Genomic DNA, 57,671 nt, shown 5'->3' with positions numbered 1-57,671 from the left:
CTTCAGAAGCAGCAACTGATAAATCATGGGCTTGAGTAAAGTGGCTGTCTTTCCACAGCGGGTAGGGCCAACAACAAGCATATGCGTGAACATATCACTGCCTCCCCATTGAATCATGCTCTCACCTTCCTTTCTATTGATTAATTTATTCAATAATTGTGGTATAATAGATTGCAAAGGGGGGTGATTTCCTTGCTTTGCACGATGAAGATCAAACTGTTGACGGATAGTGAACAACATCGAAAGTTATTGGACACCATGAAACGATTCAATGAAGCGTGTAACTACATCAGCAAAGTTTCTTTTGAATCCAAAACGTTCGGTAAAATTGGTATCCAAAAGCTTTGTTATTACGACGTCCGCGAGCGCTTCGGTCTGTCGGCGCAGTTGGTTGTCCGCTCTATCGGAAAGGTTGCAGAAAGTTACAAAACTGAACGCAAGTCCGTCCATGCCTTCCGCGAATTTGGGGCCGTCGTGTATGACCAGCGTATTCTGTCCTTCAAAGGGCTGGAGTACGCATCTATACTTACACTTGAAGGACGCATTGACGTCCCTATGATTATTAGCGCCTACCACAAAGGCGTATTGCAGGGCCGCAGGGTTCGCGGGCAAGCCGACTTGATTTTACAAGACGGATCATTTTATCTCCTCCTTGTGGTTGATTTGCCGGACGGAACACCGTTTGAGCCAGAAGGCGTAATTGGCGTTGACCTTGGTATTGCGAATATCGCTGTTGATTCCACGAGCGAAGTATTTTCTGGTTCAAAGGTTAACAGCATTCGCGCTCGTCATCGTCGTTTGCGAAAGAAACTGCAAGCGAAAGGCACCAAATCTGCTAAACGCTTGCTTAAAAAGCGTCGCCGCAAAGAACAGCGTTTTGTACGCGATATAAACCACTGCATTTCCAAGAAGATTGTTGAGAAAGCCAAAGGCACTCGGTCTATGATTGCTCTCGAAGACCTCAAAGGTATTCGGGAACGGACGGAGAAGACGGTTAAAAAGGCTCAGCGTGCGAAACATTCTTCTTGGGCGTTCTATCAGCTTCGCCAGTTTATCGAGTACAAGGCTAGACTGGCTGGTGTACCAGTGGTTTTGGTTGATCCGCGCAACACATCCCGAACATGTCCGGAATGCGGACTGATCGACAAAAAGAACCGAGCGACCAGAGATACATTCCATTGTCAATGCTGTGGGTACGCTGCTCCAGCCGACAATGTGGCTGCTCGTATAATTGCGAGCAGGGCTACTGTCATATAGCCAAACGCGGCAGATTTATTCTAGCTGCAAGCTCACGGCTTTAGCCGTGTGGTTTATGACCTCAATCCTTCATAGGTATTTCTTCACCCAAATTCAGTCGAATCTCTGTCTTGGACGAAATAAACAGACGTTTAAAACTTTTCCATCGATCGGCCGCCGTAGGTTTGACATGGACAAGTTGTTGCTTGCTCACATTGCCTCGGCGGTTTTTCAAATTGTGTTCGAGTCTGTAATTGGCAAATGTAAGGAACGAGGACAAAATGAGTGCTGCTATAAAGGCTGTGTGCACGGTTCCTGTTATCGTAAATGGAAAGGATGGAGTCGCTAAAATCTCCTCATTCAGTCTGAGACTCAACGCTATCCCAATCCAAAGTAAGCTGGTGAAGAAATAAATCAGCTTATTCTCCCGTTCTAACACCCAACCGTATAAATAGACGACTAAGCCGATGATGCTGAGTGACCAAGGAATAAATAAGGGCCAACCCGGTAAGCGCCAATACAAATAAGCCCACCCGCCAAGAGTGAGCAATAAGCTTACGAATCTGATCATGGCATATAAGTTTCCTTTCAAATCTTCGTTCAAATGAATTCAAAGGGAATTCTTTGAAATACCCACAATATCCACATGTGCTGCGGTTGATAACTCCTGCTTGTAGTGTTCAACTTCATCCTCATAACAAAAAAGAAGGACTCTTCGTCCTACTGTCTGGCTTACTCCTATGGAGTAGTTGGTTAAACATCGTTTCAAAGTCATCATGTTCATCGTCAGGAGTTCGATGACATAGGGGTCTTTCCACGGACCAATCCATTCTTTTTGCACCAGCCCGTATTCAAATCCGTATTTGCTGGAATGGCCAACTTCTTTCAGTTCTCCATATGGTTCAAGCAATTTCTGTAGCTTTAAAAACGTGTTTGTCAGGATGTATTCCCTTGTGATTTGAATCCCCCACTCATTGAACGGCAGCAAGTGAACCGGGATACCACCTGTAACTAAATTTAGCTTCTCACTCATGGTTTCAAAAGCATGTTTTACGGATACGCTCTTGTAATACACCAGGAATCCTCGCAGTTTCATGTGCTTCTTGATCTCGTTGATGATCTTGACTAGCGTTTGTTCCCTGGCATCGGGCATCAGGATGTAGATCATATAATCCCCTTTGTCACTTCTGAATCCACCGACCGTTAGATTACCACGGTTGAGATTGTATTTGCGCTTGATCTGGCGAGAGTCCATATACGGCACTTCGGGGATCTGCACGAATAGCTCGTTCGCATCCGTAATGTACTGCCGCTGTTGAATTGACAGTCCCAAATCCCTTGCACGATAGTTCTTGCTATCCAACAAGCCACGTTCTATTAACAAATCCATTCCCGCTTCGGTTAATCGGACATACGCCGCCGTGACTGTTCGACCTGCCGTTCTCTTACCATACACGTTCGTAGTTATAAGCCCTTCCTTTTTCATGACATACAACCGCTTATGTGCATACTTCTCACTTGTAAAATGCTTCATCGTAATTTGCTTCTTCGTCATTTCCCGTAGTTCATACAGTTCCTGCAATATACTCAGGTCCCGGTCTGTCCATTCACGTTGTCTTGGCATTTATCCTCCTTTCTGCTGGAAATTTACTGCCCCGCTTTCTAAGGCACATTGTCTTGTTAGTTACGGTTTATGGGTTAATTGACGGGGGGCGTAGGACGGGGTGCTCAGAGTCTAACGCTCAACTGCGTTTCGCGGTAGCCTCTTCCCACCTTTCCGCTCTAGCCTTAATTTCGTTTCGGGTACAATCCAATATCCAGCACGTATTTTTAAAAAGTTCTTTCCGAAAATAACGGGTTCAACTCATAGGGGGTGTTTATCGGGTTCAAACATACCCGAAAAATCATGGCCGGCCCGATACTTTTCACGAATATTTTCAATCATTTTCAAAGCATTTTGGGAAGGTGTAACAAAGACTTGAACATGGTTTTTACGATTAACATCCAAGAATCCAGATTCCATAATTTCCACTTCCTTCCACGAATCATCTTTGATCAATCCAGCATATCGAATCGCGTTTATTATTGCGCTACGGTTACGATTGTCCAGATCACGGATCAATAAATCCTCAAAAAAATGACAGATATAAATAAAGGCCGAACTCAGAACAGGAGTTTCTGTTTGGGAAGCCGCTACTGCTTCCATTGTGGCCTGAATAGTAGCTTGAGTGTAGTAGTCCTTAATTTGATTGCCGTAATGCTTGTCTCTCAGATAAAGAGGCAACATCCCTTGATACGAGAATTGATAAACTGGATTATCTCCCAGCATGTACGTTCTATAGATACATGGTGGATACGCCTTCGGATCAGGAGAGGTACTTTCTGGCAGCATCGTCCTCCATTCTGATAAAGCCGTTCCTAATTTGAAAGAAAGCTCTACTGCCTGTTTGTACATCTCCTCCAACTCTTCAGTTCTTTTTCGAGTACGCTGCTCCCAAAACGACATCTGATTCACTCTCCATTTTGGTTTTAATTTATATGTGCATCACTTGTCACTTTTATCTGCCGCATTATCCGCTGTACAAAGGCTTATCTGAAGCGTATCACTTCAGACTGTTTAGAAAATCAAAGGGATCAGATTTCTCTTGGGCTGTTTTTGGTGCAGGATCATCTTCAAGCAACGCCTCCAGATCGACAGCTGCCTTCTTATCCCTAGGCTTGACTCGTGCTAGCGCCTCTGCAATGGTATCTGTCTTCTGGCTTCGTTCTTCCGCTCTGCGCTCCAGTTCGGCCAGCTCTTCCGTCAATGTTTTCACGCTGTCGGGAAAATTTAACCCTGCAAACACACTATACACTGTTACTTGCCCAGGCTGATCTCCAACATAGGTAGCCACAGGGTTCTCATCCAAAATCGGGGTACTCTCGTGCAGGAATGATTGAATCTGCTCCACAAAAGCATGAGTGAACAAGCGCCTTGCCGTAGAACTATCGGCTACAATACTAACTGCGCTGCTTGTTGCGTCTTGAAGATCGTAACCGGCTGACAACTCCCCGTTTAGCACACTCTGCTTGATCGCTTCCATATAGGTTACTGGAGAAGCCAGGTCAACAGCCTGAGCGGAAAGAACGCACTTACCAATGTGTAAGCAGCCACCTGTCTTAAGCATGTTCAACCATTCCGAAGCATCAAAGTGATAGCTACCATATGGCTTGTAGCTGGCTGTGACTGTGTTCAGATCGTGGAGCAGCCGTGCCACATGGCGATTACATGATTTCATGAAATCCTCCACACTCTGATTTTTATTCAAGCCAGTTTGGAACAGCTTTTCATTGTCCACTACAACAATCGCTCCTAAGCCTTGCATCGCCCGCTTAATCACTTGCAGACGTTGCAAGGCATTGTCTAGAACCTTCCGACCTTCGTCTCGACGTGGCAACGTAAGCAACAAACCAAATCGCCCTGCAAAGCCCTTTCCATGAAGCAGACGAACAGCTTCAATAACCGCACCTGTTCCTGTACCACCGCCTAAACCACAGCAGATGAAAATGTAATCCCGGTCATTAAAGTAGCTCTGCAGTGTCTTTGCAATAATTTCCTTGTGAACATTGAATGCTTCCTGCCCAAGCTGAATATCCCGACCTACCCCACGTTCAAATCCTGGAAGCTTGATTTTCTTAATATTCGGATAATCTGGCAGTTTGAGAAGATCCATCTCATTACTGTTAATCAATAAGGCCGTATAAGGACGCTGCTCACTTTTGGCAGATAACCGCATCCCAGCACATGCATGAGCAATTGAAGTTCCTCCCATCCCTAACCCCAGAAAACCATACTTCAAACTGATATTCATTGCTCCGCTCCCTTTCGTTTGATTCGTTCTTGCATCAGCTTATATTGCCTATAGTTGAGTAGTTCTTCCCCTAATGGGGATAATGTGTATCGCTTGGATTTTGCTACTTCAGCTACCTGAACCAGCGATGCTCCTTCTAACATCGCTGCCGCTTCATCCAGCAAATGCCTTGATCTAATCGGCAACTTCTCCTGCTCTACATCAGGATGTATCTTTTTGTACAAGGCGTTGGTTACATCCCTTAGCTGCTCCTTCTGTACAGGTCGTTCTGCCATTCTAAGTGCTGCCAACATCCACATCATATTTTCGTTCTCAGCAGTAGCCGATAGTAGCGCATCCAAAATGGCTTCTCTGCTCATCAAGATCGTCTACCTCCCTTCAACCTTTAGCAAAACAAAAAAAGCCCCTACCCAATTGAGGGTAGAGGCTATTGAACGGTATTTGTTCATCTTCTTATCAATCTTCTACGTTGCTCTTCTAACATTTTGCGCATGGTTTGCTCTACTACACGATCATTTTCATCTACTAAAAAATACATCCAAAGTTCTTCTATTGTATCTGCATCCAACATGGGTAACAATTTATTCCACCAAAGTAAAACACTCATGTCATCAGACCAATCCGGTTCAGGTAACATTTTGCGTTTTAAAACTACATCTCTTAAATGTTGGAAGTAATATCGTTTTATATATCGGTCTGACAGCGTAAGTTTTTTACCGGATTGCTCTTTATATTTCAGGATACTGAGTTGTAATTCATCCTTTTTGGCTTCAATACTCTGCTCCATCTGTTCCAGCATAGCGTACTCTTCAAGTAATCTTTTCATTTCATTATCATGTAAAGGCTCGTTCAGACTCTTTTCTTCCTTACTCATCAATTGAGCACGTAATTGAGCATTGATAAGTCTGGCTTCAGCATTCATCCGTTGTATTTTAAGCTTTTCGTGCTGTAAGTACAGGTTTTCTGCATTATCTTTTAAATCGTTTAACCCATCAAATATTGACGTTTCTAAAATACTCATTTTTTTCTCCTCTCCGTTAATCCTGCCGCCAATGGCGGTGTAGGATTAACACCGCCATTTTACGCCAGGCGAAGGGCGAAATTTATTTTTATAAAAATAGAAAAAGCCAATGATTACAGAGGTTTCCTGTACATCGACTTTCAAAAAACAAAATATCAGATATTTATAAGTTTTCGACTTACGAACGAGCCTTTGCCGAACGTTCAACCTTCATTTTAGCGATGGCTTCACTGATGGTTCTGTCACGTTCTAGATTGTCACCAGGAACCGACGAGACAACATAGTGTCCATCAGTTAAACGGCGAGCTGCTTCATCAATACTCTCCTCTGGATACTTCATTCTTTCCATGATCATCACCTCTTATCTTAAGTATAACATAACCAGTTTTCTGGCGTTATCTTCATTAATAATCATTCGACCACTGCCTATAGGCGTTGCCAGCATATTTCGAGCATAATAGGCAATCAAGTGTGTCTTAGCATCAAATGCTACAAACCCCTCTAAGCCAAGATCAATGCTACGTTGACATGCAAAGGCAACTAAAGTCTCTCCTACAAAATCGAATATCTTGTCAAAGCGATTATGAGGTGCGCTTTCGATCAAATGAATATACACATGATCTACTCTTCGTTCTAACGCAATGACTCCTTGTATGTCATTATTCCCTCGAATTACTAATTTGTATAATTCTACGTTCTGGTAACTAAAATAAATACTCCAATTAAATGCCTGATCCCAGCTTTTCATACCTCGTTTTACATCTACAGGTTGCAAGGGAAGAAAGTCAACCGGATACAGTTCTCCACTTTTGACGTGCAACAGCAAATGAATTACCTCCTCAGATAACTCATCAAACAAATACGAATGGCGCACACTCCTTTCATTAAATATAAAAAGCCGATCTCTACACGGAAGATCCATGCAAAAATCGGCTTTATAAACTAAAATCAGAATTTCCATAGGTGCATATAAAAGCACAGATAAATCTTTTATCAGAGCCTTTCGGTACCCTTCTTCCCTTGTTCTAAGCAAATGTAGATTTCGGGAAATAATATACTGTCCTACTTTTTCCTCGGCTTGAAAGCCTGTAGGTGAGGCATTACACTTATTTGTCCCTAAGGGACTAAACTCTTGTCTCCAGCAAAATCGGGAGTATAGAGGTAAAAAATAATTACAAGTGTATTATAGCATTAGAAACTTGAAAGTGCAATCATATGTTCCCATAATAGAATGCTTTCTTTTTTTTACTAACTCATATTCCTCCAATTATAAATAGAAAATATGCCATTAAATAGAACGGTGCTAATGGAAGTTTTTCCATTTCACCAGCCCATTTGAAAATTATAGCAAATAGACAAGCAAACGTGAGCATAATCATTAGAAACAACATTGCTTGCTGCCAGCCAAGAGCCATACCTACGGCTGCCATTAGCTTAATATCTCCACCACCAAATGAATCAGGTTTTAAGACAGCAAATACATAAAGCAAGCCTGCTCCAATTAAAACACCTAGCAAATAATAAAAAGGTTGTTCATTATGGAATAGCCGAAATATAAGGAAATATCCAATCCCTATACCACTCAACCAATCAGGTATGATTCTATACTGCAAATCTGTATACGTGGCTACCCCTAACAGAATTATCAGCGGAATCGACTCCAGTAAATTGTTCATGTTCTTCCTCCCAACCCTCTACTACCTAACCCTCTACTAATAGAAAAAGCAGCCTCCGAAGAGACTGCTTGAGGTCGTCTATGATATAATTAAAACTGCAGCAGAAAGGCTATATGGGCGGTCGGCTAACCTCTCGCAAGGGAGGTGATGCCATGGAAGTTAAAGACGCTTTAACAATTATGATCGGTTTCAGTTCGCTAATTATCGCGCTACTGACGCTGGTAGTTACAATTGTTTTAGCGATCCTTAACCAAAAGAAATAGACCGCCCCTCCTGAGAAAAGGTTTCGGTCTTATTTCTTAATAAGCATTATCTTTTCTTAATGCCGAACCGCCCTTAAAAGCGGCTGTTGCAGGGGACGGTTACCGCCGCCCCTTTCTTATTTTTATTATAAATCTGAAATTACATACATGCAATGCCCTTATTTGTACCACTCCGATGTATCTCGCTTCGTCTGCCAATCATCATACATGCTACCGTAAATGGTTATTTTCTTGATGATGCAAGAGGATAAGTCATTCTGTCCAGCGTGCATGGCTACAATTTTAAACGTATACTCTCCATCGGGAGCTTTGACATCCGTATAAAATTTTCGTTCATAGATGTCAAGAAACTTCGATTTGAAATGCTCTTCTGGAAGCTCCCATGTTGCTGTTTTATCATCTCCACCTGTCTTAACTAGACCAATGCTGGTCACATAATCACCGTTGGTGTCCCAAATATAGACCCTAACCTCAGTAGGCCCTTTTAGCTCACCCCCAATGGGTTTAGCCGTTCCTTCTAAGCCTTTAGGGACTTTGGTTTCCCAATCTGTGGTGTATTTTGTCGTTGCTTTGATCTCTACACCATAACCGGCACGCGTAACCTCATTTGGATTCAAACCATTTTCCTTAGCCCAAGGAATGATTTCCCATGATCCGCGACTTTCACGATCTGATTCCTTCTCTTCTTCCGGCTTCCAAGGCGGGGCTGTAGGAATTCCCTGCTTTGTATTCAGTTCAGCCGAAACGGTAAGCTTTTCATTATAGGTTACTTTTCGATTCTCCCAAATCGGGTCGCTGTAATCCGTGTAGCTTTCCGTAGAAGTATGTCGTTTACCTTCTGAGTCCGTCCAAGACACCGTTCTTGTCTTGGTTGGATAGCCTGTAATCAATGGATATGTCACATCCCACTTAGCTTCTGGCTTCGTGGTATCACAATAAGCATCGCCGCCATTTTTGGTTACAGTGCAACCCGTAACGGCTACGTTGTTTGAACGATCTTTATCTTGTTTTTCCTTCTCGGGGTCTACATGAACGCTTAAGGTATGGATACCCGTATTTCCTGTCCACTTGAAGCCGCCTACAGTAATCGGCGTATTAGCAGGCATGTTCTTTCTGGTTTCATAGATGGTCTTCTTACCATCAGCCATGAAGCGGATCAGGACATTGGAAACATCCGTAGCCCCAACGTTCTTCACTTTTGCTGTAACCGTAGACGATTGACCTACAGTCAGCGCCGCTGGGCTGGCGGTAATGGATTGGGCGATCAGATCGTTCTCTGCCCCCTTACGCTCGATTGTCCAGCCACCTTTGATCTCGTTATTATAGTATGCTTCATTCGGTGATTCCAGCGCCCTATCTGGATGATTAGGATTGTTTATCGTGACATCTGCTTTGATGTAATACGTGCCTGGATCATCACTGATTTCAATCTCGCCAAGCATGTAACTGTACTCTTTACCCACAGTAAACTGCTTTGGCAGATCCTTGTACATGGATGAGAGGTTAAAGCTAGTAGAAACCGCACCGCCGATTGTAACCTTTGCTATCATCGGCATTCCGCGTTCACTTGCATAGTCACTGGAGATAATGTCTTCATCACCGTCATAACGGAACTTAACCCAAAGCTGACCACCTTCAGTTAGCGTCAGTTTTGTTGGGACGTAATCCATATTCAGATCATCTGCTAATGTCACACTCTCTATCTGAGTACGTCCGTAGCCATCGTCTACGATAATGTCTACCTCTTTTCCAAGTACACGTGACAGCTCTTTACTAGCGATCTTAACGGTATTGCTGTATTCTGTATCGGTTGTAGTGATTGAGGTAAGCTTAACACGCTTAGTCATGTCAGGGAATGCACCTTTGGGTAACGCATAGACATCCACTTGACGCAAGCTGTTATTAACCCCAGCAGTTGTAAAGCTCACTGTAAGTTCCTCACCTTGCGTGACTTTCAAGGTCGGCCAAGCAGTAACGTTGAAATAGGCATGACCTTTTCCATCAACTTTTTGGGTGCGGTCAAACTGGACACCCATTCGGCTGACGATACCGGAGGTGCGCAGGAACCTGTAATTCCATTCCAAAACATAGTAGTAATCATGATCAGAATCATAATCCGTTCCGCGCACAGTAAAAGTTTCTCGAAAATACTGTTGTTGCTTCTGAGATACATTCATGTGACCTGACCAGACAGCATCGAATAGTTCACCTACAGCAGCCTTACTTTTGTATGTTAGGCCAAAGCCGTTTTTATCCGAGAACTCAGGATCTCCCGGTTTTTCTTTTACCGCGAATACATCGTAATTATCTATAGTTTTCTTTTGACCGTTTGCAAAACTAAAAACAGCTTGCCATTGATAAAGTTTCCAAAGGTTATCTTTTGCATCTCTACCCAATGCCGGAACAAACCCCACAAAACTATCTCCGGTTTTACCGTATTCCCATATTCCAAAGGCGTCATTTACATGCTTTTGTAACATTGGGATTCCAGCAGCGTAGACTACTGTTGATATCAGCGTACTTATTAGTAGTATTACAATGCTTACTTTTTTCTTCATTCACATTCTCCCCTACCAAAAACTGAAAAGAAAAAGAGCCTACGACCTTTAATCGCAGACTCAAAATGTAATTTGATTCGTTTAGCTTATTCTAATTTCTGTGCAAGCTTCTGTACTTCGGTCAATGGCGCCGCAGAACCATCACCAGTATTTACTACAATGGCATCGTTGACATTACTGAACAATGCCTCCAAATCTTCGTTTCCACTACTATCTAAACTTATCATATATCCTTCTTTTTCATCTCTGCCCGGATATATTTTTGTAAGCATGATGTATCCCTTCCCTTTTCCAATATCAAAGGAATACGTTTTCCCAGGAACAAATTTAGTAGTCCCCGCATATCCTTGCGCTCCTTGTGGAAGGGTAAAAGTCAGCTTTCCATTCTCGACCTTCATATTATCAATAAATAACTCTTTTGCTAGCTCTGTATATCCGGCCTTCCACTTAAAGTCCGTGCTGTACATGTTATCATCACTCGGAACCGGATCTGGATCGGTCACTTCTTTTCCTGTACTAATGCTAACCAACTTATTACTTTGATTCCAATTAACCGTGGCACCAAGTGCTTCACTGACAAAGCGAAGCGGTACAAACACCCGGGAACCTTGAAGTCGAGCTGGTACATCCAATTTAACGATTGTGTCTCCAACCAATACGGTATCGGAATTAACCGGCATGCGAATCATCTTTCCATTGAGTTCAACGTAAACCACTCGCTCTACCCGACTACCTGTCGTCTCCTTTTTGTAGTCAACTTTTGCACCTAATGCCTCAGATACAAAACGGATTGGAATCAGCACTCGATTATTTTCAAAATAAGGCTTTTCGTCCGGAAACTTTACTGTCTTCCCGTCAACCTGCACGGTTACATTTACTTTAGCTGCTGATACAGAGGATACAGCAAAACTAAATACCATAAGAACACTCATCAATATTAAAGATACTCTCTTTTTCAAAATCATCATCTCCCTTTCACATTTAGGCATCCGCATACCCTTTTTGTACACTAGAAATCCGGTTCACAACATAAGTTCCATTATAATCCAATCATCCTTTTCACTCAATTGATTCTACCCTCCCTTTACTTTGCCTCTATAAAATGCAAAAAGCTCCACCGACTGAGGTCGATGGAGCTAAAAACTTTTCATTTATAAATAAAGCCGCGTGACAGCAAAAAATCTCTATGAATAGTCAATTAGGTACTATGCAGTGTTCTGATCTCGCTCATTCAGATGATCAATTTTGTACAAATCCTCTATATGAGCCGCCGAAGTCTATTCCTGTCATTACTTAACATCTCGCTTCTTTTATTACCATATGGTCGCTAAAAAGAAAATACCCTCTTAAAAGAGGATATCCGAACTGTAAAATAATTCCATATTTTAATTTACAGCTTCGCCATTAAGTTAATTCCATTATATACCTTATGAGGAGAAAATGCAAGATCATTTGTTCCTATACTACTTCAACCTCAGTAGAAGAAATTTAAGAAATCAGCCGGTCAATGAGCTCAATTCCTTTACGAAGATATGGCTTAATAATGGGACTAACACTGTTATATTCTAATATCACTAATAACAAAAGCAAAAATACTACCCACAGGATGGAATATAACCATATTCCTCGATTAATTGATCTAACAGTATCCTTTAATAACCGATCATCATCGAAAATTTCTTTAAGTTCATCTTGAGACAATACAGAGTCATAGTTAATTTTAAGAGCTGTATAACTTTCCTTAGTCTTCCTTAAATTATATTTTGTTTCCATTAAACAAATGATTAAATATACCATAGAACCGAATATTACCAGTTCAAGAATTAGTGTTATATCTTTGGTGAATATATTCTGTAATGGTTGATCAGATACAATATTAGTAAGTACAACAGTGAATAAAAAAATGCAAATTGCAAACAAATTTGATTTGAAGTTTTTTAATAACTGGTTTGCATGTTCCCCCGTTTTAGCAACAACATCGCATATAAACTGAGCCAATTTATTTTTCAAATCCAGGTATTGAGTAACATTACTTTTTAAATACAAGTTGAAATTTGATTGAATTGATGCAAATGTTTTTCCATCTGTATCAAGTAGGTCCGCATATCTGCAATGCAAACTGATAATGTTTCTTGCAATTATCGCTTTATCAATGGCACTCCCCTCGGTATAGATCCACTGATAAATCTTATACAACTCCTTATTGCCTGCAAGATCGTCTATTCGATAACTAAAGTCAACACTTCGCTGTCCTGCTATTTGAATTTTTAAATTAGAACCATCAATGGTTGCAGTAGAGGAAATATATACTAAAGATAACAATGTACAAATCCTCTGAAAAAGTTCAGTCAGCGGATTATTATTGAAATTAATTTCTATATCAAAATCTTCTGGAAGTAATCTATATTCATTTGCATTGAAGAAATAAGACGTTTCACGACAAGTACTAAGTCGTGAAGTTCTAGAATAACTAGTACGATTTAATTCTCTGTCCGAAGCAGCTATAAAGGCCATTGTGCTTGTGCAAAAAAAATAATCCTTGTCAAACAGTTCAAAAGTTAAATGATCAGTATCTTCTAACAAATATGAAAACGAAGCCATTGCTTCAAGAGTACTCAATCCCAAAAGATCCTTAGTGAAGGAATCAAAGTGATATACTGAAAACATATTTCCTTCTATTGTCTTTTCAATTGTTATACTTACAGAGATGTTATCACCATCTACTAGCATTGCTTTAAACTCATCATATTGACTTTGTTCAAATGAAGCTCGACTTACTAATCTTATCGAATCATCGCTATCGGAAATCATCGTTACCTTTAAGGTATCTCTATCGACTATCCCCTCCAAAAGGCTCTTTAATTCTTCATAACTAGGTAAATTGGGGAACTCAACATCAAACCGCCCCTCTACAATCCTCATTCTTTCTGATACGTTCAAGTTATTGAGATGGAAGATGGATTCAATTTTCTTTAAGAGATTCATTCTTCACACCTCTACTTTAGTAATATTCATTGTGTCTTAAATTTTTGAAATGTTTCTTCATTATTTGTTTTTATTTGAATATAACGAGTACCGTCATCATCACGAAAGGCTTTAATCGTATTAGCTAAGTCTTCGATACCATCGGTGATTTTCAATTCAATTCCATCATTCACCGGATAAACTCTTTTGATTCGAGCATTAATTGCACTTTTAACCGTATTAAATTGACTGTCGAAATTCTTAGTTTGAGGTAATGTTAACATTTTTTCCTTGATGCTGTTTAATTTCTCTACGGGTAAGTCTACAGGGTCATAATTACCTAAAATTGATTCAACCATTGTTGGAAAATCTATATGTTCATTATTTTTAAAATATGAAATAAACGCGTTTCTAATTATTGTGTGATCTCTTTGAAACTGTCCTCTCATGTTTCGATTTAATGTTCCATCGATAGCACGAAATGCATTAGAGGTATTTACTTCATCACTATGTACCTGGTCAAGCTCTAAGAAGTCATTTCCCCAATAATTAGCAACAGTATTTGTATATATTTTCGCATAAAACACAGACGAGTCAACATCAGCTATTTCTATAATGCAAGATTTCCAAATAGTCTTTTTATCTTTTGAAAATCCTGTCTTAAAACTAAAATCATAATCATCAACAAAATCAGTATGCTCCACCTTTGCAAGTAAATACAAATAAGAGTTGTCTTCTTCATCGAATAGCAACGCTTGTACAAGACTCCCCTTTTGAACGTTTGTGTTCATTCTAGCTACACGTTTTTGTGCTTCAATTTCCTTGCTTAATAGCCTTGTTGCTATTCCATTGACTCTATTGAGTACAAAATCAGCATCTTCTTTTCTTTCAATAATTTGTAAAATACTACCTATCACCTCAGTTGCGACAGAACGAGTTTTGTATTCTCTAACAGATGCATTGGTATGAATATGAGATATTAGTTCTCTAACAAAACTTTCAAATGAATCAGGAATATCCCTCAATAAGATTTCTTGAGCTTCGTAATCAATAATTCTGACCGAACTATTTATGATTTCCATCGAGTTCCCTCCAGTTCTTGCTTCTGTATTTGAAATTGTTAGTGCTTTTTAATCTGTTCTAAAAATATCTTGTAAATAAAATAATAATTGCAACAAAAAGGATAAGAGAAACTATAGTTAATAAAATATTTCTCCCTTTTCTTGAATTATTCGATTTAGTATTCCAACTGATTACATAGGAGGCTCTTTCCTCATGAAATACATATTTGCTCTCATTCCTGTATTGCCCCAACTTATCAACTAGAAACTGTGCTGCCTTAGTCGGAGTTGTTTCACAGCGATCCGCTACCTGGTCAGCAAGTGTAAAATTGCTCGTATGTCCTAAGCCGGTAATTACTGGTATTGGGGAATTATAAATTTCCTGTAAGACCTCAATGCTATCAAACACAAGAAAGTCAGTATCCTTACCTCCGCCGCGAACGATCATTACCACATCACAACCAGATTCTGATGCTTCAAATATTCCTGTAGCAATACTCTTAGGATTGTTAAGTTTCACCTCATATAGGCTGTACACAATACCTTGCCGCCTTTTAAATACTTCCTCTACATCATGAATTGCCTTTGATTGGGCTGAGGTAACCAGGGCCACATGACATTCCTGCATTCCCATAAAAGAAGAAAAATCATCTTTGTATTTATTCAGGTATTGACTTTCAATAAGTTCTCTTGAAGCAATCTGCTGTTGCATTGTCCTGAAGCTGCTCCCAAACACTTCAATTTGCTGTGGTTTAAATTGAAGAGCACCAAACTTCTCTGAGTAGCCAATTTCAAAGTGACCGGAGAATATGTAGGTTTTCTCACGCTCAAGTTCATTAGCAAGTTGTTCTGCCACCTTCATTTGAATCTCTGTACCATCTTCATCAAAAACAGTAACAAAGCTTGTCCCATACCTACCCTCATTAATGAACTTAACCTCAGCAACAATGGTATACCTTCGTTGCTCTAGGGATTTCCCAACGATATTCCTGATTTCTTTCAGTTCTCTCTTATATGCCTCTGATAATTTGTCCTTAGATAAAAGAGAATTACTCATTTCAGTATCTACTCCAGTTCATGTATGCTCACCAAGAAAACATATCCTACCAAAAATCAACATTATCTGACGCTCAGTATGTATTTTCGCCATAAGGAATCATTTTCCTGCTGTTTTAATGAATCTATATACCTATTTTCAGACCTCGGAACTATCTCAGTGAGATGATAGAAAGATAATCAATAAAACATCCAAAAAAAGAAGGATTTCATGTAAATATATGGAATTAAAATGTGGGGAGGTGAGATAATGTTGACTTACATAGCTAAGGCAATAAAGGAGAACAAAGAGGTTATCCTTACACTCAAAGACAATTCCAAAATTTCGGGACTACCAAGCTGGGGAGAGGATCACAGTAGGGTAAAAATAAAATCGCCGGATAAGGTTGTTTGGATACCATTGAATGAAATTGTACATGTAACAACAATTCTAGGTTTTAATAAACATACATAACAGAAAAAAGGCACTTATCAAATTCTAGAAGAATCATTTGATAAGTGCCTTGTTGCATAATTTTATTACTTGATAAGTCCTAAGGACCGATAAATTAGAGCGGCACACTCAGCCCGTGTCATGTCACGCTTTGGCTTAAATGTCTGATCTGGATAACCGTTTATAACTCGCTCAGTAGATAGAGCAGCTACCTCCGGTTTCGCCCACCAAGCAATTAGCTTAGCGTCTTTATAGTTGGCTTGAGCTGCGGGGACATTGCCTTTATATACCGCATTAGCGGTCATCTTAGCCGCTTGCTCCCGTGTGATTGGATCTAGTGGTCGGAACTCCTTCGCGCTGATCCCTTTGGCGACGCCATTTAGCACAGCGGCGGATAGTTCTGGCGCATACCACGCCGTCCGTTGTACGTCCTCAAAGGTAAGGGCTGCGTCAGAAGCTTCTTGAAGCTCCATTGCTCGTACGAGCAATGAAGCAAACTCTACGCGAGTCACTTGGCGGTCCGGTTCAAATTTGGAATCGGACACGCCTTTGACGATACCCATGTCGAAAAGAGCAAGAATTTCTTCCTTAGCAAAGCTGCGGTCTATGTCCTCAAACCCGGCCTTATCCGTGCCAGTTTGAGACTCGTCCGTATTCGGAGGTGTGGATTCATTCTCATCTACAGGTGGTTTCGGTTGCAATGGGCTGCTTCCACCACCTGATCCACCAGATGACGGTACAGGTAGCGTCTGACCAGTTGCTAATTTAGGTTCAGTTTTATCTCCAGCGCTGTTCTCTGTCCAGACAGTAAATGTATGGCTCTTATTCGCTAGTAAATTGCTCGCGGTGAAGGATTTCTCTTTACCACGGTGTAATTCCTTTCCATTCATTGCATAAACAATAACTTCGTTCGTTAACTGACTATCCACGGTGATTGTCAGCGAAGATGTAGTCGGATTACCAACAGACACCGCAAAGTTAGACGACGGCAGTGTCACAAATGGTGGAACCGGGGCCGCTTGACCTTCTCCGACGTCATTGATCGGGATGATCGACCAATTGTCGTATTCCTTGGCACTCTCCAACCCACCAATTTCCTTAGCCGTTTCAGGGGCAGTAATGATGCCTACGACGTTACCAGCGTCGTCAACAATCTTGTACTGATCCGCTCCCTCAACCGGATCGATAACGATCACTACAGAATGCTCGTCTCGGTCTCCAACAGTGATTGGTTGACTGGATTGAGGATCATTCGGATCGATGCCCCATTCACCCGGAAGAGTGCGTTGAGTGAAGCTGGATTTTTTACCTTCGCCAGTCTCATTCACGGCGGATACGTAAACAGTATGAGTGGAGCCAGGCTTCAGATTTTTGATAGTGTAACTGGTTTCTTTTGTTTCTCCAATAATCTCACCCTGCTCGTTGTGAACTACATACTTCGTTGCGCTAATGACCTCGTTCCAAGCCAAGGTAAACTGAGTGGCTTGAACATTGTCTATCCGCACATCGGGGCTGGCTGGCAATGTTAATAATGTCTTAGCAGCAGCCTCACCATATCCCGATGCATTTCCAGCCTGCACTTTCAACTGATATTTTCCCCCAGCCCGTAAGTCGCTGAGCGAAATGTCAGTTCCAGATGTCTCAAAATACACGTCATCCGTTACTGTAACTTTGTATTTGTCCGCTCCTATTACTGGCTGCCAACTAAGCTTCGCCGTTGTATCGGAAATGTCTGTAATCAATAATTCGCCCGGTTTGTCAGGCAAAGTGCGGACTGTTACTCTGTTGGCTACGCCAGTACCGCTCCGGTTTTCAGCGTAGACTTCAAATGTGTATTCAGTGCCTGAATTAAGAGAATCGATTTCAAATTGCTTTGTTTCAGGAGCCAATTCCTTTTCCTTCACTCCGTTCACCAGCACCACATATTTCTCAGCACCACGAACCGTATCAATTGAAAAGTTGACCACATCTTTACCAATCTCATCGACAGTAATCTTCGTCTTGCCCGGAAGCGTCAAAACCCCATTAAGATAAGCGATATCACCGAACCCAGATTCATTCTTAGCTGAAATCGAGTAATCATACTCTGTTCCGCTTTTCAGACCGGTGTCAGTAAAGGATAGATCAGACCCGCTATATCGACTTACTGCATCACGCAGCACTTCATACAGCGCTGCGGTTGGCGATGCCGTCCATGACAACTCCACTTCTGTTTCTCTGATCTGAACGGATTGGAATTCGCCCGGAGCTGCTGGAAGAGATAAAAAGCCAAGTACACTACTTTGACCAGCGCCACTTGCATTATGAGCAGTTACAATTACAGTATACTGCTTGCCTCCCTCTAGTCCTGTTACTTGATGTGTTCCAGCGGTGTTAAGCTCCTCCTCATAAACAATATCAGATCCCTCCTTGATAGTGAGTTGGTAGCTTACAGCAGACTCAACATCATCAAACGAGACATTGACCGTCCCACTGTTATTTGGCACAAATGATACCTTCAAACCATCAACAGGAGCCGGAAGAGTGAGCACTTCAAACTGTTCACTCCATTCACTTTCTCCTACGTGATTCACCGCCTTTATGCGGTATTGATAAATCGATCCAGCAGCCAATCCTTCTTCCCTGATATGATCCGTTGGATGGTTCACTAACCATGAGCGTCCTGTTGTAATATTCTCAACTTTATACTGATATCCATCCCCTAAAGAGTGGTTTGGCAGTGACCATCCGATCTCGGACCAGTTCTCACCAATAGAATTGAGTTTTAAAACAGGAATATCCGGGGACAGTTGAAGTTGGTATGGCCCCGCTGAGATCGTGGTCTCTTTCCCTGCAATATCCTGTGCTTTAGCGTGAATATACCACTGACCTTCATTGGTAAGTGTAATATTTTCAATATCTTTTGCCGTATCCCATGAAGACGGAGTTTGGTTAGATTGAGTCACTTTGTAGTATTTATTGCTCAATCCACTATCATCAAAATAATGAATAGTGACAGATACAGGATCGCTTGTCCAAGTTGCATCAGAAGGACTAAATGAGATTTTAGGTGCCGATAAATCCTCCGTCACTGTAATATGACGCTGAAATACATCCGACCACAAATTGGCATCATTTAAAACTTTTAATGAGATTGTATACTCCCCTGCACCGTAAGCTAAAAAGTTACTTATCATGGTTGAACCAGAGTATATTTCAGTACCCTCTCTCTTAATACTCCAAACCCTTTGTGTAATGTTTCTGCCAGCCGGGTCATACGAATGATCTTGTATTTCAAGCGTTTTATACTTGGTCACTTGATCTGGAACTCGAAAATCTGCAATAGGCTTCAATGCAGTGGAACCGGTAGAAACATAACGTACCATTGGTTGGCTCCATGCTCCTTGATAATCCAATACTCTAAGTTGCACTAAATAGTCCTTACCCAAAGGAAGGTTGCCAGGAATCATGCCATCTGTCCATGTGGTGGCTGTTGTCTCGCGCCATTTCCACTCCGTTTGTGCAATCCCCTTTGTTGGTGTGGACTCCATGTCGAGATCATAGGACTGATTGTTAACTGTAATCGTGTAATTGCTAGTCCCTTTAGTAACTTTTAATGTAAAATCTGCTACTGGTCTACGATGCACATAGAGGTATTGTGGTGTAGGATGGTCTTCGCCAAACCAGATTTCATAGCGCCCTGGTTTATCAAATTTCAGCGGTAAATCCTTTTGCCATCTTCCGCTCCATTGAGCTTGACCAGTACTGTTCTCATAATACGTACTATCATGCTCAATTTTCCAACGGCCATTTGGAAATTCTGGTGTTTGGGTATTTTTCATGAATGAAGATGGATTAACCTCAAGATGATTATCCTCATCGAGGATCATGTATTGTGAACTGCCATTCGATCTGATTTTAGTGAAGATATAGTTTGCTAACTGATCGATCGCAGTTGAATAGCTACTCCCATTAATAAATACTCCGTTACCATTGTTACGTGTAATAAAGGCATTGGCCTGTTCTTGGTTAGTTGAAGAGCCTATAGCTACGTAATCAACAGCGTTATTAATCATACGTGTTAAAATTTCTCCAGAAGCCGTTGTGCTGTTTAAATCGGAAATCACATGATTATCAACATTGACAATAAAGCGATCTGACCCTTCCCTCCAGATTGGTTGCAATAATACTTCTCTGTATTGCTTTGGCTTTTTCGTTTCCATTTTTATATTTTTAAACGTAAAGGAAGATACAGAAGAGCAACCATGGCTTGTGTAGCTTGCAAATGGACCAAACCCATTCCCATACTTGCTTGTTAAAGTGTAGTTATTTATTAACACTTGATTGTTATCCCACATATTAATACTAGTTGGAGTTACCTCAATTTTGACTTGATGTGAAGTCACCGCAAGTCTTGGAAATGTAGAAACCAGCCTTCCTGCATTGGCTAATGAATTATAAGTGCCATTTCGAAGCAGTTCTACATTTACCTGATTTAGCTCAAATAATTTGATTTCCGTTTGACCGAATAAAATAACATATCCTGAAACATATCCATTGTTAATGGTTGCATTAAATAAGAATCCAGCCCCTTCAAGTGTATGCCAGTCCATTTTTTGCTCTAAAACCTCGAACGTGAAAGTTTTTTTCTCCGCAGAGGAATCTGGCATGAACATAAAATCTTTATGAGCTTTATCAGTATAACCATAGAAACTTATATCCTTATTACTCACGATAATATGCCGATAAAGTGAGTTACCATACGGTTCTGGATAATTAATATGGTCATATATTTGCCAATCAAATGTATCTTCTGCTGTCATAGACTTCATTTCTAAAGCTTGTACTTGTAACTGATTAGCATCCACACCTTTAGCAGCTAATTTAGCCTTTAAATCCTGCTCGAAATTAGACAATTCTAAATTCGTGCTTCCTGCTGCCAGTGCAATATCAATCTTAGGATCAGCCTTAATGCTGATCTGAACTTTTTCATCAGCAAATGCACGTGGGCCTTGTCCAAGCAGTGTAGATGTAAACAATGCTACGGATATCAAGAATATAAGTGACTTTCTAAACATTATCTAACCTCCTGTTATAGAATAAGTCCCCTAATCACTGATCAGGGGACTCCGTACCAGATGGGGATGAGTAAACTTCATCAGGGCTTTGGGCAGCATTCACTTCTTTTTCTAGGGAAATCACATCTACGTTCACACCAGTCGGTGTGAAGTAAACCTCTCCTTCTTGTTGATACTTAATCAGTGCTGCTGCCACATCTGGATTAGTAGTCTCTACGACGGCAATGGCTGGGATCGGATTCTGATTCCCCGATCCTTCCCTCTGAGGTTCATAACCGTTCTGGTTCTGTCTATCTTTAATGAGTAGACCTTTAAGCAAAGGATCATCAGCAGGAGTAACCAACTCGGATGGCTGTCGGTCTTGCCCCTTGATGTACACATAAGCATCAACAATGGTTCCCGGCTTAATCATGTCCCCGGCACTCTTAACCTGGTCCGTCTTGACACCAACAAACATCGCTCCGTCTTTTAATTCAAGACTTTCTCCAAATTTGCTTTCCTTAGCCGGGATAAGCATCGACTTGGAAACTGGTATTCCTTTAAGAATCCCAACCTCAGTTGTTACCCAAGATTCGCCTTCCAACTCCTTCAAATCCCGGATAGCATCATCTGGAACTTCACTCTTCACAACCTTGCGTTGTACGAGCTTACCTTCCACCAGACTATACGGAGTTAAATTATCTGCTGCCACATAAACCAATTCCGTTGTCACCTGCTTATTGACGATGCTGCTCTGAATAGCAACGGCTACTCCAGCCAAAATTAAGGCGACAAATACGATGAGCAATCGTCGTGTGGCCTTATTCCATAATTTTTTCAAAATACATTTCACTCCCTGTTACTTAAATTCTCCAAGATATGGCGTATGGCGCTTAACTGTCAATGGGTAAGATTCCAATCCGAAAATCTTACCTGCAACGAGCTTCACACGAGTATCAAACTGAGCTTCAATTCTTGGCGCTTTTGAAGTTGTATTCAAATAAGAAACCGTCGTCTTCAAATTACTATTAGTAAAGTAATCATTAGTGAGGTCTGTATTTAGTTTCAAATTTGATTTAACAATGCTGTAAACCGTGTCCTTCGCTATAGGTTCACTTAATTCCAAGCGTCCTCTCTGGTTCTCTGCTTTCTGAACACCAGCAATAATCGCTCCATCAAGCGCTTGTTCCACAGCCTTCTCAATTTTGATATGGGCGTTGTAGACTACCAGAAAATCAGCAAGAAAAAACAAAGCAAAGGCGCCGAATAATATCAGCGCCAGATTTCGGAACATATTAGATCACTTCCTCATCGGAAGAATGTACGAGCTAAACCATCTTGCTTTACGCGTATTGGGAGCTTTACCGTCTTTCCCAGCGGTTTTAGGCCGATACATTCATATTCCATACTAGCTTCAATCTCAACGGTATTTCCTCTTTCCACAAGTTTTGGAGTGGCTGTGAGAGTTACTCTAGCCGGATCAATACCAGTCTTTTGAATAAGCCTATTGAACTGCTCGCGATTCGCACTATCGTAACCATTCTCGGCCTTGATAACTTCAAGCAACTCATTTGTAGCAACAGTCAATTTCTGCTGCTGTACGATGTAACCGTACAGGTCGATACCAAGATAGAGAAAAATGGCTGCGACCAGCGTGAAAAACATGAGTGGAATGGAACCTACAGCTCCACGGTTATTCCTGAGCGGAGCTAGCCATGTTTTAAGCACCGAACTTCTCTCCCCTCCCGTGGCTTTTTTTGGTATTAATCATTAAGAAAGGTTGTCAAGTTTACCTGTGATGGATTGCCAGAAAGTAGGGAGCCAGCCTTTGATCAAGCCCCATACAACCACAATAGCAAGTACAGCTAACAGTGCGTAACCCAAAATTTCTACGATTGAAGCCCCCTGTTGATTTTGTAAAGGTCTTGCCAATCTGAGTACAACTGTTTCAGTACGAACTACCAACTTCTCAGCCACACCATTTTTCCAAGTTACCACTTTGTTCAAAAATCTTTTCATTCCAATTACCTCCTGAAATTTTATAAGTTTTGTATTTGTGAAAAAATATCAATAAAAGCAATAATGACGGCTGCAAAGGCGTGAAGAGCCACCAGAATATATAGCATCTTAATCTTCTCTGGCTGGCTACGGGTGACTTCCTTTAGCGCAGCAAGCCGGAGTTTCCGGAGATCACCCTTAATGCTGTCGAAGTACTTCTTTGCTTCTCCATAACCGCTATTAATCCCAATCTTTACCGCAGCAGCAAAGTCCCGCATGACGGGAACATCGGTTTCAGCTGCAAACAAATCTACGGCATCGGTGAGTTTCATAATGCGGATGTTGGCATTGAGCCGTGCCAGCATTTTCTTCATCCGGGGACCACTCGTTTCCTCCAGCCTCTGAATTGTCGTCATGAATGACTTACCTGTTTCGAGAGCGATCATCATTTTGCTTATGAGCTGCGGCAAATCCCTTGTGATCTCTTCCTGCCTGCGCTTATAGGCCTTGGTTATTTCACCAAGTTGCGCAAAAAAGAACACAGCTACTGCCAACGGTATGGCTAAAAACAGAACTGGAAGATCGAGCAGAAAAGGAAGCACTAAAAAAGGAAGGCTCCCGGCAAGCGATTTAACCGCTTTGTCAGCAAGCTCTTCCTCAAAGGTGTTTTCTTTTCCAAGCAGATTGTACATCCGACGAAGCTTCCCATTAAAAATTGGCAGCCGAAGATTGAGTAACTTCGGCATGAGCCTTTCTGCAAACATAACCGTGATTGGGTCCATTTTCAGTTGCCGTAACTCTCTGTGATTTTTCTGAAGTAACGCTGCCTGATTCGCATAGCGCTTTTCCATATCGAAACTGGGCAACAAAACTTTTAATGCCAGTCCGGAAATAATCATGACGGACAGAAACAGCAAGATATTAGATACAATCAATGGACATCCCCCCTTTTTAAACTTTGTCGAGATTAAGCGACAGGTAATCGTCGCCTTTTCCTATAGAAAACAGCGTTGCGGCTGCAAAGGAAACTATATAAATCTGACCATGCAAAGTATTTAAAAAGACATTTGCATTGCCATTGTTCATAAAGGACATCATGACTGGCATCATCCACGCCATACCGATGACAGTAAAAAGCTGTTTTCGTTTGCTTTTAGCTTCAATGTCCAGTTCCTGAATCTGAGTGATATCCTCTCCAATCTCATCCACGGTTTCCTTCAAACTATCCAATGACTGAGGATGAAATCCTTCCATCTGAGCCATTCTGAGCTTATCCAAGAAGTCTTCCATCTTTCTGATCTTCAGTTCACTTAACATCTCTTCAAAAACTCGATCAATCGGAAGCCCCACGCGTAATTGATTGGATGCTTTTTCGAAGATCGGCTTAGTCACACCGTCCATATCAAGCACTGCATTTTCTAATGCTTTCTGGACGTTCGGAAAATCAGTTAACTTGCTGATAAAAAGACGCAAGTTTGAAGGAAGATCGAACAGGACGTTTTGTCTGATTTTTCGTTTCACTTTCAGGACAATCGTTCTTGGCAATGTAAAAGACAATACGGCTCCCAAGGCAATAAAAAAGTAGTTTCCTGTGAACAAGGCAATCAAGCCGATCAAACCAACGGAAAACATAACCAGGAAAGCGAACTCCCGAAAGGTGAGTGACCACCCAACCGTCTCCGCTTCCTTACGCACTTGCTCATAACCAAGAAACTTGGAGAGTGTGAATCCCTTACCTGCATTGGCATTAGGAACGACCAGCAGCAATGTTACAAGAGACAAAGCAAAAAAGTAAATGAAACTGACCCATAATGACATTACTCACTCCTCCTCACACCAACGAGATATTGTTTCTTCAGGAGCGCCTTCGGCAATCAGTTTTCGTTTTAGCTTTGTCAGCTTTCCCGTCTGATTAAATCGACGACGAACTGGATCATATTGAAATATTGGTTGAATAATCGGCTTATCACCTTCAAAACCAATCAATTCACCAATTTCAAAGACCACCCTTTTCCCAGTACTCGCTTCATATTTCTGAAACAAAATCAGGTCAAAGGACATGACGATCTGTGATGCAGTCATAGGATTATTTCCTGAAAGTTGTAAAAACCGCACAGCAGCCTCTTCTGTTCCATTAGCATGTATCGTTAGGTGGACAATATGTCCTGTGTTCGCAGCCACAAGGGCTTGGCTGGCAGCAAATTCATCCCGTACCTCACCGATCAAAATAACATCAGGATTCTGTCGAAGGCTCGTTTTCACAAGTTTCGGAATGGGATAAGCTTTTCGATCATCCTCATGCTCCTTTACAATTACGGAAGCGATATTGGGATAATCCTGATAGCTAAGCTTAGCTTTGAGCAACATTTCCTCGGAATCCTCAATACAGAAAAATCGGGTCAATGGATCGTAGTACTGAGGAAAGCGTATGAGTTGCGTGGTTTTTCCGCTATTCGTTCCCCCCGCGATGATGCAGTTTACCCCATAAGGTAGAACATCCTTAAGAAATTCGGATATTTCCTTTGAAATGTTTCCGTAAGAAATACATTCCTCATCCGAAAATACATCCGGCGGAAATTTGCGAATGGAGATGATCGGGCTGTGGGTACTGACCCCTCCCCTAGTCACATCCATGATTACATTGATACGGAACCCGCGATAATTCGCGTCAATAACAGGCTCATTTGCAGTAAGTGTCTTACCAATTGGCATAAGCATTTTATCAATGGTCTGATAAATATGATCGTTGTCGCGAAAACGAATTTCGGTCATATGCACAGGAAACCCATTGCGCTCAACAATCACTTCCGCAGGAGCGTTAATCTCAATACTGCTAATTGCTGGATCATCCAGTGCCGGCTGCAACACGCCCATCTCCGTAATTTCAGTACGGATATAGTCAATAACTTCGCTAATATCCATGCTAAATTTCAAGTCTCGCTGATCCCGGATGAAGTCTGAGATATGGTATTTGACCCTGTTCCGTGCTTGCTCATCAATGATTGCCCGGACAAACTCATCATTGTAGTTTGTGATAAGGTATTGCTGCGTCCGCTCCAGCAAAGTCTTTAGGTTTTCGTCGTCCGTCTTGCTGCGAGTACTGGTTGCCTTAATTTCAGGCCGACGGTACTGTACGAACTCTGCCGGATTGATCAATCCGATAGCCATCCTTTTCTCCCTCCCATAATGCAAATAATTGTTCTGGACGGCTTAGAATAGGTTCTTCCTTAAAGTCACTATTTCTAAACTCGTTACTAAATAAGCTTACATTCTGCACATCGTAGTCCTGTTTTAGCGTTTTGTAGGCTGCATAAGTACGAATAATTTCAACCGGCTCATTCATATTTAGCACGACTTGATCTGCTTCTTTTAACGAGAAAAAGGTCATTGGATGAATCAGTTGCCCCTGCAGGACCGTAAAGACGTAGTGATATCCAGACAAATGGACTTTCAAATACGCGGGCAATTCACTCAGCGTCTTTTCTTGCTGTAGCTTAATCAGCGTAGGGCTGTCAGGCTTGCTCTTGGGCTGAATCAGTAATCCATCAAACCCATCAAAGTGATGTAAATACTGGTGAATCCCCTGTAGCATCCCCCTATCATAGTCAATCAGCAACTGATCCACCGACTGTGCATGCTCCAGCTCCGACACCCCCATGCGGTAAGCCACGCGCGGCAAACCCAAACATGGAAACTCAACAACCACGGCCGTTTCTTCCCGTTTTTTTACCAGATTCAACAGCTTCTCTAAGAGAAGTGAAGAATCTGTACCCGCTGGGTTCCATAGTGCAACCATAACGCCTGTCGGTGAGCGCGGTGGTTCTTTTTCTTTCTTCCATCTAAGCATTTCGTGTCTCCTTTCCGAATAAAAATCACGGGGATTAGATGTTCCCCTCATTCTTAAATAAAAAAAGCCTCCACTCAAAAATAGAGTAGAGGCTTACTTTATTGTATTTAGGCGAGAAGACTCCATCCTCAGCGAAGCAGGGTGGAGATGAATCGCCTTCGGACAAGGGATAACCCTCAACAATCTAACTAGTTGCTCCTGAAAAAGTCGATTTTCAAAAATAGTTTCGGGTTGCTGGCTGGGTTGTGAGGGGGAACTTTCCCTAATGATCGGTTTCCATGTTAGTTTTGGAGCATTTTTGCCGCTCTTTGCAGGTTGTGGGTCAGAATCCCGAAGCCGACCCAGCATTTTGAGCCGACAAAGCCCCGATACCTGCTGCGGTTCAAACCGTACTTCCGCTTGAGAAGACTAATCTTCGCTTCTCCAGCTGCACGGTAACGCTGCAAGTCTTTGAACCATAATTCGTTTTCGTACTCGGATCGGGCAATGCCTTTTTTGCCCTTTCGCGGCAAGCTAGCTCGCTTCACACCAAGTTCGGTAATGGCCGTTTCGTTCTTCTTGCTTGAGAAACCGCGGTCGGTCGCTACAGCTTGCGGCGCTTTGCCGAATTGCTTGATATGCGCCTGTACAGCGGGAACGAGCAGTTCATCATCCGAGGGGTTCCCCTCGTAGACAGCGTAGCCGGTCACAAAGCCGCTTTCCGTCTCGTCGATTCGCACCTTGTAGCCGAACTCAGTTCCTTTGGCCAGCTTACCTTTCTTAATCGGTCTTGCTTCCGGGTCAAAGAAACTGACGATCCGATCTGCGATGATTCGATTGCCGGAAACGACCTGTTTGGCTTGTTCCAACAACTTGCCGGTTAGCGTGACCGCCTCGGTCAGTTTGGTTTTACTTTGTCGAAGAGCAGCTTTGCCCTTGTCTTGCAGTTTCTCGATAACGGCTTGCGCCTTGTTCACAACGTTCTCGGCTACTTCGATTACGCTCCCAGTGATCCGGTCAACTTCTTCCCAAGATTCACGGGTGCGGCGACGTAGAACTTTCGCGATGGACAGAATCTTTTCCTTGATTTCTGCCGTACGATCTTCAAAGCCTTGAACAGTGTGGGAGGCGACTTTCCGGATTTTCTGAATCGTTCGAGTGATGACTTTTACGCCATCTTGCAACAGCGTAGCGTCTGTCGGGTGATGGATGTCGGATTCCACAACCGTCGTATCCGTGCGCAATTTGCGGGTTTTCAGAACGGCTTTTTCCTCACACTGCTTTACGAGTGCGGCATTGATGTCTTCGACGATCTTGTCGCCGTAGCGTTTGCGGGCATAGATGAGCGTAGACGGGTCGGGCATCGGTTCGTCGATGGCAAACCGGCAGAACATTCGCCATGTGATGCTGTCACCGACTTCCTTCACGAGTGACTCGTAGCCCAAATTGTATTTATGCTTCAGGACCATAAGACGGATGTACTTTTCAATTGCAAGCGTAGGACGGCCGCTTTTCTTGCCTTTCGGGTGCAACTCAGTAAACGGTTGAAGAAAACGGTCGTCGTCCAGTAATTGATCTATGATTGCAAGCTCGACCGGCAACTTTCTAACAGATTCCGGGAGAATGGCATCCCAGATGGTCAATTGCTCGTCTCGAAGTTTCAACATTTTCTTCACCTCTTGGAAGGATTCCCGAGGGCTTCTGTTGAACTCCTATAGCAAAGGAATTCTTCCCTCGGGGTGTGGAACTTTGTTATCTCGTCAATAACAATTTCCATTTTGAGGTGCTGAATTCCTTTTAATTATGCTCAAAACACCCTGACTTTTTCAGGGGAAACTAACTAGTATTTTTCAAATAATGGGGATACTTTCACATGAATGTATACTATAATAGAAACAAATGTTCCTGTGAAAAGAGGTGAGTATCATGCTAGTCAATAAAGCATATAAGTTTCGCATCTATCCGAATAAAGAACAAGAAATTCTAATTGCCAAAACGATTGGTTGCAGTCGATTTGTGTTTAATTATTTTTTGGACAAGTGGAATCAAGCATACAAAGAAAACGGCAAAGGCTTAACCTACCATGCTTGTTCCGCCAGACTTCCCCACCTCAAGAAAGAATTCGCATGGTTAAAAGAAGTCGATAGCATTGCGATTCAATCCTCACTCAAAAACCTCGCTGATTCGTTTTCTCGTTTCTTCAAGAAACAGAATAAAGCACCACGTTTCAAGTCTAAGAAGAATAAGGTACAATCTTACACGACAAAGCACACAAACAATAATATCGCCATTGTTGGTAACAAAATCAAATTACCGAAACTGGGTCTTGTTCGTTTTGCAAAAAGTCGCGAACTTGAAGGTCGAATTCTTAACGTTACAGTTAGACGTCATCCAAGTGGCAAATACTCAGTATCCATTCTTGTCGAAACAGAAGTGAATCCATTACCAAAAACAGATTCTGCTATTGGTATTGATGTTGGGTTAAAAGACTTTGCGATCTTGTCAGACGAAACAGTATATAAGAATCCTAAATTCTTCCGTACATTGGAGAAAAAATTAGCAAAAGCACAACGTATACTGTCAAGACGAAAAAAAGGTTCTTCGAATTGGCATAAACAACGAATCAAGGTTGCAAGGTTACATGAAAAAATGACGAACGCAAGAAAGGATTACCTGCATAAAATCTCTACCGAAATCATCAAAAACCACGATGTCATCGGGATTGAAGATTTGCAAGTATCCAATCTGTTAAAGAACTACAAATTAGCAAAAGCTATTAGTGAAGTAAGTTGGTCAGAGTTTCGCACCATGCTTGAATACAAGGCAAAATGGTACGGAAAACAGGTTATAACAGTTGCGAAAACCTTCCCTTCCAGTCAACTATGTTCTAGTTGTGGCTACCGCAACAAAGACGTTAAGAATCTCGCATTGCGTGAGTGGGAATGCAAAGAATGTGGTACACATCACGACAGGGATATTAACGCAAGTAGGAATCTTAAAAATGAAGCCATAAGACTTCTAACCGCAGGAACTGCGGGGATAGCCTAATAAAAAACTTTCGGTTACGAAGGTGTTCTTAGGAATCTCCATCTTCAAATTTCGTAAGAAATTAAGGTGGAGTAGTTCAATGTACAAACCATCGTTTTCTTTTTGCCTTGGGCTGCTCCAGCCAATAAGCAAGTTCCCCTGCATCCGTAAATGGATTAGCCTCTAGAAGATTCATAATAGAGGTTATAGATGGGAACATCTCTCTAAATTCCTTGATCATATCTTCATCGGCATAGTTAATGATGAATGATGATTTTCTCAAGAGAACAGAGAGTTCGTTCAGATGTTGGACGATATAGTGCAAATCCCATGGTGCAGCTGAGAGCGTAATGAGTTGATATGGGCAACGCAAAAATTCTTGCGCAGCCGAATTCATTTCTAATCTTCCTTCGTTCTCATCCACCAATACGCCAAGGTCAAGAATAACTGAGTCATACTCGAGCGTATAAACTTCAGCTACATCAAATGGTGAACGATTAGGGAAGAAATCAATACCGTGTCGCTTGAACTTTAAACCGTCAAAATCTGTAGCAAAACTCACGATGTCTGATGGTCTGGGCTTATTCCTATATTCAACAAAAGCCGTTTTCAATCCCTTACTCGCTGTCTCATAGGCAATCTGGAGGGCTGTGTGTGTATTACCACTCCTACGTGCCAGTCCCCCAACTGCAACGATGTAGGGCTGGGATACATGGATCGGCAGTTTCTCCGGTTGAGAATCGGTTTTCTTTTGCTTATCCACGTTTACATATTCCTGTTTTTCTTCTATAGTCACAGGACTCTTTACATGATCTGTTAACTCCCGGGCTTCTCTCTCTTTACTTTCATCATTTACCGGTGCAGTATTTTTTTCAGCCCGTTTAAATCCCCTTGTCCAGTCAGACAACAGCGTCTGGACCTTTCCCTTATTCTTCTCTAAAGAGAACCCAACTTTCCTCTCAACTTTCTTTTGAGAAGGTAATTCAGGATTAAAGCCAGGAATATCAGCCAATGTTTTTTTCGTTTGAATCCATCTTTGTACATCCTCTATCCCGAATTGTTCAGCGGCATAAACATCATATATACCATACATTCCTAAACTCCGTTGCCACTCGCTATCTAATTCAGGCAAGATGACAATTAGCCGCATATCGGGTACGCGCATGCGCACCTCTTTAAGATGGGTTACGCAATCCTGTCTACGTATGACCCCCAGACCACCGTCAACAATCGCAATCTCTGCATCCACCTGCCCTGCTGATGCAGCAACTGCAAACTGCTCAAGCGTTACATCCGTACCAGTAATTGAGTGTCCCTGTTTTTCCAAGGCTCCAGCGAGCGGAGTCAGTATTGATAAATCAAATACCAAGTGCAGCTTCAACGTTACTTCCTCCCTTATCGAACAGCCAATCTAATATAGACACAACCGTATCAAATATCTGAGGCCAGAAATTGATGATCAGATATCCAATAATCGATAGAAACAAGAGTAGAAAAGCAATTGAAAGTAACTTCTTATAGAACAACCCGCCGATAAGTAAAATGAGGAAAACAGCTAGTGCAAGATAGATATAAAAGTTACTTCCCGATCGTGCTGCTTCGAAAAGTTCTTCTCCTTTCTTGTTTAAGCGGCTTCCTACTTCCTCGGGATTAAATCCCTTAGACCCTTCTACAATCTCCTGAGTTATTGAAGATGCTTCACTAGAAGCTGCATGGGCAGTAAAGGGGACAAAACTAACTAGTATAAGAACTGTGAATACTATCGCCTGAATTTTTGAAATCAATGTACATCCTCCCTTTTATGGCATAACAAAAACAACCCCTAAAATAGAGGTTGTTGTTTTGGTATATTTTTACAGTTAAAAGTCCATAGCTTCGCTAAGGGCAATACTATTGTATCTCGACTTTGGACACCCGTCAATCCCCTAATTGAGATAATTGTTCATAAATACTAGTTACGTTTTTAACCCAATTTGTTCCTGTTGCATATACCCCGTTTGGATTTTCAGGATCACTTAACCAAGCAATAGGACTAACTGTACTGGGCTTTCCCTTAGAAAGCTTTACTATCGTCTTAGCCGCAATTATAGCGGCATCCTTGGTTGTTAATTCAGCCCCCCTCCCCTCTTGCCAGCTTCCAAAGACATTCCATGGATTCTTCACTATCTTATCCGCATACTTATTGCTTTTTGGAACAAAGGATTGTTCTGCTCCAGTTATGGCAATTAGCAAATAAGGATCAACTCCTTGAGCTTTTGCCGCATCGTCAATCATGGTTAATATCTCTTTTGTAGCCAACATTGAATTTCGTTTGCCTAACCATTCAAGTAATACAGGAATATCCAAAGGGCGGTAAGTCAATATATCGGATGATTCATCGTAACCGAAATAAACCAGCGGATTCACAGGCTCTCCATTTACGCGCACTTCAAAGTGTAAATGCGGGCCTGTTGAACCGCCAGTATTCCCTGATTCAGCAATTTCTTCCCCTGCTTCAACCTCTTGACCCGATTCCACCTTAATTTTATCAAGATGATAATACCTTGTTTCTATACCATCATGCTGAATCATGATTGCATTACCTGCATTCCCCATGTAATCCGCAAAGATCACTTTTCCCGACTTCGCAGCATAGACAGGTGTACCTATTGGAACCCCAATATCCACGCCTGCATGCAGTTTAATAATTCCCGTAATTGGATGGACTCGGCTGCCAAAAGTGGATGTAATCTTGCTCCCCTCTGTCGGCCAAACTAATTCTCCTCCAACTGGATTAAATCCAATTAAGGAATCACCTTCCCCGTCACCATCTGAAAGATATGAAAGCCAGTATTCCAGAAGAAAATCCTGATCTTCTACTCTCTTGGCACCATGAGCATTAAGGATTTCTCTTAATGGCTCCCAATCTTCACTGTACATCGGTTCAATCCGTTGTAATTTGTCTTGGGTTACAGTTGTCGTCAGATCACCGCATGGAGATGGGGAAGTTTCAGTTGTTGTTTCTGAATCATAAGTATAGACATAATCATTTTGAATCGTCTCTGCCTTTTTCAGAAGAAGAACGGGCTGACGTTCAGTCACTGTTGACTTTTCGTACGTAACCTCACCATCCTCATCTTCATTTCGAAGACAAACCTCTTTCACCGTAACAATCTCAGAACTTTTCCATGTGAACTTGGGGCGTACTTCTTTAAAAGTCTCCTCTGGTTTCAGCACTACTTCCTTGACGTTTTCATCTAAAAATGCGTTAAAAAAAGATGGATCGTTGAGTGAACGATCCACCTGAGCCAGCCACTGCCAATTCAATGCATAGGTTTGGACTTGAGATTCTTGCTCTGCTGTTAACTCTTCATGCCAGCGGTCAGCAATAGCCTGATACTCATCAAACAACTGTTCATCTGAGTCTTCTTTGGTACCATAGAAAAAACCAGATGTACGATCCTTGATTGTATCGAACGTCCCTATCACTGACTGCTTCGGAAGCTCAAAGATCATAAAATAGAGCAAAAACAGCAGTAGTGCAATCCCTCCAATAGCCAGTACATAAGGAAGAATAGCTTTCAATATCGGCTTTAATGCTTTGTTAAGGAGTACTCGTCCTCCTTGCTTTAGTATTTTTTCAATATCCATTCTTTCCCCCTAAACATAATAATTATAGTGCTTACCTCCAGTTGATGGAGACTTATCAGGCCCTGATTTTGGAGACGGAATATTTTCTCTTGAAGATGAATTTACAGTTTCACCATTCGCATTCTTGATTTTATTGGCATCCATGACCCCTCCTGTGACTTCTCCACCATCTGAAATAATGTCACCTTTAAAATTTCCACCGTTGGTTCTAACTCCCCGGTTTACGGCAGCATTTCCAGAAGCACTTCCGGATCCACGAGCACGAGCCGGCCCAGTCTCAGCAAAGTTGGACTTACCCTGTGTCTTTGTTCCTTTGTCAGTATTAATTGCCGTTATATCCCCATCAAACTTCCCGCCATTTATAGCTACACCCTCGTTGATAACACCTCCACCTTTTGCTTTTGTTCTAAAGGTCTGTTCAGTTACAACAGTTGTCGAACGTTGCATAGGCTTTTCTTCATACGGTTGATCGTGATCGGTTACAAGTGTCGGTTCTTCTATAGCTTCCTCTCTACCGCTTCTACCGCTGTTAACCCAATCTGCGACCTTCTGTGCACCGGAGTAAGTTTTCTTACCTAACCACATACCGCCTTTTCCTACCAACTGAGCACTTTTTCCAATTCCTCCTCCAACAGCCCCACCTACAAATGCTCCTTCTAATGGCTTACCTGCCATTAATCCAACTGTGGCTCCTAAAGCGGCCCCAACGCCTTTTGCTCCTTGATTTAGAGCAAATCCAGCAGCCTTCTTACTTATATTCGTCGCCCTATTTCTGAAACTCGGCTTTGCACCAGACATTACCCTAGATGATGAGCCGCTAGAAACAGCTCCTGCTGTACCAGCGGACGCAACATCACCAGAAGACGTATCGCCCATCAATTCAGATGAGCCGCCACCAGCCGACTGTGCTTTTCCCGATTTCTTTCCAGAAAACATTTTACCCATTGCAAGTAACGTACCAAAACCTAATGCTCGACCCATTTTGGTATCTGGTTGCTCTGTTCCCAAGAGACGTTGAACAAGATTTTGTATGGAGGAAAAGCCAAATAAGTACGCCACAATCACCCAATTAGATACACCATCGCTACTAAAATAGAGCAAGAAAAAAAATAGCCCTAATGCCAAAGCATGGGCAACGGGCAATATCATATTGGCAACAAATTGATCCCACCATGTTTGCAAAGCGTTGCGATAACGAGGAAACAAGGTCAACATACAGCATGCAACAAACGTTACTAGTAGGATCATTAGATTAATAGATCGCATGGTATAGTCATAGTTTAGTTTTGCTGTCATAAGCGCAGCCAGCAGAACCAAAATGGAAACGATAAATCCCCGATAGCTAACCATATCATCATACCCAGCTTCACCTGTCCCCCAAATCGTATTGAGGAAGAGTCCTGGCTGAAGTCCGTAATCGACCATAACCGCCCAGATTAAATCCGTAAACCAGCTAACAATCGTAGCAACGAACTTCCACAAATACACACCAAATCTTAAAGATATTAGTCCAACAACAAAGGCTGTTGCATAATCTTTGGCCTTTGTTCTGCCTTCTCCAGTGTATCCGTGCCAGAGAAGTAAAAAAGCCATCAGTATAAGAGCAATAAAAATAGGATACGGTATAAAACGTTCCAAAGCAGTATAGATCGCGTCTATCGCATCCATCATTCCCTCGGAAAATACTCCAAGGTATAAACTTGATCGAAGGTCTTCCGTACCCCCCTGCAAGAACCCATCATTGGATGTTTCGGGATTTTTGCCGAATACCAGCAAAGTTACATCTTTCATATTAAATTTTTTTATCAAAAAATTAGCCGCTCCAATGAGGACATCAGAAAGGGTTCGCTCCATCAATCCCGGCTTGTTATCCTCGTCCGAATAATATTCCTCGACTTGCTTACCTATAATACCCTTTTCTTCGGCTGCAAAGGCAGGAGTTGCAAGAGCAAAACTGTGAACCAGCATTAGAAATAAACACGAAATGATCGTAATGCGGCGCAAGCTTATTCCCTCCCTTCCTATGCTGTTCCCTCAGCCCTAGTTCTTTCCTTGATATATCGTTTACGCTCCGCGTATAACGGATCGTTCGGGTCTGTGGTAAACAACATATGCTCATATGGGGATGCATCTACATGTACGATAGCCGATTGATTATCAACTTTGACGAGCATATCTCCCTTGCGAGCTTGATAAACAAGGAAGTCGGCTTCTCCTTCAGTTAACGCTAGTTTTCCGCGCACAGCATCAATATCCAGCGCCTCCTGAATGCCGATAATCTTAATCGGGCTGTTTTTAATGGCAGCCATTCCAGCTTGAGAGCGAGTAAACACCTCCAACCCCTGAGTAACAGGAACAATCCCTGTATTAGTGGCGCGTCCTTCACGAAACGCACTTTCTGCCCAAACAGCTCCAAAATCTTCGTCAAGAAATATATTCTGGCATTCTTCAATGATGAGGAGTTTCTTAACCTCTGGATGTTTCTTCGCCCAGCGTTCCATCATCCAGCGTTCAGTAACAAATAAACCGATAGGACGCATGATTTCCGGATCAAGGCGATTAATCGCAAAACCAAAGATTGGTGCATTCTTCAGTTCTACTGTAGAAGGACCATCAAAAATAGCGTATGAACTCATTTCACCCTTGCGGGTAAATGGTTGTAATAACTCACTCGCCTTTCTAATGGCTTCGCTTTTATGATTGCTCATCTTATCATACAGCCCAACTAGTTCAGGCATTGCTTTTCTTACTTTCCCAGTCCGAAAAATGCCATCTTGTACAATCTGATCCGTCGTGTACAGACTCTCAGGGTCTGTAGTTATCTCGTACTCCGCATACTGCTGTCTTATAGCTCGACCAATAAATACTTTCACTTCGCCGGTTAATACACTTCGGTCATAAACAGAAATCATTTTAAAGACTAATGCCTGTACAGAATTCGCCGCTTCTTCGATATCAACAAATCTTGTCCCGTCTGCAAGTTCTGTAATGTCAACATCATATGGATTGATACGATGCTTAGAATGCTCGTGGAGTTCAATAAATGGGCAGCCCAAAGCACGAAGAAAGTCGCCGTACTCTCCCTTCCAATCAATAATTCCAATTTGCCTTCTTAGATGTGAGGAACGATGTGTAACTAACATGGTCACAAACGTTTTCCCGGCACCAGAACGTCCAATGATGCACATATTATAATTCGCTAGTTCTGGATGCCAGTTGTCCAGCCACACCGGACGTCCCATACGATCTTTACCAATTACCACGCCACTACGATGATTTAAGCTGCCTCCCCCCCACGGAAAAAGATCAGCCACGTTGGAGCTTTCCAGTGATAGATAGTGTTCCTTAGATACCTGTATTTCGGGGGCTGTAGGCATGACAGATTGCAAAGCTGCAAGTTGCCTTCCATCAGCCGAACGTAGATAGATCGACTTCCCTGCAAACCGCTGAACAAGTGAACGGCACAACTTCATGAGTTCTTTCCACTCAGGGGCGCTGACGATCACTTGAATAGAGACCCGGAAACTGCGTTCCACGTTTAAACGAATACGTTTTTGTCGTTCCTTGAGGTCGGCAATTTCGTCTCTCATGGCATCAATTTTGCGAACGTCCTTTTCGTCAGCCAAATCCGATATCAATCCCGCTATCCGTCTGCCGATTTCATCCAGTTCCCGGTCGTTTGATGAAGGGTGAACGTGGATCGCTAAATCCACATCCCCTTTACCATGATCACCACGAATTAGAGAATCCAACATACCTGCCCAAGTGTTGCCCGAAGAAATCTCAGCATAAAAACTACGGAAATATCGAGTTGGCGTAATCGTACCACCGACTTCTACTGCATAGTCATCAAGCTTAATTTGGTTAGCGCTTATATCTCTCGGTATTGTTTCTCGAATAAATGATGGGGCGGCAAAATCAACTCCGCTTGCCTTCCCTGTATTAAGAAGGAGCTGGGTTTCATTTCTTAGCCCCTCTTTATTCCTTTTTAAAAAACTGAACACCTCTATTCCACCTTCTTATACCGCTAATTTATCTCCACAAGCTTTACATGTACGAATAAGCTGACCGCCTAAATAACTCAATGAAAATCTTACACTCCCACAAGGACAAACTCCGGGCCTATATGGAACTTGATCAATTTCATTCTTCCTGACCCTTTTAACTGCATCTGACCAGGTTCCTTTACGCATTTTGCAACTCTTCCTGTGTTAAAGAGTGCTTTAATCTTTTGAATGAATCTGATCGTATTGCATCGATCATCCGCACTTGTGGAGCCAGCTCACGCTGTAAAGTTTGATAGGTATAATTCCATACTCCTGCCTTATCCAGACGCTGATATCGCATTCCTACTTGTTCACAGAAACCATATAAAATGTTCTCTGCTTCTTCCAATACTTGCAATGCCAAATCAGACTTTTCTTCTTCCGACAAATTATTTTTCTTAGGAGCGGCTTTGTCTAAAATCGCATTCATTCTCCCTGCCCCTGCCACTCCTGTTTCCGCCTTCAAAGGGTCGTATTCAAAAATAATATAGCCGTGATAATTTCGGATCGTGCCTTGATCTAAACTCTCTATCAAATACTGCCTTACCATGTCACCAGACTTTTTCAAGTCCGGATATTCGTCAGGAAGTTCCTGAACCGATTGTCCGTAGGCATCCGTATAATCCTTCATCTCAAACAGTTGGGATTGTACGATGAATGTAACCGGCAACGAGATTGTGTTAATGAGTCCAAGGAAGTTAAGCCACACCGCTTTATTCTCCTCAATGGATGCGTTATCCAAGTTGATAGGTTCAACTTCAACCACTAAACGATATACATTACCGTTTTGAGCAAGCCCATCCCATGTGATATTGGATTTATTCGCGATTAGTTCCTGAACAGTAAGCGGCTGTTCCTTTTTTCGATACTTCAGTAAATATAATGCCACGGCGATTAAGGCAACAATAATCAGCAGAGCCATTTCATGCCCCTCCCTTCTTGTAAAGAAACTGTCTCTTACGAAGCCTCAGCTTTATCATCAAGTAGTAATATTTCCATACCGGGAGGTTAGTCCCGGTATGTTTGAAATAGCAAAGATACATGCAGATTAAGAACGGTATGGAATAGTGGAGCCTTGAATAAAACCAGTCTGTCCCAATGCGCGGAACCACCTTGGACATCTGAACAGACAAATACCCCCCAACTGTCCACCATGCCGCTTGACTAAGACTTAGGCCAATGCCAAAGACCGTAATGAACTTTTCTTTGATCGCGCTTTTGTACGGTATCGGATGATATTCTCCCCACATAGTAATTCCTCACAGTTTCGACAGATCTATACCAAATAATCCGAAGACCGCGCCCAAGATATCTTCTGTCCAAAACGACAAAATTAAGAAAGCAAGGAAAAACACAATTTTCCCTTTCGTCTCTCTTAAAGTGTCTGGGGAAAAACCTGCCCGAAAATAACTGATAGCAAGCCACAACCCAAAGATAATTGTGAGCGTTACAAAAATCCGGCGTGCCATATCAACACCCGCAGTGGTTGATTCATCTACCTTTTTCTCCAAATTAGATACTTCGCTGCCTTGGCTGCCTTGGATTCTCTCTTTAATGCTATCCGCATGTACAGAATTCTGAACAGGGACAACACTGAACATAAATAACAACGCCGTCATCATGACTAGAATAATTTGCTTAAATCTTTTCAACTGGATACCCTCCTTCATTTGCATACTCCTACTCGTTTGTCTTTCCGATACTCACTTACTGACCACGCAATGCCATACTTTTTGCTAATCCAACCTGCAAACATCTTGGTTTCCTCCTTTCATATGTTCTCGATAAAAGCAAAAAAGCTCCCGCAATATGCAGGAGCCTCAATGTTGGTTGATTAAGTGATATAGAAATAATTATAGCCGCCAAGTACCATCCATGCTCCCCAAGCTGCCATTGCTGCTGTCTCCACAAATACCGGAGGTATACCAAAGAGCGGTATGCCGAATTTCCATGGAATCGGCCACAGTAAAGCAACTCTACCTGTAATGACATCCAACAGCAGATGCGAAACATAACCAATCAAAAAAGGCCATTGCCAGCTTGAATGAACGCTAAGCAATAACCATATACAAAATCCAAATAGGATGCTATGTGTCAATGTCCGCTTTCCAAGAGTAGACTCCAGCATACTCGGCAAAACAGGAATAAAACGCCCTAGCAAGCTATTATTACGATCTATATCAGCCAGTAAGGATGAAACTGCTACAACCGCAAGCTGGGCTGGAGAGTGGATGCCAAGCACAACTGCGGCGGTCACTCCACCTACTAAATGAGATGCCCCATTCATACTGCGACACCTTCTGCCATCATCTGCAAGAATGCTTCGACCACTCTTGGATCGAATGCCTCACCACTTTGACCTTTAATATAGTCTAGCGCTTTACTTGCAGGCCAAGCCGCCTTGTACGGTCTATCAGAACATAGAGCATCAAACACATCACATACAGCAACAATGCGACCATACAGTGGAATGGCTTCACCCATGAGACCATGGGGATATCCTTGTCCGTTCCAACGCTCGTGATGTGAAGCAATAATCGCCCTCGCCGCTTCCATCTCTTCACCTGTATGTACAGACAAGATGGATAGGCCGTACTCAACATGTCGTTGCATCAACCTACGATCCTCTTCATTAAATTTTTCTTTTGAAGTCAATGACGTAGGAATAGCTATCTTACCAATGTCATGATACAAGGCTCCCTGACCTATTAGATGAATCTCATGCTCACTTAGTCCCAACTGACGCGCTAATGACATTGAAAGTTTACTGACTCGCCTAGCATGATTATGATCAAGTATATTTAGCACATTTTCTAAAATCACTTTTGCTCCTCCTTAAGCAACTGCTTTAATTCATTTAAAAGCCACTTGGAGGCCTCGCCTCCGGTAGCCAGCATCTTTTGTACAGATACCAATAATCGTTGAGCCTTCTTTTGCTCCTGATCTTCATCTTGCTTAACAAGTTGTTCCGCCCCCTCTTGTTTCAGAATGGCCTTGCGCAATTCTCTAGTGCTCATGGATTCATCGCCAGCTTTAATCAACATAGCAGCCGGTTCATTTGAATGGCTAGCTACTCGATGGTGATACCAGCTCAATGCAGGATGTCGCGATTCAGGTGTAGGGAACGTCCGATAGACATGCACCAGCTCCCGAATTTGCGCCGGGCTGATTCCAATCTGCGAGGACAGGAATTTTTGCTTGGCTCCGGCAGCCAACATTGCATCCAGCAACTGCCCTTTAACGAACCTTGTTTCTTGCTCTTGTTCATCAATCTGGATATACGCTTGCAGCAGTTCCTCAACCTTGGGCTGAGGGGCTGGCTGGGCTGGAGGAGGCTGATAGCTCAGTTTCAAAATATCCGCCACTTCCTCTGGTGTTAGCCTTTCACGCTTGGCAACGACAGCTATTAATTCATTTCTGTCCAAATTGCCATCATGAAACAGTCTATGATGCCAACCACACAAATGAATTAGATTTTCCCTTCGATCATCCCCGCCAGCCCCACGAGTACGAATATGATGAGGTTCACCTTCTGCTGGATGACTACAACGTTCTCCAGTAACAGGGTCAATGTACTCACAGGTATGTCCAGATTCTTCACGTATGTTCTGGATGTTTTCTCTACTACGAATTCGTTCAGGCTTTGTTAATGTGCTCATATGAACGATTCCTCCATTCTATTTAGCTAATGACAAGACAGGGGAATTACGGCGTAAATCAATGGCCTGGAGCGCTACAAGATATAATTCATGATCCCATGAATTCAATCCATCAGATAAGTCGAAATCACGACCGTTCCAAAGGTTCAAGCCAAGTTCGACCAATCGTCTCGTCTGTCCAGTAAGTGGAGCCGTATCACCTGACGTTTCCCCACGATCCCTTCTTTGCACAAAATCTTCTGGATCATCCAGGTAATCAAAATACCAATCAAAAGGCCCATGCTTCTGCTTCTCCAATGAGAAACACTTATATATCTCTGGATATGACCCAATATAACAAGCAGCGCAATAATCTCTTGCTTTCTTCACTTCTGGGAACTTTACTGCAATCCGCTGAAAGTTAGTCTTGTGTTGTTCATCAGCAAAGAACATTTTTTCACCCCCTCACAGGAAATTGTCTCTATCAGTTGCTACCAGACTCGACAATCAGTTTCATAGCTGTTCTCTGTTTCCCCTCGATCACAACATCCACAAAAGCAGGGATACAAGTCAGGTTGATACCTTGGGATGATACATACCCCCTAGCTACAGCTACAGCTTTAAGCGCCTGGTTGACAGCTGCTGCACCAACGGCTTGTAACTCCAGCTTCACCTTTCCATCGCGTCCATCGCGGATAACGCCAGCCACAGCACCAGCTAGTGCGTTTACCGAAGATTTTGAAGATACTTTAAATACATTTTCAGACATATCGAATTCCTCCGTTTTTACTTTTTAAGAGTTGTCTCACTCTCTATAAAATACAAAAAGCCTCTGACCTGATAAGCAGTCAAAGGCTATCTATTGCGTTGCATTAAATTTCGAACTACATGCCTGCTTAGCGCTCCCTGTTCCTCCCTCCAGTGCCCCTCAGCCCATTCGCCAAAGTGACACCCACCACAGCCGGCGCTTCAAAGACTGTTCATGGTGCGCACGCGCATGCCCTGAGTTTTAAGGATCATCCTCCTCAACTTCAACCTCTTCCCATGTATAACTCACATTTTCTCTGATCCATTTTCGTACCGCTTCATCCAACGACTTTTTGACCTCTGTTTCGTTTGATGCTTCCCATGAAATTTGAAGATCAATATCGTATGTATCTTCATCATCTTCACCAAAGTTAAATTGAATACGCACGTTTTTTGTTATCCTCAATCATTTCATCTCCTCCTGAATTCCATGGACTCTGTATTTTATATAGATTAAGAAAGAAGACCACCCGCTAAAATCGCGAAACCCTTGATACATAAGCATTTTTCCGCATTTTTGGGTGTCACCTTTTCGTGACACATGTGTCCCCTTTTGGTGACACCCCCTGCTCGCAAAAAACCTGTATTTTTTTGAACTGTATTATTTTCCCTTCTGCTTTTTTACAACTTCCAAAAACTTCTTTCTCTTAACCAACTTTCCATACTGACTATGTGGTTCAACAATGGCTTTGATCGGCAGTTTCACTCCAGACCTTTCCAAGATGTTGTAATGAATCATCAGTTGGACAATCCCACTTTGAAGCCTATTTTTATCCCCACAGCATATAATCTCTGGATTCAAGAAAAACGGACGCCGAGTGACATGACGTCCGTAAATTTTTAGTTCATGAACATTGGCGAATTCATACATAATCCCTTTTTCAATTAATGCAGATATCATTTCACTTGTCTTTTGCCGACTTCGCTTCAGATATGTTGCAATCTCCGACACGGAACAATATTGCCCGGATGTAGGATCGACAATAGCATTAACGTTCATTTTGAGCATTGGGGCAAGCGTAAAGATAAAGCTAAACTCAGCACTGGTTAAATATTGAATCTGACATAGATAAGCTATATTTTCATCAATGGTTTGAGAGAACCTTGTTTGATTTACTGCTCTCTGCCTTTTGCGTACAATCATGAACCCTTGTTCATTAGCCTTGGCTTCTTCATCATTGACCTTACTTAGATCAATCTCAGTTCGCCTTTTCACCTTCAATTCTGCCTGTTGAAGTGTCTGCTTTAACGTCCCAATCTTATCCATATACCTTCCTCTGCCCTGTAGGAATACTCAGCATATTACTCTCAATCCGCTCACTTAGTGCTGTATTACGCTGCACCATCTTGTTGTTGCTTATAGCCATACTAAGTGCCTTGCGAGTCCCTATCATGACACAAACCCTCTCTGCTCTCGTCAGGCCAGTATAGATCAGATTTCGAGCCAACATAACGTAATGGCTGGTAGAGACAGGCATAATAACTACAGGGGCTTGTCCACCTTGAGCCTTGTGTATGGTAATGGCATAGGCCAAGAGCAAGTCCTTTAGTTCGTGCTTACTATAGACCACTACTTTCCCGTGAAAATCACAAGCAAGCCCTATTTCATCCGTCAACTCACCACTTTCATTTTTGATGGATATCGTACCAATTACCGTCCCTATATCACCGTTTAATACCTGTTTATCATAATCATTCTTAGTCTGGATAACCTTATCTCCTTGACGATAGATGCGCCCAGCGGTCTTTATCTCGGCTTTATCTAATGCCGGTGGATTCACCGCCGCTTGGAGTGCATTATTTAATTCTTCCGTACCAATAACCCCTTTTTTCATCGGTGAAAGCACAAGAATGTCTTCCAACCTATACCCCTTGTCCAAGAATCTTAGCACACTAAGTACGACCAGATGAGCAATTCGTTCCGGCTCGGGCTGCTCGATGAAAAAGAAATCATCTTTGGTTTTATCAATGACGACCTGCTCACCATGATTTATACGATGAGCGTTCATTATAATTTGGCTTTCTTGGGCTTGACGAAAGATTTCTGTTAGACGTACATGAGGAATACAAGCAGCGATCATGTCATGCAGCACATTTCCAGGCCCCACAGATGGAAGTTGGTCGCTGTCTCCTATAAGAACCACTTTTGTATTTGGCCCGATGGCTTGAAACAAGTTATATGCAAGCTGCAAATCCTTCATTGACACTTCGTCAATAAATATCAGATCAAAGGGCAGAGGCATATTCTCGCCATACTCCGGCTCAGCACCAAGACGGAATCCAAGCATCATATGAATAGTGGAAGAGTCCATGCCTGTTAGCTCTCCAAGTTTACGAGCCGCACGGCCTGTAGGCGCACATAGCCCAATGGTTGCTTCTGGATAGTGCTTTTTATAGATGTCAATCATGGCCTTTACCACAGTGGTTTTACCTGTGCCTGGATTGCCGGTAATGATCAACAATTGTTGCCTGAACAGTTCTCGAACTGCCTCACGTTGCTTTTCAGCCAGTACAATTCCGTGTTGCAGCTGATACTCGCGAATCATCGGTTCTAAAAAAGGCATAGCTCTGCCACTCCGGGTTGCCATGCAAGCCAGCTTATGAGCAAGTTTATTTTCATAGATATACAGGTGCTTCGGATAAATCCTATCTTCTTCCCAAACCACTTGTTCATGGGCAGCCATCAGTTGCAGTTCTCTTTCAATGTCCTGCTCTGAAACTCCCCTTAAAAGCTCCTTAGTACGCTCAATCAGATCACGCTCAAAGACAAAGCAGTGACCGCCTCCATAGCACATTTCACCAAGAACATGTTGCAACGCTGCGTTCAGACGATACGGTGAGTCCATACTAATACCAATTGCCATAGCAATCTCATCGGCCTTAAGAAACCCAATTAGCCGAATCTCAGTTAGCCGGTAGGGATTGCGCCGCACTATATCTACGCACTCTTTACCCCACTGCTTGTACATCTTGGTGACAATATCCGCAGAAATTCCGTAGGGCAACAACGTCATCATAATCTGCTGAATTTCAAAATTGCTTTTAATGCTATCTGCAATTTTAACTGCACTTTTCGTGCCAATCCCCTTAATACCCATTAGACAAGCGGCACCCTCATGCATAATTCGTTCCAGTGCCCGATCACCGAGCTTTTGAACGATCAATTCAGCAGTTTTCACTCCGCACCCTTTGACGAATTTAGAACTGAGGAAGGAAATAATCTGGTCCTTGGTTTTAGGCAAAGGCCGCTCCCAGTGATCTACAGCAAACTGTAGTCCATATTTGGGGTGAGTCTCCCACTTACCATGAACAGTAATCCGCTCCCCTTTGTTTACTCCGTAAAGATTGCCTTTAATGGCAAAGGGTTCACCGCCGTTTTCCGGCTGCCAACGCGCTACACCAAAGGTATCCTCCTCACTCAAACTACCGTTACGTGGATGGATGAAGTACACCACATGGCCTGTGCTCGTTTCTAGTAATGGTGCTTCCATCAGCTAACACCTGGCTCACGAAGATATTTAAACAATAAAGTTATCAATGATCGCGGTGATTGCAGCCATTTGCTTTGAAGATCAACAGAGTATATAATTTTGTCCAAAAAGGTTCTTGGAAAACTCACAATTTCTTTGTTATTTCTTACAAATGCTCGTACCCTTTCAGCCATACGATTCTTAAGCTGCTGAATACCACTCAGTTCCTTCGCTACTACTCCAACCGGCTCTTCATAAACCTTTTCAACCAATACATTCATCTGTTGTTCAGCAACATCCAAAGCTTTTAGTGCTTGCGCGCGCTCTTCCTTAGTCTTGGCCATATTGACTTCATGCAGAGCATTCTTCATATTTTTCTCAACTTCATCGACTTCATTAGATGCCGATGTTTCTTCAACAGGGACTGCTATCTCAACTTGTTGTTCTTCTGGTTCCAGCCCGAGCATTTTTTGAAACTCATCAGCTCCGATAACTTGTCCAGAGCCAGTAAATTGTTTTATTACTCCGGGGATACTCTTGATGAGATGCCACACATCGACAGGTAAATGCGCCGAGCAATTATTTTCATCGACTGAGTAATTCATTTCAATAAAAATATAACCGGGCATAATAGCACGTTTAATCTCTTTTCCAAGCTTTCCCTGACCGAGCAATCGTCGAGTAGTTGTTGTAAATGTATGTACTGCCTTGATCCAATTTTGAGCGGATTCATTTCGAGCAAACGCCCACTCCATCAGCTTTTTAACATTGTTCTCTTTACCAGTCATAACCTGTATTGCAAACGCAGCTCCCATCAGAGTACCTCCTTCATCGTTTTACTTACTACATAGCTTTTTCTTGCTTTGCTTTTCGGCTAGCTTGAATCTCAGCAGCGTATTTGATATTTAAAGCTGCCAGCATTTTGTGCAGCTTATTCCAAGCTTTTTCAGATAAACCAGGGTTATATGGTTTTGAGATTTGCATTCTAATAATCGCCTCCAACAAAGTTTCTATAAAGAATACTTTTTTGAAATTATGTTTTCATTTAGTTTACTTTTGAGGTAAAAAAATATCATCAGGATACATATTAAAAAATGCTGCTATTTTTACTGCAAGATCATAGTAAAGTTTCCTTTTACCGTTCTCGATTTGCCAGTAGTAAACCTTACTTATCCCTACAGCATCAGCGACTTCCTGACAAGTTTTATTATTATTTTTTCTTATTTGCTTTAAAGTCAAGAGCACTATGCAGCACCTCCTTGAATAAACCATTAGTGAACTATACCCAGTATATGTTAGCGTTTAGTGAATTGTCAATGAATAATTTCTATTTAGTTAACTACATTGAAGTTAGCCGCTCGTTAACTTATTATTAAGTTAATTGAACTTGTTCTGGAGTGATTAAATTGTCTTTTCCCTATCGTTTAAAGCAACTTAGAAAAGAGCATAAGTGGACACAAGAAGAGCTAGGTGCAAAACTGAACCTAACTAAAGTTTCCATTTCAGGTTATGAAAATGGAAATAGAACTCCTGACATGGACACCCTCATAAAAATATCAAACGTCTTTAATGTGTCTATCGATTATCTCGTAGGAAAATCAGATGTACGTTCTGTTGATTCACCCATTATTTCCGGACAAGTCTTGAAGAATTCAATCACTAATTCTCCAAAGCCACCACTTCTTGAACAAATTTTTTTCGATGGTTTTTTAGAGGCTTCAAACGAAGAAAAGGAAGAAATTATTCGCTACTGGCATGAAGAAATCAAAAAGAAAAAGAAAGTACCTCCTACAGAAAAAGACACTGACGAATCCGCTTGGGATTTGAAAGATAAATAATTCTATAGCCCTTTAGGGCTTTTCTTTTACAGTTTAAACAGAACATACGTTCCGTTTAAACGTGTTTTCAAAGCTTAGAACACCATAATCACCAAGAAAAAGGACGATGTTTCATGAACTTAAACTTAGAGCAGCAAGTGAATAAACTCTTGAATTATCTCAATATCCACTACCCACACGAAATCGACATCGAAGCCATCGCTTATGCTTGTAAAGCCGAAGTCTTTCCAACTTCAATCCGCAGTCATTGTATCGCCCATCCCACAAAAATAGGATGGAGCGGTTTATATATCAACGATCAGTTATCTCTGCCTGAATGGCGACAGACCGTAGCCCATGAGTTGTGTCATCATGTTCTACATGTAGCCTCCCACTTAGAAATATCGAACTTACATATCCAGCGCCACGAAATACAAGCAGCACATTTCGCAGAGTATCTGCTTGTACCCCTTCACATGATCAATCATGACGATATTGCACACATCAATTACCTTGATGAAGGTATTCGCTGGATTGCTGAAGAATTTGTCGTTCCACTCGACTTAGCCAAAAATAGATGGGAAGCCTGGAATGCACAAAACATTAATGCTTAAGGAAGCGATGTATAAATGCGTGTTGCTATCTATATTCGTGTATCAACAGACATGCAAGCAGAAGAAGGTTTTAGCATTGAGGGGCAACGTAGTCGTTTAATCAGCTTTGCAGAATCACAGGATTGGGTCATACACGACTTTTACGTTGATGATGGCTATTCAGCAAAAGACTTAAAACGCCCAGATATGCAGCGTATGTTGGAAGATATGGAGAAGAAACTGTTTGATGTTGTTCTCGTTTACAAACTCGACCGCCTTACTCGTTCCGTAGGCGACCTACACTCCCTACTTAAAACATTTGATCTTTATGGCGTGAAGTTTAAGAGCGCTACAGAGATTTTTGAGACGACGACAGCAATGGGGAGGTTCTTTATCACCCTTGTCGGTGCAATGGCTGAGTGGGAGCGTGGGACGATCTCAGAGCGTGTACGCTTCGGAGTCGAGCAAATGGTTGCGGAGGGGCGACGTCCAGGTGGCGTAGTGCCCTATGGATACACGCAGGACGAGCAACTCATTCCTGAAGAGGCTGCACTGATTCGTGAAGTCAGAGATTTGTATATGAGTGGTAAAGGTTATAAATCTGTGGCTATGATTATGAATCGCTCGGGTAAGCTTCGAAGAGGGCGAGAGTGGACTGATGCTACCGTTGCCTACACATTAGAGAACCCATATTACGCAGGTATCATTAGGATTGGTTCAAAGACCCCTGCTGGTACATACGTTAACAGCAAACGAGATGAGAGGGTAAAGTGCGTATATGGTAAAGGATCACATGAACCTATTTTTACTCAAGAGGAGTATGAAGAACTCAAGAAATACATGAAACGGAAATCTCAAGGCGGATTCAGCAAAGTTGGTGAATACTGGTTTAGTGGCGTTTTACGTTGTGGTCGTTGTGGAGCAGCTATGTTTGGACGATTGACAACAAAAAGAACAACAACCAAAGGGATTGTCCGTACTCAATACTATATTTGCTCTAACCGTCATCACAGTAAGACGTGTGATCTCCCTATCTTTCGCCAGACACACATCGAACATTTGGTGTTCCAGTACATTAATCAAATTCAAGAAGATATGGAAAAACTTAATGAAGAGGCTATGAAAATATTTGCTGATGAAGGAAAAAAGAAAAGTGCAATTGACAGCGCCAAACGCGAACTTTCAAAAGTAGCTGAACGTCGGGAAAAGTGGCAGTACATGTTTGTTGAAGGCTTGATTGGGAAGCAGGAAATTCGTAAGAGAATGGCTGAAGAGGATGAGCGTGAGAAGGAGATTCGCCAACGGATTGCACAAGAACAAAAGGCTTTTTCTGGCATACCTCGAATTGAGGAACTGGTTGGACTAGCAGAAGGCTGGGCGTATTTCGATGATCAAGAGAAAAAAGAAATTATTCATACTGTCTTTGATAAGATTGTAGTAAACACCGACTTACGAAAAATTAAAGGTGTGAAAAACAAGTTTTTTGATGCTTACATCCAAGAGATCTCGTTCAACTAACGACTCCATGTCTAATTCACTACCACAATACCCACGATGGACTCCTATCATTGATATTGTGTATATCATCTTCTTGATTATATTGACCTCCACAATACCCATGATGGGGAGCCATCATGGCCGGTATTCATCGCCTGCAGCATATCCAGCGCTTCCGCCCCGCGCACCTCACCGACGATAATCCGATTGGGCCGCATACGCAGCGAGGATCGGATCAGCTCGCGCACAGTAATTTCGCCTTTCCCTTCCGTATTCGCATTTCGGGTTTCGAGCGAGACGAGATTAGGGACCGTAACGATTTGCAGCTCGGCGGAATCCTCGATCGTAATCACCCGCTCATCGGATGGGATGAACTGGGACAGGGCGTTTAAAAACGTCGTTTTCCCCGAGCCTGTTCCGCCGCTGATAAAGATGTTGTATTTGCTTCGCACGAGCCGTTGCAGCAGCTCTGCCGCTTCCTCACTCAGGGAGCCAATCGCAACCAACTGCTCCATGGTCAACGGCCGTTCCGGGAATTTGCGAATCGTCATCGTTGGGCCCTTTAAAGCGATGGGTGGCAGCACGATATTTACCCGCGACCCGTCCCGCAGGCGTGCATCAACGATGGGCGACGATTCGTTCACTACCCGGTTAACGCCGGATACAATCATCTGGATAATGTCCTCCAAGCGCTCCCGAGACTCGAAGCGGACGGGAATCCGCTGGACCTGCCCCTCCCGTTCAACGAAGATTTCCTCATGGCTGTTGATCATTATTTCTGTGACGCTGCGATCCTCAACCAGGGGTTGAAGGACATCCAGCCCGCGAAACGAATCGTACAGCCTGCGCACCCATTTGCGCTTCTCAGCCGCCGTCGCCCCGCTTAATCTCCGGTCCTCCAACACGCGCCGCTCAATATAATCCATCAGCTGGTCATCGTTCAGAACGGAGGTGACATCCAGCCCCTGGCGAATTTCATTACGCAGGGCCGTGAAGTCCGCTTCCTCCATCATGGATCCCTCCCGCACCAGCGAATGACGGTTCCTCGCCCTGGAGCTCGCGGCAAAGCCGAATCATATCGCGTTGATACAGCGGCGAATGCAGCAATTCCCCTTGGCGGCTGCCCTGACTCCAGGCCGGAATATACGATAACGTGGCCTTTAATTTCATCTCCGGCCGCGGCAAATCAGTCAACTGCTTGCCTGTATGCCGATTCAGCGTAAAGCGAGTTTTCTTCAGAAGCGACCGGTAAAAATCCGGCCGAGTTCGTTCCAGATGGGTCAGCCATCCCCCGGTTTTACGCATCACTCCCCAGTCATCCGTAACGATCCAAACGACGCGGTCCGCCCGCTCCAGCACCGCTTCCGTACGGCCATCCGGAAAGGAGTCCATATCCACGATCACCGAATCGTACAAGCCGCTGCCGGCGATGTACTCGATTAACTCCATCGTATCTTTGCGCTCCATTTCCAGCAGCTCATTCAGATTATCCGGCGGAGCCAGCGTATCCCCTTGCAGTACGGGATGCCTGTAGGCATACGCAGAAATCGGGAAACGGGGCGGTTCCCGCCGATCCTCCGCGGCCTTCAAGTCGTACAGCAGCCGGGCCAATCCAGGCTTCCCCTCCTTTGAGCTCTGCCCGGCAAACGGCGGTTCGCTGCCAATCGTCTCCAGGTTCAGGTAAAACACCTTTCCCCCTTCAGTCGCCAGCTGTCGGGCTAAATGCAGGGCCACCGTTGTCTTGCCGCAGCCTCCTACGGTCGAATAAACCCCAATGACCAAAGGCTTCCCGCCGATGCGCACCTCCTTGCCCGAGCCTCCCTGAACGAGCTCGATCACCGCAGAAAGCAGCTGATGCAACGATTGATACTTGTCGACGCGTAAGCTACCGGAATGCTGTGATCCGCCGCCTTCACCCAGTTCAATGAAGTAAAGCCCGGGGCGCTTCATGGCTTCCGCCGCCTCAAGGAATGCCGGGTCACCCAACACCGCATCGATCTCTCCGCCGGATTCCAGCATATATTGGGCAAACGCCTCCTTCCGGCTAAACGCGATCACCACCAAACGCCGATCGAACTCGCTCGCATGTACATACTGTAAAAATGGTTCGATATACTCCTCCTCTTGCACGGCCAGCACCAATTTGATTGGAATCTTAATCCCCTCCTTCAAGGAAAACGAGAACAAAAAAAGCACCGCCCAATAACCCGATTCAACAATCGAGTAATGGACGGTGCTACCGTTCCGTTTCTATATTCCTAAATTTTACAGTAAGAATATCACAATTATGGATGATAGACAAGAGCTTTTTCATAGTTTCCGTTTAACCCTACCCATCCTCCAAAAACCGCTCCTTCAGCTCCCGGGTCGGCACGAGGCAGGTTTCGTCCTTCCCAAACCAACGGTAACGATGTTTGGCGATGAATTGATAGACTGCATCCCGAAGCCCCTTCGGGACGACGATCAGCGCGTACAGCAGGGGCCAGGGGTACCGTAAGCCTCTAGCAATGCGCAGAGCCGCATCTGAGCGGATATAATAGGTTCCGCGTTCAATCAACACGACGCTGTCCAATGATTCCTCATGCGCTCCTGCAGCTTGCAGCAGCCGGCTCCCGGCCTGTGACTGCAAAGAGGCAAAGCGGAACCGCCCAGCCGGGTCACGCTTAATGATAAACTTGACCGCTCCCTGGCATAAATGGCAGACGCCGTCAAATAAGATCACATGCTCATTCCGTTCATCCGGTTGACCTGACATGCTCTTGGCCCCCTCTCCTGTTTGCGGGTAACGCAAATCTCATCTATAGAAGGATATGAAAAAAGCACGGGACATTTCCCGTGCTTGCTGTCGCCAGCTGGCCATAGCGTTCTTACTAGGACGTAAGCTTGTCGAGCCACTGTCCCTCTACCATCTGACGGTTGATTTCATCCGTAAACTTCTCCATACATCCGCAAATGAAGTCTTTACGGCAGACCGGGCAAGGTGTCTTTTGCAGCCTGCTGACGTTGGTTAACCGCCATTCGGGATTACGGTGGTAAAACACGCGGCACGCCGTACCATCGGCCAGATTCACGATAAACTCGTACAATCCGTCATTTTCGTTGCTGCCGGCCTTGGTTACATTTACAACATTCGGTCTGTAAGCCATGTTATCACCCGTATTATCAAATTTCGTTCCAGAGCGCAGCTCTTTTAGTACTTAGACATATTAATGAATTTTTATCGGCGTGTCAACTTGAAAACCTGCCCAAACGGCCTGATTTGACGCACTTTGCGCAAGATTTTATTAGAATGTGCAAAAAATCACCATCCCATACGCCGCACGCCCACCCCAATCGATGAGAAGCAAAAAAAGAACTTCCCGGATCCCTCCGAGAAGTTCTTCTGTAATGCGGTAGAGAGGACTCGAACCTCCACGGGCGTACGCCCACTACCCCCTCAAGATAGCGTGTCTGCCATTCCACCACTACCGCTCATGTTAAGTCTAGGTTCAGACGAACATGGTTATTATAGCTTCGCAGTATTCAAAAGTAAAGTGGAATTATTTGTCCATCCGGCCGGACTTTCGCCTCCGGTAACGAACAAACTCGATATATTCCCGAACGAAAGCTCGCTCGGCTTCGGTTAACGTGCCGATGAACGAAATCCAGTCTTTATCGGTGGAGATATATTCCGTTCTTTGGTCCTGCACGTATTCCGCCTGTTTCTCTTTTCCAGTCATGAGCCAGTCCAGGCTGACATCGAAGAAAGCAGCGATCTCAATCAATTTATTTGTACTTGGCGTGGACTTTCCCCGCTTCCAATCCCCGAAGTTCCCGGTACTGATCCCCAATTCGAGGCAAAACGCCTTTTTCGTCATTCCGGCGTTTTTGATCAGCAGTTCAATACGTTCGTAGATTGACAACTTCTCTCCAACCTTCCTCAACAGCTTTGATGACGTTTTTAAGTAATTTAAAAGTTGTGAAACGACTTAAATACGTTTATAATAAAGTGAAATGCTGGAACTATGTCTATATCTTAACACAGCGCCGGCAAGTACTTAATAGGTCGGAAGACTGCCCTCAGTTTCATGACAGGAGCGTACCCGCCATGAATGACAATCCCCAATGGAAGGCACCCTATCATTCTTTGAATCAGAGCGTTGCAATCATAGAACCAAATGGAACGATCATCTCTGTCAACCGAACTTGGGCCAACCGAGCCGCCTTTTTGGGCGTTGCTCCGGGCTGGGCACGGCCCGGATTAAATGTTTTTCAGTTTTTTCAGCATGGGCCGCATGATCATACTTATTTTAACCCCCATCTGCTGTTGGAGCAATTTTCGAAAATCTTAAGCGGGGAAACCGAGAGGTTTGAATTTGAATTCAAGGCCCCTACCAAAGATGCTGAGTTATGGTTTCTTGCCGAATTAACCCCATATGCGGAAGAAAACCCCTTTTCGCCTCAAGGCATCGTGATCACCTGTACCAACATCACCCGGCTGAAGCGTCTGCAACTTCAAATCCAGCATGAACTCGCACATATCCGCACGCTCCGGGGACTGCTTCCCATTTGTGCCGTATGTAAGAAGATCAAGGATGAAGACAACATGTGGTGCACCACCGAAGCTTACTTGATCAAGCATACGCACGCGGAATTTACGCACGACATTTGTCCTGATTGCATCCGGGCATTATATCCCAAATATTCCTCAAATCTGGACTTGCCGCCCAAGCAAGAATAATTACACAAAACGCTTAGCATTAGCGAATCGCACGTTCAGCTTTGTCCCGGGCGGCCTTCGAACGCCGTGATAGGATTCGGCTGAGCTGCTGCCCAAGTGTAGCGCCGGCCAAACCTCCGGCGATCAGGCCGATCCCCCCAAGCTGAAGCATCCCTGCCAAAGTGGCGAGCACTGCCCCGCAGCCGGCTGCGGCCAGGAATGGCAAAGTACGCTCGCCCCCGGCAAGCAAGGCGATGAAGAGCGCCGGCAGCGCAAAAGTTAAGACTTCAGCCAGCTCTGCGGTGACGAAACTCCCCAATCCGGTGCCTGCCGCTGTACCGGCAATCCACGATCCATAAATCGCCAGCGCAAAAGTTATATAATAAGAAGGCGAAATGGGCTCCCCTTGGGCTGCCCGGCTGGAAGTGACCGCGAACCCTTCGTCGGTTAGGCCGATCGCTGCCAGCCATTTCGGGGACTCCCGCCATGTCGCCAGGTAAGGCCCCATCGTTGCCCCATAAAGGACATGACGCATGTTTAACAGCAGCAGTGTCGTTACGATCGTCACGGGAGCCGCAGCGGATGCTAACATGCCTAGCAGCATAAACTGGGCCCCTCCCGAGAAGATCCATACCGAACTGAATACGGCCATTCCCCCGGGCAATCCTCCCGCCGCAGCAAGCACACCATAAGTCATGGACAATGGAAAATAAGCCAGCATAATCGGAAACGCATCCTGCAGCGCCATTTGAATCTCTTCACTTCGTTTCGACCGGTTCATGACTGCTTCCTCTCCCTCTATCTATCTTTCTATCCTGTTTAGCCAATCCAAGCGTGAAAACCAGCATAAAACAGCACGCCGGCGGTTACTGTTAACAGAAGACGGCGTGACCACCAGGCGATGATCATCGTAGGAATAGCGGCAAACAGCATCAGGTTATCCGAGAGCGGAATCCACTTTCCATCTTCGAGCAGCAGCAGCGGCCCGATCAGCGCGCCAAGCACGGCAGGCGACACGTACGCCAGCCATTCCTTCGTAGAATCGGACCATCGGATCCGGCTGCCTAATACCAAGGAACCTGCCCGTAATAAATAGGTTCCTGCTCCAATCAGAACAATTATCCAAAGCTGAGTTGCCACGTTTTGATCTCTCCTTGACCTGAAATGCATTTCATAATTTATACTCATAACCAAAAGATAACCCTCACCAATGATGGAAGGATAGGAGGAAACAAACAATGAAACTGATCGCTGTAGATCTGGACGGAACGCTGCTTACCTCGAACAGCCGCCCGAGCTCCCAAGGCTTGGACGCCATTTCACATGCCGTGGACCAGGGGCATACCGTAACGCTTTGTACCGGTAGAGCAAGCTTTGACGCCAGACATTTAACCGGGGAGCTGTCCATCCCCATTATCGCATCCAATGGCGCGGAGGTTTTCGACCGGGAAGGAAAGCTGCTGCGGGAAACGCCAATTCACCCGGACGCTGCCGCGGAAGCCGTTCGTTATTTGCTGAAACAGGACGTCTATTTCGAAATCTTTTGTCCGGAAGCCATCTATTCCCCTTCAAACGGCGAGCAAAAGCTGCTGGCTGAAATGGATATGCTGGTCAGCGCAAATCCAGAGGTCGATCGGGACCGGTTGTGGGAGAGCGCCAAAATCCAATTCGTTCAATTTGGTTTCAAGGGAATCGACCATCCGCTGCAGCTAATAGAGCAAGAGCGGCCTGTGTATAAGCTTTTGGTGTTTACCTATAACGAAGACAAACTCGACGAAATCACGCAGCATTTTAACGGCCAGCCGCAGGTGCAAACGACCTCCTCTGCCAAGCATATCGTAGAGGTCATCGCGAAGGAAACCGACAAAGGTAACGCTTTGCAATTTCTCGCCGGTCATTTGGGAGTGGATTTGACCAATACCGTCGTGATTGGCGACAGCTACAATGATATATCCATGTTTCAAGTCGCAGGAACCAAAATTGCCATGGGAAATGCCGTAGATGAAATCAAGCGCCTGGCCACATCGGTCACCCGAACCAATGACGAACATGGAGTGGCTTATGCGATTCGTACCTTACTCGAAATCTAGCCCTTGCCTATGCCTTCGGGCATATGAAGAAAGAACCTTGCTAAACGCAAGGTTCTTCACTTTCTTAGGATGCGGTAGAGAGGACTCGAACCTCCACGGGCGTACGCCCACTACCCCCTCAAGATAGCGTGTCTGCCATTCCACCACTACCGCATATGAAATTGATGAATCAAAGAAATAGGATGGTGACCCGTAGGGGATTCGAACCCCTGTTACCTCCGTGAAAGGGAGGTGTCTTAACCCCTTGACCAACGGGCCACAGCTTAATCACCACTAGAAGCGGCGACAAAATTGAGTATAGCAAAAAGATTTTCGGCTTGCAAGCCCTAATTTAACAAAATTCATCCGAGAGTTCTCATCCCTCTTACAACAAAGAGCCTCCGGATCGCCGGAGGCTCTTATTATGATGTATCTCAAAACGGAGAGAGAGGGATTCGAACCCTCGCACCGCTTACGCAGTCTAACCCCTTAGCAGAGGGTCCCCTTATAGCCACTTGGGTATCTCTCCATATAAATGGCTCCCCGAACAGGACTCGAACCTGTGACAACTCGATTAACAGTCGAGTGCTCTACCGACTGAGCTATCGGGGAACGAAATTAGTGAGAACACCATTTAATTTATCACGGTTACGCAGCAAAGTCAAGAATCAAAGCACTTTGTAAGCCCTTCCTTCTTTCTCCTGCCTGGTTTCGCACCGGAACAACGGGTAGAGGAATTTGCCGCCGCTTCCCGTCGGACAAGCCCGCCAAAAAAAGATTTGCATTCCATCAAAAAAACGATAAAATAAACTTGACGTAAAAATATTTTTAACGTATTAACATTTTTATTGTGTAGGAGGAGTGTTCATGTCTCAAGAAGTGCGCGTCAAAAGCCAGCCGTTGATCCGGTTCGGTGAGCTGGCAGCTTATAAACCGTTTATGTACCTTTTGCTCGCTCGTGTAATTTCCCGTTTTGGCGATTCCATTGACTCGATTGCTTATAGCTGGATGGTATACAGACTGACCGGCTCCACACTGATGATGGGCACCTTGTTTGCACTCAATTTCATCCCTAACATCGCCTTCAGCTTTTTCGCGGGAACACTGGTGGATCGCTGGTCCAAGAAAAAGGTCGCGGCGTTCACCTATCTGGGACGCGGCCTCATCGTCTGCTTCACGGCCTTCCTCTATTGGCAAGGCTGGCTCGCCCCCTGGCATCTCTATATGCTGACCTTTCTGACCTCCACGCTGGAATGCTTTGCCTCTCCTGCCGAACTGGCTTTGGTTCCCCAACTGCTGCCCAAGGAAAAGCTGCTCAGCGGCAATTCCTTCAGCACCTCCGCTTCGCGGGCGGCTGAATTAGCGGGCATGGCCACCGTCGGCGGCATTATTGCAACTT

General features: G+C 43.5%; 58 protein-coding genes, 5 tRNA genes and 1 pseudogene (2 of these 64 cut by a window edge). 9 read left to right on the top strand and 55 right to left on the bottom strand.

Annotated elements, in window-relative coordinates; genetic code table 11:
- A protein-coding gene (locus ACL02P_RS23985) for a type IV secretory system conjugative DNA transfer family protein (RefSeq protein ID WP_412837289.1) crosses the window boundary here: on the bottom strand, window positions 1–117 show its 5' end (the start). The gene continues 1,383 nt to the left of window position 1, outside the view; 117 of the gene's 1,500 nt are visible here — the first part of the coding sequence; the start codon lies at window positions 115–117; its stop codon lies beyond the left edge, outside the window.
- 66 nt (window positions 118–183) lie between these two features.
- Here ACL02P_RS23985 and ACL02P_RS23980 point away from each other — a divergent pair, with 66 nt between their 5' ends.
- Window positions 184–1,257: an RNA-guided endonuclease InsQ/TnpB family protein gene (locus tag ACL02P_RS23980; protein ID WP_249413056.1), complete on the top strand. Its 1,074-nt coding sequence runs from the start codon at window positions 184–186 to the stop codon at window positions 1,255–1,257.
- A 61-nt stretch (window positions 1,258–1,318) separates the two neighbouring features.
- Here the strand turns inward: ACL02P_RS23980 and ACL02P_RS23975 are convergent, their stop codons facing one another.
- From ACL02P_RS23975 to ACL02P_RS23935, 9 genes are all read right to left on the bottom strand, one after another.
- Window positions 1,319–1,807, bottom strand: a complete 489-nt coding sequence (locus ACL02P_RS23975) for a hypothetical protein (protein ID WP_412838232.1) — start codon at window positions 1,805–1,807, stop codon at window positions 1,319–1,321.
- Between the two features lie 39 nt (window positions 1,808–1,846).
- A complete protein-coding gene (locus tag ACL02P_RS23970; protein WP_412838231.1) occupies window positions 1,847–2,860 on the bottom strand; it encodes a hypothetical protein in 1,014 nt (337 codons plus the stop codon).
- A gap of 240 nt (window positions 2,861–3,100) precedes the next feature.
- Complete coding sequence (locus tag ACL02P_RS23965; RefSeq protein ID WP_412838230.1) at window positions 3,101–3,742, bottom strand: hypothetical protein; 642 nt, start codon at window positions 3,740–3,742, stop codon at window positions 3,101–3,103.
- A gap of 97 nt (window positions 3,743–3,839) precedes the next feature.
- Complete coding sequence (locus ACL02P_RS23960) at window positions 3,840–5,087, bottom strand: plasmid replication protein (protein WP_009225509.1); 1,248 nt, start codon at window positions 5,085–5,087, stop codon at window positions 3,840–3,842.
- Complete coding sequence (locus ACL02P_RS23955) at window positions 5,084–5,449, bottom strand: hypothetical protein (RefSeq protein WP_009225510.1); 366 nt, start codon at window positions 5,447–5,449, stop codon at window positions 5,084–5,086. The genes ACL02P_RS23960 and ACL02P_RS23955 overlap by 4 nt, the downstream gene beginning before the upstream one ends.
- Window positions 5,450–5,532: 83 nt before the next feature.
- The gene (locus ACL02P_RS23950) at window positions 5,533–6,108 is read right to left on the bottom strand and encodes a hypothetical protein (RefSeq protein ID WP_412838229.1); all 576 of its coding nucleotides are present in this window, start codon (window positions 6,106–6,108) and stop codon (window positions 5,533–5,535) included.
- 178 nt (window positions 6,109–6,286) lie between these two features.
- Window positions 6,287–6,457, bottom strand: coding sequence for a hypothetical protein (locus ACL02P_RS23945; RefSeq protein WP_198524802.1), 171 nt, complete (start codon window positions 6,455–6,457; stop codon window positions 6,287–6,289).
- 12 nt (window positions 6,458–6,469) lie between these two features.
- The gene (locus tag ACL02P_RS23940; RefSeq protein ID WP_068786910.1) at window positions 6,470–6,934 is read right to left on the bottom strand and encodes a hypothetical protein; all 465 of its coding nucleotides are present in this window, start codon (window positions 6,932–6,934) and stop codon (window positions 6,470–6,472) included.
- Window positions 6,935–7,361: 427 nt separating this feature from the next.
- Window positions 7,362–7,784 (bottom strand): prepilin peptidase, encoded by a 423-nt coding sequence (locus tag ACL02P_RS23935; RefSeq protein ID WP_412838228.1) that lies wholly within the window; start codon window positions 7,782–7,784, stop codon window positions 7,362–7,364.
- Between the two features lie 152 nt (window positions 7,785–7,936).
- Between ACL02P_RS23935 and ACL02P_RS23930 the strand changes: the two genes are divergently transcribed.
- Window positions 7,937–8,047 (top strand): putative holin-like toxin, encoded by a 111-nt coding sequence (locus ACL02P_RS23930; protein WP_197070091.1) that lies wholly within the window; start codon window positions 7,937–7,939, stop codon window positions 8,045–8,047.
- 158 nt (window positions 8,048–8,205) lie between these two features.
- Here the strand turns inward: ACL02P_RS23930 and ACL02P_RS23925 are convergent, their stop codons facing one another.
- From ACL02P_RS23925 to ACL02P_RS23855, 15 genes are all read right to left on the bottom strand, one after another.
- Complete coding sequence (locus ACL02P_RS23925; RefSeq protein WP_412838227.1) at window positions 8,206–10,605, bottom strand: CARDB domain-containing protein; 2,400 nt, start codon at window positions 10,603–10,605, stop codon at window positions 8,206–8,208.
- Window positions 10,606–10,691: 86 nt separating this feature from the next.
- Window positions 10,692–11,570, bottom strand: coding sequence for a copper amine oxidase N-terminal domain-containing protein (locus tag ACL02P_RS23920; protein ID WP_412838282.1), 879 nt, complete (start codon window positions 11,568–11,570; stop codon window positions 10,692–10,694).
- Window positions 11,571–12,093: 523 nt separating this feature from the next.
- Complete coding sequence (locus tag ACL02P_RS23915; protein ID WP_412838226.1) at window positions 12,094–13,590, bottom strand: hypothetical protein; 1,497 nt, start codon at window positions 13,588–13,590, stop codon at window positions 12,094–12,096.
- Between the two features lie 26 nt (window positions 13,591–13,616).
- The gene (locus tag ACL02P_RS23910) at window positions 13,617–14,651 is read right to left on the bottom strand and encodes a hypothetical protein (protein WP_412838225.1); all 1,035 of its coding nucleotides are present in this window, start codon (window positions 14,649–14,651) and stop codon (window positions 13,617–13,619) included.
- 58 nt (window positions 14,652–14,709) lie between these two features.
- Window positions 14,710–15,687: an exodeoxyribonuclease VII large subunit gene (locus ACL02P_RS23905; RefSeq protein ID WP_412838224.1), complete on the bottom strand. Its 978-nt coding sequence runs from the start codon at window positions 15,685–15,687 to the stop codon at window positions 14,710–14,712.
- Window positions 15,688–16,205: 518 nt separating this feature from the next.
- Window positions 16,206–21,176: a fibronectin type III domain-containing protein gene (locus tag ACL02P_RS23900; protein WP_412838223.1), complete on the bottom strand. Its 4,971-nt coding sequence runs from the start codon at window positions 21,174–21,176 to the stop codon at window positions 16,206–16,208.
- Between the two features lie 34 nt (window positions 21,177–21,210).
- On the bottom strand, window positions 21,211–21,996 hold the full coding sequence (locus ACL02P_RS23895; RefSeq protein ID WP_120464981.1) for a hypothetical protein: 786 nt from the start codon (window positions 21,994–21,996) through the stop codon (window positions 21,211–21,213).
- 18 nt (window positions 21,997–22,014) lie between these two features.
- Entirely contained in the window at window positions 22,015–22,449 is a 435-nt protein-coding gene (locus ACL02P_RS23890; RefSeq protein WP_412838222.1) for a hypothetical protein, read from the bottom strand.
- A 14-nt stretch (window positions 22,450–22,463) separates the two neighbouring features.
- Complete coding sequence (locus tag ACL02P_RS23885; protein ID WP_412838221.1) at window positions 22,464–22,883, bottom strand: DUF4320 family protein; 420 nt, start codon at window positions 22,881–22,883, stop codon at window positions 22,464–22,466.
- Window positions 22,884–22,925: 42 nt separating this feature from the next.
- Complete coding sequence (locus ACL02P_RS23880; protein ID WP_009225524.1) at window positions 22,926–23,174, bottom strand: hypothetical protein; 249 nt, start codon at window positions 23,172–23,174, stop codon at window positions 22,926–22,928.
- 20 nt (window positions 23,175–23,194) lie between these two features.
- On the bottom strand, window positions 23,195–24,088 hold the full coding sequence (locus ACL02P_RS23875; protein WP_144870677.1) for a hypothetical protein: 894 nt from the start codon (window positions 24,086–24,088) through the stop codon (window positions 23,195–23,197).
- A 16-nt stretch (window positions 24,089–24,104) separates the two neighbouring features.
- Window positions 24,105–24,971, bottom strand: coding sequence for a type II secretion system F family protein (locus ACL02P_RS23870; protein ID WP_009225526.1), 867 nt, complete (start codon window positions 24,969–24,971; stop codon window positions 24,105–24,107).
- A gap of 3 nt (window positions 24,972–24,974) precedes the next feature.
- A complete protein-coding gene (locus ACL02P_RS23865; protein WP_036645523.1) occupies window positions 24,975–26,321 on the bottom strand; it encodes an ATPase, T2SS/T4P/T4SS family in 1,347 nt (448 codons plus the stop codon).
- A complete protein-coding gene (locus tag ACL02P_RS23860; protein ID WP_009225528.1) occupies window positions 26,269–27,000 on the bottom strand; it encodes a hypothetical protein in 732 nt (243 codons plus the stop codon). Before ACL02P_RS23860 ends, ACL02P_RS23865 begins: the two co-directional genes overlap by 53 nt.
- 281 nt (window positions 27,001–27,281) lie before the next feature.
- The gene (locus ACL02P_RS23855) at window positions 27,282–28,646 is read right to left on the bottom strand and encodes an ISNCY family transposase (protein ID WP_019007868.1); all 1,365 of its coding nucleotides are present in this window, start codon (window positions 28,644–28,646) and stop codon (window positions 27,282–27,284) included.
- Window positions 28,647–28,905: 259 nt separating this feature from the next.
- Here ACL02P_RS23855 and tnpB point away from each other — a divergent pair, with 259 nt between their 5' ends.
- The gene (gene tnpB / locus ACL02P_RS23850; RefSeq protein ID WP_144870681.1) at window positions 28,906–30,027 is read left to right on the top strand and encodes an IS200/IS605 family element RNA-guided endonuclease TnpB; all 1,122 of its coding nucleotides are present in this window, start codon (window positions 28,906–28,908) and stop codon (window positions 30,025–30,027) included.
- 76 nt (window positions 30,028–30,103) lie between these two features.
- Here tnpB and ACL02P_RS23845 read toward each other — a convergent pair whose 3' ends face one another.
- From ACL02P_RS23845 to ACL02P_RS23760, 18 genes are all read right to left on the bottom strand, one after another.
- Window positions 30,104–31,387, bottom strand: coding sequence for a hypothetical protein (locus ACL02P_RS23845; RefSeq protein WP_412838220.1), 1,284 nt, complete (start codon window positions 31,385–31,387; stop codon window positions 30,104–30,106).
- Complete coding sequence (locus tag ACL02P_RS23840; RefSeq protein WP_412838219.1) at window positions 31,365–31,790, bottom strand: hypothetical protein; 426 nt, start codon at window positions 31,788–31,790, stop codon at window positions 31,365–31,367. Before ACL02P_RS23840 ends, ACL02P_RS23845 begins: the two co-directional genes overlap by 23 nt.
- A 133-nt stretch (window positions 31,791–31,923) precedes the next feature.
- Window positions 31,924–33,636: a M23 family metallopeptidase gene (locus ACL02P_RS23835; protein WP_050769774.1), complete on the bottom strand. Its 1,713-nt coding sequence runs from the start codon at window positions 33,634–33,636 to the stop codon at window positions 31,924–31,926.
- 9 nt (window positions 33,637–33,645) lie between these two features.
- Window positions 33,646–35,640: a hypothetical protein gene (locus tag ACL02P_RS23830; protein WP_412838218.1), complete on the bottom strand. Its 1,995-nt coding sequence runs from the start codon at window positions 35,638–35,640 to the stop codon at window positions 33,646–33,648.
- A gap of 17 nt (window positions 35,641–35,657) precedes the next feature.
- Window positions 35,658–37,640 (bottom strand): VirB4 family type IV secretion system protein, encoded by a 1,983-nt coding sequence (locus ACL02P_RS23825; protein ID WP_412838217.1) that lies wholly within the window; start codon window positions 37,638–37,640, stop codon window positions 35,658–35,660.
- 181 nt (window positions 37,641–37,821) lie between these two features.
- Window positions 37,822–38,604 (bottom strand): hypothetical protein, encoded by a 783-nt coding sequence (locus ACL02P_RS23820; RefSeq protein WP_412838216.1) that lies wholly within the window; start codon window positions 38,602–38,604, stop codon window positions 37,822–37,824.
- A gap of 337 nt (window positions 38,605–38,941) precedes the next feature.
- Complete coding sequence (locus ACL02P_RS23815) at window positions 38,942–39,334, bottom strand: hypothetical protein (RefSeq protein ID WP_412838215.1); 393 nt, start codon at window positions 39,332–39,334, stop codon at window positions 38,942–38,944.
- 182 nt (window positions 39,335–39,516) lie between these two features.
- The gene (locus ACL02P_RS23810; RefSeq protein ID WP_412838214.1) at window positions 39,517–39,969 is read right to left on the bottom strand and encodes a metal-dependent hydrolase; all 453 of its coding nucleotides are present in this window, start codon (window positions 39,967–39,969) and stop codon (window positions 39,517–39,519) included.
- A complete protein-coding gene (locus ACL02P_RS23805; RefSeq protein WP_412838213.1) occupies window positions 39,966–40,505 on the bottom strand; it encodes an HD-GYP domain-containing protein in 540 nt (179 codons plus the stop codon). The genes ACL02P_RS23810 and ACL02P_RS23805 overlap by 4 nt, the downstream gene beginning before the upstream one ends.
- A complete protein-coding gene (locus ACL02P_RS23800; RefSeq protein WP_412838212.1) occupies window positions 40,502–41,341 on the bottom strand; it encodes an HNH endonuclease in 840 nt (279 codons plus the stop codon). The genes ACL02P_RS23805 and ACL02P_RS23800 overlap by 4 nt, the downstream gene beginning before the upstream one ends.
- Window positions 41,342–41,359: 18 nt before the next feature.
- Window positions 41,360–41,773 (bottom strand): hypothetical protein, encoded by a 414-nt coding sequence (locus tag ACL02P_RS23795; RefSeq protein ID WP_412838211.1) that lies wholly within the window; start codon window positions 41,771–41,773, stop codon window positions 41,360–41,362.
- Window positions 41,774–41,804: 31 nt separating this feature from the next.
- Window positions 41,805–42,089: a stage V sporulation protein S gene (locus tag ACL02P_RS23790; RefSeq protein ID WP_412838210.1), complete on the bottom strand. Its 285-nt coding sequence runs from the start codon at window positions 42,087–42,089 to the stop codon at window positions 41,805–41,807.
- Between the two features lie 240 nt (window positions 42,090–42,329).
- A complete protein-coding gene (locus ACL02P_RS23785; RefSeq protein WP_156124725.1) occupies window positions 42,330–42,515 on the bottom strand; it encodes a hypothetical protein in 186 nt (61 codons plus the stop codon).
- A gap of 213 nt (window positions 42,516–42,728) precedes the next feature.
- Window positions 42,729–43,394 (bottom strand): hypothetical protein, encoded by a 666-nt coding sequence (locus ACL02P_RS23780; protein WP_412838209.1) that lies wholly within the window; start codon window positions 43,392–43,394, stop codon window positions 42,729–42,731.
- On the bottom strand, window positions 43,387–45,618 hold the full coding sequence (locus ACL02P_RS23775) for an ATP-dependent RecD-like DNA helicase (protein ID WP_412838208.1): 2,232 nt from the start codon (window positions 45,616–45,618) through the stop codon (window positions 43,387–43,389). Before ACL02P_RS23775 ends, ACL02P_RS23780 begins: the two co-directional genes overlap by 8 nt.
- On the bottom strand, window positions 45,618–46,412 hold the full coding sequence (locus ACL02P_RS23770) for a transcription termination/antitermination NusG family protein (protein WP_090725968.1): 795 nt from the start codon (window positions 46,410–46,412) through the stop codon (window positions 45,618–45,620). Before ACL02P_RS23770 ends, ACL02P_RS23775 begins: the two co-directional genes overlap by 1 nt.
- Before the next feature lie 28 nt (window positions 46,413–46,440).
- Window positions 46,441–46,581, bottom strand: coding sequence for a hypothetical protein (locus tag ACL02P_RS23765; RefSeq protein ID WP_156124767.1), 141 nt, complete (start codon window positions 46,579–46,581; stop codon window positions 46,441–46,443).
- Window positions 46,582–46,647: 66 nt separating this feature from the next.
- A complete protein-coding gene (locus tag ACL02P_RS23760; protein ID WP_009226489.1) occupies window positions 46,648–46,842 on the bottom strand; it encodes a helix-turn-helix transcriptional regulator in 195 nt (64 codons plus the stop codon).
- Between the two features lie 161 nt (window positions 46,843–47,003).
- Here ACL02P_RS23760 and ACL02P_RS23755 point away from each other — a divergent pair, with 161 nt between their 5' ends.
- From ACL02P_RS23755 to ACL02P_RS23745, 3 genes are all read left to right on the top strand, one after another.
- The gene (locus tag ACL02P_RS23755; protein ID WP_009226488.1) at window positions 47,004–47,435 is read left to right on the top strand and encodes a helix-turn-helix domain-containing protein; all 432 of its coding nucleotides are present in this window, start codon (window positions 47,004–47,006) and stop codon (window positions 47,433–47,435) included.
- A 113-nt stretch (window positions 47,436–47,548) separates the two neighbouring features.
- Window positions 47,549–48,028, top strand: a complete 480-nt coding sequence (locus ACL02P_RS23750) for an ImmA/IrrE family metallo-endopeptidase (protein ID WP_009226487.1) — start codon at window positions 47,549–47,551, stop codon at window positions 48,026–48,028.
- 15 nt (window positions 48,029–48,043) lie between these two features.
- The gene (locus ACL02P_RS23745) at window positions 48,044–49,525 is read left to right on the top strand and encodes a recombinase family protein (RefSeq protein WP_144871066.1); all 1,482 of its coding nucleotides are present in this window, start codon (window positions 48,044–48,046) and stop codon (window positions 49,523–49,525) included.
- A gap of 101 nt (window positions 49,526–49,626) precedes the next feature.
- On the opposite strand, the pseudogene ACL02P_RS23740 reads toward ACL02P_RS23745, so the two are convergent.
- The 6 genes and pseudogenes from ACL02P_RS23740 to ACL02P_RS23715 all read right to left on the bottom strand — a co-directional run.
- Window positions 49,627–50,514 (bottom strand): annotated as a pseudogene (locus ACL02P_RS23740) (CpaF family protein); the annotation flags it as partial.
- Entirely contained in the window at window positions 50,483–51,700 is a 1,218-nt protein-coding gene (locus ACL02P_RS23735; protein WP_157273520.1) for a hypothetical protein, read from the bottom strand. The gene ACL02P_RS23735 and the pseudogene ACL02P_RS23740, both read right to left, overlap by 32 nt.
- 133 nt (window positions 51,701–51,833) lie before the next feature.
- Complete coding sequence (locus ACL02P_RS23730) at window positions 51,834–52,259, bottom strand: thiol-disulfide oxidoreductase DCC family protein (protein ID WP_009226483.1); 426 nt, start codon at window positions 52,257–52,259, stop codon at window positions 51,834–51,836.
- Between the two features lie 115 nt (window positions 52,260–52,374).
- Window positions 52,375–52,650, bottom strand: a complete 276-nt coding sequence (locus ACL02P_RS23725; RefSeq protein WP_009226482.1) for a hypothetical protein — start codon at window positions 52,648–52,650, stop codon at window positions 52,375–52,377.
- Window positions 52,651–52,892: 242 nt separating this feature from the next.
- Window positions 52,893–52,975 (bottom strand) — tRNA-Leu (locus tag ACL02P_RS23720).
- Window positions 52,976–53,043: 68 nt separating this feature from the next.
- The gene (locus ACL02P_RS23715; protein ID WP_050769818.1) at window positions 53,044–53,361 is read right to left on the bottom strand and encodes a helix-turn-helix domain-containing protein; all 318 of its coding nucleotides are present in this window, start codon (window positions 53,359–53,361) and stop codon (window positions 53,044–53,046) included.
- A 230-nt stretch (window positions 53,362–53,591) separates the two neighbouring features.
- Between ACL02P_RS23715 and ACL02P_RS23710 the strand changes: the two genes are divergently transcribed.
- Window positions 53,592–54,224, top strand: coding sequence for a PAS domain-containing protein (locus ACL02P_RS23710; RefSeq protein ID WP_009226480.1), 633 nt, complete (start codon window positions 53,592–53,594; stop codon window positions 54,222–54,224).
- A gap of 19 nt (window positions 54,225–54,243) precedes the next feature.
- On the opposite strand, the gene ACL02P_RS23705 is transcribed toward ACL02P_RS23710, so the two are convergent.
- The gene (locus ACL02P_RS23705; RefSeq protein WP_412838207.1) at window positions 54,244–54,984 is read right to left on the bottom strand and encodes an AzlC family ABC transporter permease; all 741 of its coding nucleotides are present in this window, start codon (window positions 54,982–54,984) and stop codon (window positions 54,244–54,246) included.
- Window positions 54,985–55,022: 38 nt separating this feature from the next.
- Window positions 55,023–55,343, bottom strand: coding sequence for an AzlD domain-containing protein (locus ACL02P_RS23700; RefSeq protein WP_036646274.1), 321 nt, complete (start codon window positions 55,341–55,343; stop codon window positions 55,023–55,025).
- A 98-nt stretch (window positions 55,344–55,441) separates the two neighbouring features.
- On the opposite strand from ACL02P_RS23700, the gene ACL02P_RS23695 reads away from it, so the two are divergent.
- Window positions 55,442–56,293: a Cof-type HAD-IIB family hydrolase gene (locus tag ACL02P_RS23695; RefSeq protein ID WP_260069865.1), complete on the top strand. Its 852-nt coding sequence runs from the start codon at window positions 55,442–55,444 to the stop codon at window positions 56,291–56,293.
- A gap of 70 nt (window positions 56,294–56,363) precedes the next feature.
- On the opposite strand, the gene ACL02P_RS23690 is transcribed toward ACL02P_RS23695, so the two are convergent.
- The 4 genes from ACL02P_RS23690 to ACL02P_RS23675 form a co-directional block, all read right to left on the bottom strand.
- A tRNA-Leu gene (locus ACL02P_RS23690) sits at window positions 56,364–56,446 on the bottom strand.
- A 30-nt stretch (window positions 56,447–56,476) separates the two neighbouring features.
- A tRNA-Glu gene (locus ACL02P_RS23685) sits at window positions 56,477–56,551 on the bottom strand.
- A 161-nt stretch (window positions 56,552–56,712) separates the two neighbouring features.
- A tRNA-Ser gene (locus ACL02P_RS23680) sits at window positions 56,713–56,801 on the bottom strand.
- A 7-nt stretch (window positions 56,802–56,808) separates the two neighbouring features.
- Window positions 56,809–56,884 (bottom strand) — tRNA-Asn (locus ACL02P_RS23675).
- A 255-nt stretch (window positions 56,885–57,139) separates the two neighbouring features.
- Here ACL02P_RS23675 and ACL02P_RS23670 point away from each other — a divergent pair.
- On the top strand, window positions 57,140–57,671 hold the 5' end (the start) of the coding sequence (locus ACL02P_RS23670) for an MFS transporter (RefSeq protein WP_009226476.1). Its footprint extends 752 nt past the window's final position; the window shows 532 of its 1,284 coding nt (coding positions 1–532); the start codon lies at window positions 57,140–57,142; the stop codon falls past the right edge of the window.

The sequence above is a fragment of the Paenibacillus sp. MB22_1 genome (genome assembly GCF_047200555.1).
Lineage (GTDB): Bacteria > Bacillota > Bacilli > Paenibacillales > Paenibacillaceae > Fontibacillus > Fontibacillus phoenicis.
Note: the sequence above shows the minus strand (reverse complement) of the source record. Positions and strands in the feature narration are given on the sequence as shown.

Excerpts from the sequence above, each read along its gene's own strand:
- ACL02P_RS23975 (WP_412838232.1), bottom strand. The coding sequence starts at position 1,807 with ATGATCAGATTCGTAAGCTTATTGCTCACTCTTGGCGGGTGGGCTTAT.
- ACL02P_RS23970 (WP_412838231.1), bottom strand. The coding sequence starts at position 2,860 with ATGCCAAGACAACGTGAATGGACAGACCGGGACCTGAGTATATTGCAG.
- ACL02P_RS23965 (WP_412838230.1), bottom strand. The coding sequence starts at position 3,742 with ATGTCGTTTTGGGAGCAGCGTACTCGAAAAAGAACTGAAGAGTTGGAG.
- ACL02P_RS23960 (WP_009225509.1), bottom strand. The coding sequence starts at position 5,087 with ATGAATATCAGTTTGAAGTATGGTTTTCTGGGGTTAGGGATGGGAGGA.
- ACL02P_RS23950 (WP_412838229.1), bottom strand. The coding sequence starts at position 6,108 with ATGAGTATTTTAGAAACGTCAATATTTGATGGGTTAAACGATTTAAAA.
- ACL02P_RS23945 (WP_198524802.1), bottom strand. The coding sequence starts at position 6,457 with ATGGAAAGAATGAAGTATCCAGAGGAGAGTATTGATGAAGCAGCTCGC.
- ACL02P_RS23935 (WP_412838228.1), bottom strand. The coding sequence starts at position 7,784 with ATGAACAATTTACTGGAGTCGATTCCGCTGATAATTCTGTTAGGGGTA.
- ACL02P_RS23930 (WP_197070091.1), top strand. The coding sequence starts at position 7,937 with ATGGAAGTTAAAGACGCTTTAACAATTATGATCGGTTTCAGTTCGCTA.
- ACL02P_RS23925 (WP_412838227.1), bottom strand. The coding sequence starts at position 10,605 with ATGAAGAAAAAAGTAAGCATTGTAATACTACTAATAAGTACGCTGATA.
- ACL02P_RS23920 (WP_412838282.1), bottom strand. The coding sequence starts at position 11,570 with ATGATTTTGAAAAAGAGAGTATCTTTAATATTGATGAGTGTTCTTATG.
- ACL02P_RS23915 (WP_412838226.1), bottom strand. The coding sequence starts at position 13,590 with ATGAATCTCTTAAAGAAAATTGAATCCATCTTCCATCTCAATAACTTG.
- ACL02P_RS23910 (WP_412838225.1), bottom strand. The coding sequence starts at position 14,651 with ATGGAAATCATAAATAGTTCGGTCAGAATTATTGATTACGAAGCTCAA.
- ACL02P_RS23905 (WP_412838224.1), bottom strand. The coding sequence starts at position 15,687 with ATGAGTAATTCTCTTTTATCTAAGGACAAATTATCAGAGGCATATAAG.
- ACL02P_RS23900 (WP_412838223.1), bottom strand. The coding sequence starts at position 21,176 with ATGTTTAGAAAGTCACTTATATTCTTGATATCCGTAGCATTGTTTACA.
- ACL02P_RS23890 (WP_412838222.1), bottom strand. The coding sequence starts at position 22,449 with ATGTTCCGAAATCTGGCGCTGATATTATTCGGCGCCTTTGCTTTGTTT.
- ACL02P_RS23880 (WP_009225524.1), bottom strand. The coding sequence starts at position 23,174 with ATGAAAAGATTTTTGAACAAAGTGGTAACTTGGAAAAATGGTGTGGCT.
- ACL02P_RS23870 (WP_009225526.1), bottom strand. The coding sequence starts at position 24,971 with ATGTCATTATGGGTCAGTTTCATTTACTTTTTTGCTTTGTCTCTTGTA.
- ACL02P_RS23865 (WP_036645523.1), bottom strand. The coding sequence starts at position 26,321 with ATGGCTATCGGATTGATCAATCCGGCAGAGTTCGTACAGTACCGTCGG.
- ACL02P_RS23860 (WP_009225528.1), bottom strand. The coding sequence starts at position 27,000 with ATGCTTAGATGGAAGAAAGAAAAAGAACCACCGCGCTCACCGACAGGC.
- ACL02P_RS23855 (WP_019007868.1), bottom strand. The coding sequence starts at position 28,646 with ATGTTGAAACTTCGAGACGAGCAATTGACCATCTGGGATGCCATTCTC.
- tnpB (WP_144870681.1), top strand. The coding sequence starts at position 28,906 with ATGCTAGTCAATAAAGCATATAAGTTTCGCATCTATCCGAATAAAGAA.
- ACL02P_RS23835 (WP_050769774.1), bottom strand. The coding sequence starts at position 33,636 with ATGGATATTGAAAAAATACTAAAGCAAGGAGGACGAGTACTCCTTAAC.
- ACL02P_RS23820 (WP_412838216.1), bottom strand. The coding sequence starts at position 38,604 with ATGGCTCTGCTGATTATTGTTGCCTTAATCGCCGTGGCATTATATTTA.
- ACL02P_RS23810 (WP_412838214.1), bottom strand. The coding sequence starts at position 39,969 with ATGAATGGGGCATCTCATTTAGTAGGTGGAGTGACCGCCGCAGTTGTG.
- ACL02P_RS23800 (WP_412838212.1), bottom strand. The coding sequence starts at position 41,341 with ATGAGCACATTAACAAAGCCTGAACGAATTCGTAGTAGAGAAAACATC.
- ACL02P_RS23795 (WP_412838211.1), bottom strand. The coding sequence starts at position 41,773 with ATGTTCTTTGCTGATGAACAACACAAGACTAACTTTCAGCGGATTGCA.
- ACL02P_RS23790 (WP_412838210.1), bottom strand. The coding sequence starts at position 42,089 with ATGTCTGAAAATGTATTTAAAGTATCTTCAAAATCTTCGGTAAACGCA.
- ACL02P_RS23780 (WP_412838209.1), bottom strand. The coding sequence starts at position 43,394 with ATGGATAAGATTGGGACGTTAAAGCAGACACTTCAACAGGCAGAATTG.
- ACL02P_RS23775 (WP_412838208.1), bottom strand. The coding sequence starts at position 45,618 with ATGGAAGCACCATTACTAGAAACGAGCACAGGCCATGTGGTGTACTTC.
- ACL02P_RS23770 (WP_090725968.1), bottom strand. The coding sequence starts at position 46,412 with ATGGGAGCTGCGTTTGCAATACAGGTTATGACTGGTAAAGAGAACAAT.
- ACL02P_RS23765 (WP_156124767.1), bottom strand. The coding sequence starts at position 46,581 with ATGCAAATCTCAAAACCATATAACCCTGGTTTATCTGAAAAAGCTTGG.
- ACL02P_RS23750 (WP_009226487.1), top strand. The coding sequence starts at position 47,549 with ATGAACTTAAACTTAGAGCAGCAAGTGAATAAACTCTTGAATTATCTC.
- ACL02P_RS23745 (WP_144871066.1), top strand. The coding sequence starts at position 48,044 with ATGCGTGTTGCTATCTATATTCGTGTATCAACAGACATGCAAGCAGAA.
- ACL02P_RS23730 (WP_009226483.1), bottom strand. The coding sequence starts at position 52,259 with ATGTCAGGTCAACCGGATGAACGGAATGAGCATGTGATCTTATTTGAC.
- ACL02P_RS23725 (WP_009226482.1), bottom strand. The coding sequence starts at position 52,650 with ATGGCTTACAGACCGAATGTTGTAAATGTAACCAAGGCCGGCAGCAAC.
- ACL02P_RS23715 (WP_050769818.1), bottom strand. The coding sequence starts at position 53,361 with ATGACGAAAAAGGCGTTTTGCCTCGAATTGGGGATCAGTACCGGGAAC.
- ACL02P_RS23710 (WP_009226480.1), top strand. The coding sequence starts at position 53,592 with ATGAATGACAATCCCCAATGGAAGGCACCCTATCATTCTTTGAATCAG.
- ACL02P_RS23705 (WP_412838207.1), bottom strand. The coding sequence starts at position 54,984 with ATGAACCGGTCGAAACGAAGTGAAGAGATTCAAATGGCGCTGCAGGAT.
- ACL02P_RS23695 (WP_260069865.1), top strand. The coding sequence starts at position 55,442 with ATGAAACTGATCGCTGTAGATCTGGACGGAACGCTGCTTACCTCGAAC.